The sequence below is a fragment of the Salipiger bermudensis genome, from assembly GCF_020171625.1.
Taxonomy (GTDB): Bacteria; Pseudomonadota; Alphaproteobacteria; order Rhodobacterales; family Rhodobacteraceae; genus Salipiger; species Salipiger bermudensis_B.
In genome coordinates this window covers 54,956-112,626 of the sequence record NZ_JAIUZY010000003.1, presented here as the reverse complement: position 1 = coordinate 112,626, position 57,671 = coordinate 54,956, and the positions used below count along the sequence as shown (strand labels likewise).

At 68.9% G+C, this 57,671-nt stretch carries 47 protein-coding genes (1 of these 47 cut by a window edge); 25 read left to right on the top strand and 22 right to left on the bottom strand.

Annotated features, from left to right (window positions below; genetic code table 11):
* Positions 1-195: 195 nt before the first annotated feature.
* The 6 genes from LCM15_RS04050 to LCM15_RS04025 all read left to right on the top strand — a co-directional run bounded on the left by LCM15_RS04050 (position 196) and on the right by LCM15_RS04025 (position 6,759).
* Positions 196-1,653 (top strand): FAD-dependent oxidoreductase, encoded by a 1,458-nt coding sequence (locus tag LCM15_RS04050; protein ID WP_224853309.1) that lies wholly within the window; start codon positions 196-198, stop codon positions 1,651-1,653.
* A gap of 72 nt (positions 1,654-1,725) precedes the next feature.
* The gene (gene hflK, locus LCM15_RS04045; RefSeq protein ID WP_224853307.1) at positions 1,726-2,877 is read left to right on the top strand and encodes an FtsH protease activity modulator HflK; all 1,152 of its coding nucleotides are present in this window, start codon (positions 1,726-1,728) and stop codon (positions 2,875-2,877) included.
* A gap of 1 nt (position 2,878) precedes the next feature.
* Positions 2,879-3,958, top strand: a complete 1,080-nt coding sequence (gene hflC, locus LCM15_RS04040; RefSeq protein ID WP_224853305.1) for a protease modulator HflC — start codon at positions 2,879-2,881, stop codon at positions 3,956-3,958.
* Positions 3,955-4,146, top strand: coding sequence for a DUF2065 domain-containing protein (locus LCM15_RS04035; protein ID WP_224853303.1), 192 nt, complete (start codon positions 3,955-3,957; stop codon positions 4,144-4,146). The genes hflC and LCM15_RS04035 overlap by 4 nt, the downstream gene beginning before the upstream one ends.
* A 737-nt stretch (positions 4,147-4,883) precedes the next feature.
* Positions 4,884-6,284, top strand: a complete 1,401-nt coding sequence (locus tag LCM15_RS04030) for a DegQ family serine endoprotease (RefSeq protein ID WP_263619567.1) — start codon at positions 4,884-4,886, stop codon at positions 6,282-6,284.
* Between the two features lie 100 nt (positions 6,285-6,384).
* Positions 6,385-6,759 carry a VOC family protein gene (locus tag LCM15_RS04025; protein ID WP_224853301.1) on the top strand — a complete coding sequence of 125 codons (375 nt, stop codon included), beginning with the start codon at positions 6,385-6,387 and terminating at the stop codon, positions 6,757-6,759.
* Between the two features lie 12 nt (positions 6,760-6,771).
* On the opposite strand, the gene LCM15_RS04020 is transcribed toward LCM15_RS04025, so the two are convergent.
* The gene (locus LCM15_RS04020) at positions 6,772-7,305 is read right to left on the bottom strand and encodes a peptidoglycan-binding domain-containing protein (protein ID WP_224853299.1); all 534 of its coding nucleotides are present in this window, start codon (positions 7,303-7,305) and stop codon (positions 6,772-6,774) included.
* Positions 7,306-7,529: 224 nt separating this feature from the next.
* Between LCM15_RS04020 and LCM15_RS04015 the strand changes: the two genes are divergently transcribed.
* From LCM15_RS04015 to LCM15_RS04000, 4 genes are all read left to right on the top strand, one after another.
* A complete protein-coding gene (locus LCM15_RS04015; RefSeq protein WP_224853298.1) occupies positions 7,530-7,853 on the top strand; it encodes a 2Fe-2S iron-sulfur cluster-binding protein in 324 nt (107 codons plus the stop codon).
* 4 nt (positions 7,854-7,857) lie between these two features.
* On the top strand, positions 7,858-8,568 hold the full coding sequence (locus LCM15_RS04010) for a VCBS repeat-containing protein (protein WP_224853296.1): 711 nt from the start codon (positions 7,858-7,860) through the stop codon (positions 8,566-8,568).
* Positions 8,569-8,808: 240 nt separating this feature from the next.
* Positions 8,809-9,621: a TIGR00282 family metallophosphoesterase gene (locus tag LCM15_RS04005; protein WP_224853294.1), complete on the top strand. Its 813-nt coding sequence runs from the start codon at positions 8,809-8,811 to the stop codon at positions 9,619-9,621.
* 162 nt (positions 9,622-9,783) lie between these two features.
* Complete coding sequence (locus LCM15_RS04000) at positions 9,784-11,562, top strand: SLC13 family permease (protein WP_224853292.1); 1,779 nt, start codon at positions 9,784-9,786, stop codon at positions 11,560-11,562.
* Between the two features lie 75 nt (positions 11,563-11,637).
* On the opposite strand, the gene LCM15_RS03995 is transcribed toward LCM15_RS04000, so the two are convergent.
* Positions 11,638-12,372: a glutamine amidotransferase gene (locus LCM15_RS03995; RefSeq protein WP_224853290.1), complete on the bottom strand. Its 735-nt coding sequence runs from the start codon at positions 12,370-12,372 to the stop codon at positions 11,638-11,640.
* A gap of 95 nt (positions 12,373-12,467) precedes the next feature.
* Between LCM15_RS03995 and LCM15_RS03990 the strand changes: the two genes are divergently transcribed.
* The 6 genes from LCM15_RS03990 to ftsA all read left to right on the top strand — a co-directional run bounded on the left by LCM15_RS03990 (position 12,468) and on the right by ftsA (position 19,444).
* Entirely contained in the window at positions 12,468-13,700 is a 1,233-nt protein-coding gene (locus LCM15_RS03990; RefSeq protein ID WP_224853288.1) for a putative DNA modification/repair radical SAM protein, read from the top strand.
* Entirely contained in the window at positions 13,700-15,154 is a 1,455-nt protein-coding gene (locus LCM15_RS03985; RefSeq protein ID WP_224853286.1) for a UdgX family uracil-DNA binding protein, read from the top strand. Before LCM15_RS03990 ends, LCM15_RS03985 begins: the two co-directional genes overlap by 1 nt.
* 42 nt (positions 15,155-15,196) lie before the next feature.
* Positions 15,197-16,141 (top strand): UDP-N-acetylmuramate dehydrogenase, encoded by a 945-nt coding sequence (gene murB, locus LCM15_RS03980; protein ID WP_224853284.1) that lies wholly within the window; start codon positions 15,197-15,199, stop codon positions 16,139-16,141.
* A 152-nt stretch (positions 16,142-16,293) separates the two neighbouring features.
* Positions 16,294-17,208 (top strand): D-alanine--D-alanine ligase, encoded by a 915-nt coding sequence (locus LCM15_RS03975; protein ID WP_224853282.1) that lies wholly within the window; start codon positions 16,294-16,296, stop codon positions 17,206-17,208.
* Positions 17,205-18,116 (top strand): cell division protein FtsQ/DivIB, encoded by a 912-nt coding sequence (locus tag LCM15_RS03970; RefSeq protein ID WP_224854552.1) that lies wholly within the window; start codon positions 17,205-17,207, stop codon positions 18,114-18,116. The genes LCM15_RS03975 and LCM15_RS03970 overlap by 4 nt, the downstream gene beginning before the upstream one ends.
* On the top strand, positions 18,113-19,444 hold the full coding sequence (gene ftsA, locus LCM15_RS03965; protein ID WP_224853280.1) for a cell division protein FtsA: 1,332 nt from the start codon (positions 18,113-18,115) through the stop codon (positions 19,442-19,444). The genes LCM15_RS03970 and ftsA overlap by 4 nt, the downstream gene beginning before the upstream one ends.
* A gap of 635 nt (positions 19,445-20,079) precedes the next feature.
* Here the strand turns inward: ftsA and recN are convergent.
* The 16 genes from recN to LCM15_RS03885 form a co-directional block, all read right to left on the bottom strand.
* Positions 20,080-21,732, bottom strand: a complete 1,653-nt coding sequence (gene recN / locus LCM15_RS03960; RefSeq protein WP_224853278.1) for a DNA repair protein RecN — start codon at positions 21,730-21,732, stop codon at positions 20,080-20,082.
* Positions 21,733-21,765: 33 nt separating this feature from the next.
* Positions 21,766-22,620, bottom strand: a complete 855-nt coding sequence (locus LCM15_RS03955; RefSeq protein WP_224853276.1) for an outer membrane protein assembly factor BamD — start codon at positions 22,618-22,620, stop codon at positions 21,766-21,768.
* A 114-nt stretch (positions 22,621-22,734) separates the two neighbouring features.
* Positions 22,735-23,664: a UDP-3-O-acyl-N-acetylglucosamine deacetylase gene (lpxC, locus tag LCM15_RS03950; protein ID WP_224853274.1), complete on the bottom strand. Its 930-nt coding sequence runs from the start codon at positions 23,662-23,664 to the stop codon at positions 22,735-22,737.
* Positions 23,665-23,894: 230 nt separating this feature from the next.
* Positions 23,895-25,616: a cell division protein FtsZ gene (gene ftsZ, locus LCM15_RS03945; RefSeq protein WP_224853272.1), complete on the bottom strand. Its 1,722-nt coding sequence runs from the start codon at positions 25,614-25,616 to the stop codon at positions 23,895-23,897.
* 403 nt (positions 25,617-26,019) lie between these two features.
* The gene (locus tag LCM15_RS03940; protein WP_412103277.1) at positions 26,020-29,439 is read right to left on the bottom strand and encodes an error-prone DNA polymerase; all 3,420 of its coding nucleotides are present in this window, start codon (positions 29,437-29,439) and stop codon (positions 26,020-26,022) included.
* A 263-nt stretch (positions 29,440-29,702) separates the two neighbouring features.
* Positions 29,703-31,199 carry a Y-family DNA polymerase gene (locus LCM15_RS03935; RefSeq protein ID WP_224853270.1) on the bottom strand — a complete coding sequence of 499 codons (1,497 nt, stop codon included), beginning with the start codon at positions 31,197-31,199 and terminating at the stop codon, positions 29,703-29,705.
* Positions 31,114-31,704, bottom strand: coding sequence for an ImuA family protein (locus tag LCM15_RS03930; RefSeq protein WP_224853268.1), 591 nt, complete (start codon positions 31,702-31,704; stop codon positions 31,114-31,116). The genes LCM15_RS03935 and LCM15_RS03930 overlap by 86 nt, the downstream gene beginning before the upstream one ends.
* 49 nt (positions 31,705-31,753) lie before the next feature.
* Positions 31,754-32,716 carry a glycosyl transferase family protein gene (locus tag LCM15_RS03925; RefSeq protein WP_224853266.1) on the bottom strand — a complete coding sequence of 321 codons (963 nt, stop codon included), beginning with the start codon at positions 32,714-32,716 and terminating at the stop codon, positions 31,754-31,756.
* Positions 32,713-35,343 (bottom strand): nitrate reductase, encoded by a 2,631-nt coding sequence (locus tag LCM15_RS03920; RefSeq protein WP_224853264.1) that lies wholly within the window; start codon positions 35,341-35,343, stop codon positions 32,713-32,715. Before LCM15_RS03920 ends, LCM15_RS03925 begins: the two co-directional genes overlap by 4 nt.
* Entirely contained in the window at positions 35,343-35,675 is a 333-nt protein-coding gene (gene nirD, locus LCM15_RS03915) for a nitrite reductase small subunit NirD (protein ID WP_224853262.1), read from the bottom strand. Before nirD ends, LCM15_RS03920 begins: the two co-directional genes overlap by 1 nt.
* 73 nt (positions 35,676-35,748) lie before the next feature.
* The gene (nirB, locus tag LCM15_RS03910; RefSeq protein ID WP_224853260.1) at positions 35,749-38,184 is read right to left on the bottom strand and encodes a nitrite reductase large subunit NirB; all 2,436 of its coding nucleotides are present in this window, start codon (positions 38,182-38,184) and stop codon (positions 35,749-35,751) included.
* 5 nt (positions 38,185-38,189) lie between these two features.
* The gene (locus tag LCM15_RS03905; protein ID WP_224853258.1) at positions 38,190-39,884 is read right to left on the bottom strand and encodes an ABC transporter ATP-binding protein; all 1,695 of its coding nucleotides are present in this window, start codon (positions 39,882-39,884) and stop codon (positions 38,190-38,192) included.
* A gap of 135 nt (positions 39,885-40,019) precedes the next feature.
* Positions 40,020-41,102 carry an ABC transporter permease gene (locus LCM15_RS03900; RefSeq protein WP_224853256.1) on the bottom strand — a complete coding sequence of 361 codons (1,083 nt, stop codon included), beginning with the start codon at positions 41,100-41,102 and terminating at the stop codon, positions 40,020-40,022.
* A 160-nt stretch (positions 41,103-41,262) separates the two neighbouring features.
* Positions 41,263-42,624 carry a CmpA/NrtA family ABC transporter substrate-binding protein gene (locus LCM15_RS03895; RefSeq protein ID WP_224853254.1) on the bottom strand — a complete coding sequence of 454 codons (1,362 nt, stop codon included), beginning with the start codon at positions 42,622-42,624 and terminating at the stop codon, positions 41,263-41,265.
* A 282-nt stretch (positions 42,625-42,906) separates the two neighbouring features.
* Entirely contained in the window at positions 42,907-44,082 is a 1,176-nt protein-coding gene (locus LCM15_RS03890) for an ABC transporter substrate-binding protein (RefSeq protein ID WP_224853252.1), read from the bottom strand.
* Positions 44,079-44,663 carry an ANTAR domain-containing response regulator gene (locus LCM15_RS03885; RefSeq protein ID WP_224853250.1) on the bottom strand — a complete coding sequence of 195 codons (585 nt, stop codon included), beginning with the start codon at positions 44,661-44,663 and terminating at the stop codon, positions 44,079-44,081. Before LCM15_RS03885 ends, LCM15_RS03890 begins: the two co-directional genes overlap by 4 nt.
* A gap of 180 nt (positions 44,664-44,843) precedes the next feature.
* On the opposite strand from LCM15_RS03885, the gene LCM15_RS03880 reads away from it, so the two are divergent.
* A complete protein-coding gene (locus tag LCM15_RS03880) occupies positions 44,844-45,869 on the top strand; it encodes an LLM class flavin-dependent oxidoreductase (RefSeq protein WP_224853248.1) in 1,026 nt (341 codons plus the stop codon).
* Between the two features lie 253 nt (positions 45,870-46,122).
* Here the strand turns inward: LCM15_RS03880 and LCM15_RS03875 are convergent, their stop codons facing one another.
* Both LCM15_RS03875 and LCM15_RS03870 read right to left on the bottom strand, forming a co-directional pair.
* Positions 46,123-47,184 carry a dipeptidase gene (locus tag LCM15_RS03875; protein ID WP_224853246.1) on the bottom strand — a complete coding sequence of 354 codons (1,062 nt, stop codon included), beginning with the start codon at positions 47,182-47,184 and terminating at the stop codon, positions 46,123-46,125.
* Positions 47,185-47,259: 75 nt separating this feature from the next.
* Positions 47,260-48,681 (bottom strand): hypothetical protein, encoded by a 1,422-nt coding sequence (locus tag LCM15_RS03870; RefSeq protein ID WP_224853244.1) that lies wholly within the window; start codon positions 48,679-48,681, stop codon positions 47,260-47,262.
* A 263-nt stretch (positions 48,682-48,944) separates the two neighbouring features.
* Here LCM15_RS03870 and phnC point away from each other — a divergent pair, with 263 nt between their 5' ends.
* From phnC to LCM15_RS03840, 6 genes are all read left to right on the top strand, one after another.
* Complete coding sequence (phnC, locus tag LCM15_RS03865; protein ID WP_224853242.1) at positions 48,945-49,763, top strand: phosphonate ABC transporter ATP-binding protein; 819 nt, start codon at positions 48,945-48,947, stop codon at positions 49,761-49,763.
* Between the two features lie 59 nt (positions 49,764-49,822).
* A complete protein-coding gene (gene phnD, locus LCM15_RS03860) occupies positions 49,823-50,722 on the top strand; it encodes a phosphonate ABC transporter substrate-binding protein (RefSeq protein WP_224853240.1) in 900 nt (299 codons plus the stop codon).
* A gap of 153 nt (positions 50,723-50,875) precedes the next feature.
* A complete protein-coding gene (gene phnE, locus LCM15_RS03855) occupies positions 50,876-51,736 on the top strand; it encodes a phosphonate ABC transporter, permease protein PhnE (protein ID WP_224853238.1) in 861 nt (286 codons plus the stop codon).
* Positions 51,736-53,043 carry a phosphonate ABC transporter, permease protein PhnE gene (gene phnE, locus LCM15_RS03850; protein ID WP_224853236.1) on the top strand — a complete coding sequence of 436 codons (1,308 nt, stop codon included), beginning with the start codon at positions 51,736-51,738 and terminating at the stop codon, positions 53,041-53,043. Before phnE (LCM15_RS03855) ends, phnE (LCM15_RS03850) begins: the two co-directional genes overlap by 1 nt.
* Positions 53,043-53,654 (top strand): DapH/DapD/GlmU-related protein, encoded by a 612-nt coding sequence (locus tag LCM15_RS03845; RefSeq protein WP_224853234.1) that lies wholly within the window; start codon positions 53,043-53,045, stop codon positions 53,652-53,654. The genes phnE (LCM15_RS03850) and LCM15_RS03845 overlap by 1 nt, the downstream gene beginning before the upstream one ends.
* Before the next feature lie 142 nt (positions 53,655-53,796).
* Entirely contained in the window at positions 53,797-54,669 is an 873-nt protein-coding gene (locus LCM15_RS03840) for an SHOCT domain-containing protein (protein WP_224853232.1), read from the top strand.
* 14 nt (positions 54,670-54,683) lie between these two features.
* Here LCM15_RS03840 and LCM15_RS03835 read toward each other — a convergent pair whose 3' ends face one another.
* Together LCM15_RS03835 and phnF are read right to left on the bottom strand one after the other, a co-directional pair.
* Positions 54,684-55,865, bottom strand: a complete 1,182-nt coding sequence (locus LCM15_RS03835) for an alpha-D-ribose 1-methylphosphonate 5-triphosphate diphosphatase (protein WP_224853230.1) — start codon at positions 55,863-55,865, stop codon at positions 54,684-54,686.
* A gap of 47 nt (positions 55,866-55,912) precedes the next feature.
* Positions 55,913-56,668 carry a phosphonate metabolism transcriptional regulator PhnF gene (gene phnF, locus LCM15_RS03830; protein WP_224853228.1) on the bottom strand — a complete coding sequence of 252 codons (756 nt, stop codon included), beginning with the start codon at positions 56,666-56,668 and terminating at the stop codon, positions 55,913-55,915.
* Positions 56,669-56,780: 112 nt separating this feature from the next.
* Between phnF and phnG the strand changes: the two genes are divergently transcribed.
* Entirely contained in the window at positions 56,781-57,236 is a 456-nt protein-coding gene (gene phnG, locus LCM15_RS03825) for a phosphonate C-P lyase system protein PhnG (protein ID WP_224853226.1), read from the top strand.
* On the top strand, positions 57,236-57,671 hold the 5' portion of the coding sequence (gene phnH / locus LCM15_RS03820; RefSeq protein ID WP_224853224.1) for a phosphonate C-P lyase system protein PhnH. Its footprint extends 134 nt past the window's final position; the window shows 436 of its 570 coding nt (coding positions 1-436); it begins with the start codon at positions 57,236-57,238; the stop codon falls past the right edge of the window. The genes phnG and phnH overlap by 1 nt, the downstream gene beginning before the upstream one ends.

Genomic DNA, 57,671 nt, shown 5'->3' with positions numbered 1-57,671 from the left:
ATATCACCCCGGCCTGCGACCGAACACGCGACGGAGCTTGATCCAGGCCCGTCCTGTCCCGGGGATCCTCCCTTGCTCCACATCACCCAAGCCCACGACCGGGCAGGGCGGCGGCGCCTCAAATGCCCGCGCCCGTCTGGCCTTCGCGAAAGCGCTGTGAGATACCGGTGCGAACGCAATTCAAGGAGACCCCGGATGGCCGACTTCGACTATGATCTCTTCGTCATCGGTGGCGGTTCGGGCGGGGTGCGTGCCGCGCGCGTCGCCGCCGGAGAGGCGGGCGCCAAGGTGGCGCTGGCCGAGGAAGATCGCTACGGCGGCACCTGCGTGATCCGCGGCTGCGTGCCCAAGAAGCTGATGGTCTTCGCCAGCGAATATGCCGAGGTGGTCGAGGATGCCGCCAATTACGGCTGGCGCTTGCAGGAGGGGCCGTTCGACTGGCCGAACTTCCGCGCCCGCCTCAACACCGAGCTCGACCGGCTCGAGGGCGTGTACCGCTCGCTGCTGAAGAATTCCGGCGTCGACAGCTTCGATGCCCGCGCCACGATCAAGGACGCGCACACCGTGGCGCTCTCGACCGGCGAGACCTTCACCGCCAAGCACATCCTCGTTGCCACAGGGGGCCGACCGGTGCGCCCCGAGGTGCCGAACGCCGATCTCGGCCTCGTCAGCGACGACCTCTTCCACATGGAAGAGCTGCCCAAACGCATCCTGATCGTCGGTGGCGGCTACATCGCCTGCGAGTTCGCCTGCATCCTGCACGGGCTCGGCGTCGAGGTGACGCAGTACTATCGCGGGGCGCAGGTGCTGCGCGGCTTCGACGAGGAGGCCCGCGGTCTGATCGCCGACGCGATGAGCGAGCGTGGCATCGACCTGCATCTGGGCACCGACATCGTCGCCATGCGCTGCGCCACCGAGGAGGATCTGGCCGGGCACGACGCCAATGGCATCTCCATGGGGGCGGCTGTGCAGGAGGCCGATTACGTCGAGGAGGACAACTCCAACCCCGACGGCCCGATCTGGGTGAAGGCCAGCAACGGCAAGACGCGGATCTTCGACAAGGTGTTCTTCGCCACCGGCCGCGCACCCAACACCCCCGACATGGGGCTCGAGGAGGTCGGCGTGACACTCGGCCGCAAGGGCGAGATCGAGGTCGACGCATACAGCCAGACCGCGGTGCCCTCGATCTACGCCATCGGCGACGTCACCGACCGGGTGAACCTGACCCCGGTGGCGATCCGCGAGGGCATGGCCTTCGTCGAGACCGTGTTCAAGGGCAACCCGACGCCGGTGGATCACGACCTGATCCCGTCGGCGATCTTCACCCAGCCGGAGTTCGGCACCGTCGGGCTTTCCGAAGAGCAGGCCCGCGAGCAGGAGCCGATCGAGGTCTACGCCACCTCGTTCCGCCCGATGCAGACCGCCTTTGCCGGCCGTCCCGACCGCGTGCTGATGAAACTCGTGGTCTCGCAGGAGAGCCGCAAGGTGCTGGGCTGTCACATCGTCGCGCCGAACGCGGGCGAGATGATCCAGCTTGCCGGCATCGCGGTGAAGATGGGCGCCACCAAGGAAGATTTCGACCGCACCGTCGCCGTTCACCCGACCATGTCGGAAGAGATCGTGACGATGCGCAAACCGACCCGCAGCGCTTGAATTTGTGAGCAAAATGCACAGGTATGTGCGGGATACGGATGACAGGACCTAGAGGGGAAGGAAAACAGCTTCATGGCAGGTAACAGCGGCGGCCCTTGGGGCGGCGGAGGAAATCAGGGCGGCAGCCGTCCGCCAAGCGGCGGAGGCGGCGGCAACCGAGGGGGCCGCAAACCCGAGGACCCGCAGATTCCCGAGATCGACGAGCTGATGAAAAAGGGCCAGGAGCGTCTGCGCGTGCTCATGGGCGGCCGCGGCGGTGGCAACGGTGCCAGTGGCGGCGGCTCGGGCGGCAGCGGCGGTCCCGGCATCAGCAAGGGCACCATCGGCATCGCGGCGCTCGTGGCGCTGGGTCTGTGGGGCTACATGAGCTTCTACACGGTCAAGCCCGAAGAGCAGTCGGTGGAGCTGCTGCTCGGCAAGTACAGCTCGACCGGGCAACCCGGTCTGAACTTTGCGCCGTGGCCCGTCGTCACCGCCGAGGTGGTCAACGTCACCTCCGAGCGCACCGAGACCATCGGCGCCGGGCGCGACGCCGAGGGGCTGATGCTGACCACCGATGCCAACATCGTGGACATCGAGTTCCAGGTGGTGTGGAACATCTCCGACCCCGCGAAGCTGCTGTTCAACATCCGCGATCCGCAGCTGACCGTGCAGGCCGTCTCCGAGGCGGTGATGCGCGAGATCATCGCCGCGTCGAACCTCGCGCCGATCCTCAACCGCGACCGTGGCATCATCGCCGATACCGCGATGGAGCAGATCCAGGCGACGCTTGATGAGTACGACAGCGGCATCAGCGTGGTCCGGATCAACCTCGACACCGCCGATCCGCCGCGCGAGGTGATCGACGCCTTCCGCGAGGTCCAGGCGGCCGAGCAGGAGCGCGACCGGCTCGAGCGTCAGGCCGACGCCTATGCCAACCGCGTGGTCGCCGAGGCCCGTGGTCAGGCGGCGCAGATCCGCGAGCAGTCCGAGGGCTACCGCGCCCAGGTGGTCAACCAGGCGCTCGGTGAAGCCAGCCGCTTCAGCGCCGTGCGCGAGGAATATTCCAAGGCGCCCGAGGTCACCCGCCGCCGTCTCTACCTCGAGACGATGGAGCGCGTTCTGGGCGACGTCGACAAGACGATCCTCGACGAATCCATCGCCGGCGAGGACGGCAGCGTGGTGCCGTACCTGCCGCTCAACGAGCTGAACCGCAGCCGCAACACGACCTCGGAGGGCAACTGATATGCGCAAGATGACATTCATCCTGCCGGCCATCGTGGTCGTCATCGTCGTGTTCCTGTCCTCGGTCTTCGTCGTGGACGAACGCGAGAAGGCTCTGGTCCTGCAGTTCGGTCAGATCAAGGCGGTGAAGGAAGATCCGGGCCTCGCCTTCAAGATCCCCTTCATCCAGGACGTGGTGAGATACGACGACCGCATCCTGTCGCTCGACACCGACACCATCGAGGTCACGCCGTCCGATGACCGCCGCCTCGTGGTCGACGCCTTCGCGCGCTACCGCATCGCCGACGTGGTGCAGTTCCGTCAGGCCGTGGGCGTGGGCGGTGTGCGCACCGCCGAAGACCGGCTCTCGGGCATTCTCAACGCCCAGATCCGCGAGACGCTCGGTGCCGATCAGGTGACTTCCGACGTCATCCTCTCCGAGGATCGCCGGTCGCTGACCAACCGCATCCGCGACAACGCCCGCGCCTCGGCGCGCTCGCTGGGGCTCGATGTGGTGGACGTGCGGCTCAAGCAGACCAACCTGCCGTCGCAGAACCTCGAGGCGACCTTTGCCCGGATGCGGGCCGAGCGCGAACGGGAAGCGGCGGACGAGATCGCCCGCGGCAACGAGGCCGCGCAGCGGGTCCGCGCGCTGGCCGACCGGACCGTGGTCGAGACCCAGTCGGAAGCCGAGCGCGAAGCCAACGTGATCCGCGGTGAGGCGGATGCCGAGCGCAACGCGATCTTCGCCGAGGCCTACGGCGCCGATCAGGAGTTCTTTGCCTTCTACCGCTCGCTGCAGGCCTACGAGAACGCCATTCAGGGCAGCAACTCGTCGATCGTGCTGACGCCGACCGGGGAGTTCTTCGAGTACTTCAACGGTCAGGGCGCGGCGGCTCCGGCCGCGGCTCCCGCACCGTCGGTGGGTGGCGACGACGAGGCGACCGCCCCTTCGGACGAGACCGCCGAGGAAGCGCCCGAGGGCGAGGCTTCGACCGCGCCTGCGGCTGACGAGGCGCCGGCCGCTGCTGACGAGGCTGGCACCGGCGAGGCCACCGCGCCCGACTCCGAGAGCGACGACACAGCCCCTGTGACGCAGTGACGGCGGGCGACATCGCAACGGGGATCGCGATGGTCCTCATCATCGAGGGGCTGGTGTACGCACTGGCCCCTTCGCTTGTCGAACGCCTGCTCGAGGCGCTGCGCCTGATGCCGCTAGAGACCCGCCGCAGGCTGGGGCTGGTGACGGTGGCCACAGGCGTGCTGATGCTCTGGATCTTCCGCGGCTGAGGGGGCGAGGGGGCGAGGTCTCATCCCTCCGGGCTCTGCCTGTTGACAGCGCCTTCGGCGGGACGTCCTGCTTGGCTCTTGGCTCTTGGCTCTTGGCTCTTGGCTCTTGGCTCTTGGCTCTTGGCTCTTGGCTCTTGGCTCTTGGCTCTTGGCTCTTGCGCCTTTGGTTTTCGGAACGCGGACTTCAGGTCCTCGCCCAATACAGCCCCCACCCAAATCATTCCGCGACTATATACCGGGCTGACCCGGACGCGGTGCGGTGATGCCCGATGCGGGGTCTGTCCCGCAGCCCCGGCGCCTGCGCGGCCCCTCCCGATCTCCGAAGCACTGGGCACTTGCGGTCCCTACGCGTCTGCAGGAGCGAGGGTGAATCCCGAAACCCCCAGCAGCGCGCCCGAAGGGTGGACCGCTCTCCGCCGCGTCGGTAGGCACCGCTCTCGGCATCGGGTCTCCCCAGCGTAAAAGCAGCGATCACCCGACCCGAAGCGCACCCCCGCTCATCTCGCGCCATCACCGGGTTTTCACATGCGCTTGAAGCTCTGCAACCTTTTCTTTGGTGGCGCCGAAATGCTCCTATGTTAGCCTCATCGTGAGGAGGCAGGGCAGCCGCGCGGGGCTTTGCGCGGGCCGCTGCCGCAGAAAAGGAGTTCCAGGTGAACCAGGTGAACCCGCAAGCACTTGCAGTGACACGCGATACAGCCAGCCCGCTTCGGCTGTTCTGGCTGGCAGCGGTGTCGATGTTCCTGATCGTGTCGCAGACGCTGATGGCATCGGCCCAGAACGCGCCCGAAAGCTTTTCCAAGCTGGCCGAGCGCATCAGCCCCGCGGTGGTCAACATCACCACCTCGACCACGGTGGCCGGTCGGACCGGCCCGCAGGGCATCGTTCCCGAAGGCTCGCCCTTCGAGGATTTCTTCCGTGAGTTCCAGGATCGCAACGGCGGCCCGGGCGACAGCCCGCGCCGCTCTTCGGCTCTGGGGTCCGGCTTCGTCATCTCGGAAGACGGCTATATCGTCACCAACAACCACGTCATCGAGGGCGCGGACGAGATCGAGATCGAGTTCTTCGAGGGCTTCACGCTCCCGGCAGAGCTGGTCGGCACCGATCCCAACACCGACATCGCGCTGCTCAAGGTCGAGGCCGAAGAGCCGCTCAAGTTCGTCTCCTTCGGCAACAGCGACAATGCCCGCGTCGGCGACTGGGTGATGGCGATGGGCAACCCGCTGGGGCAGGGCTTCTCGGTCTCCGCCGGCATCGTCTCGGCACGCAACCGGGCGCTCTCGGGCACCTATGACGACTACATCCAGACCGACGCCGCCATCAACCGCGGCAACTCCGGCGGCCCGCTGTTCAACATGGGCGGCGAGGTGATCGGCGTGAACACCGCGATCCTGTCGCCCAACGGCGGCTCGATCGGCATCGGCTTCTCGATGGCGTCGAACGTGGTGACCAAGGTGGTCGCGCAGCTTAAGGAGTTCGGCGAGACCCGCCGCGGCTGGCTCGGCGTGCGCATCCAGGACGTGACCGACGACATGGCCGAAGCGCTTGGCCTTGCCTCGGCCGAGGGCGCGATGGTCTCCGACGTGCCCGAGGGTCCGGCGATGGAAGCCGGCATGAAGGCCGGTGACGTGATCGTCAGCTTCGACGGTCGCGAGGTGCAGGACACCCGCCAGCTCGTCCGCATCGTCGGCAACACCGAGGTCGGCAAGTCGGTCCGCGTGGTGGTCAACCGCAACGGCACCACCGAGACCCTCAAGGTCACGCTGGGCCGCCGCGAGGAAGCCGAGCGCACCTATCCGGCAAGCCAGGAAATGACCCCGGACGAGCCTGCGGAATCGCAGCTGATGGGCCTGACCCTCAGCCCGCTGACGCAGGAACTGCGCGATGAGATGGGCCTTCAGCCGAACGCCACCGGCCTCGCGGTCACCGGCGTCGACGAAAGCTCGGAGGCCTTCGAGAAGGGCCTGCGCGCCGGCGACATCATCACCGAGGCCGGTCAGGCCGAGGTGCTGAGCATCTCGGAACTCGAGACCAAGGTCGAGGAGGCCAAGGAGGCCGGTCGCAAGTCGATCCTGCTTCTGGTCCGCCGCGGTGGCGATCCGCGCTTCGTGGCACTGTCGCTCGACGCAAGCGAGTGAGCCGTCAGGCATAAGACGATGCGAAAGGGCGGGTCTTCGGACCCGCCCTTTTCATGTCTCGCGCCTGGGCCGACGGCGCTTGCAACTGGGAGGGCAGACGATGACCGGACAGCTTGGGAGCGTCGTGCTCTATACCCGCAAGCCTGACGAGATGATCGCCTTCTATAGCCGGTTCTTCGGCTACGAGGCGCTCCACACGCCGGGCGACCGGATCGTCGAGTTGATGCCGCCCGCGGGCGGCCTCGCGCTGCTTCTGCATCCGGCGGCCAAGGGGCAGCGGGCCGGGCAGTCGCTGGTGAAGCTGGTCTTCGATGTCGAGGATGTCGCCGCGTTCCGCGCCGAGGCCGAGACCGGCGGGCTGGTCTTCGGCCTGATCCATCAGGCCGACGGGTATGTCTTCAGCAACGCCAAGGATCCCGCCGGCAACCCGGTGCAGATCTCGAGCCGGGCCTTTCGCGCAGCGCCCGCCGGTTAGCGCGGCAGGGGCTCAGAAATCGCCCAGCTCCTCGATCTCTGCCAGTGGTGCCGCGATGAGGCCCAGCGTGCGCGCGGTCTCGACCGAAAGCTGCCCGCTCTCCAGCCCGCGCTCGGTCTGGTACTGGCGGATCGAGGCGATGGTGGCGCGGTCCATCTGGCTCGTCACCGGCCCGGCGTAGTAGTCGCGCGCCGCCAGCGCGCGCTGCAGCGAAGCCACCAGTTCGGAGGTCACCAGTTCGGGGCAGGGCACCTCGAATCGCAGCTCGCCGCGCGGGCTGACCACCCGCGGCACCGGCTGACGCCGGTAGATCGGCGGGCGGATCACGGTGCCGTCCTCGGCGATCTCGGCCTGCACCACCTGCACCTCGCCCATCACCTCTTCATAGATCGCGGGCACCAGTTCGCGCGCCCGGCAGGTGCCGTCGGCCATGCGCTCGGGCTCGGGCGGGGCCTCGCCGGGCCAGACGGTGCTGGCCGGGTCGGTCGCGGCGCAGGCGGCAAGGGCCAGCGCCAGCGCGGCGCTCAGGGCGGAAATGCGGGTCATCTGCTCGGAGCCTTCGTCTCGGGCGGGGTTTTGCGGCGCAGAGTAGCGGGTTCCTGTCGGGCTGGGAAGCGCCGACGCTCCGCCCGCCGGGTGACGGGGTTTTGAGCAGGCGCGCCCACCTGCACACAGGGATTGACCGGTGCGCGGGGCGAAGGGGCTGGCGCAGGCGGCGCACGATGACTAGGAAAGGGGGGCGAATTCGAGACGATGGAGACGACCCGGCCATGGCCAAGATTACCTATATCGAGCACAACGGCACCGAGCATGTCGTGGACGTTGCCTCCGGCATGACCGTGATGGAAGGCGCCCGCGACAACAACATCCCCGGCATCGATGCCGATTGCGGTGGCGCCTGCGCCTGCTCCACCTGCCACGTCTACGTGCACCCCGACTGGGTCGAGAAGCTGCCCGCACGCGACGACATGGAAGAGGACATGCTCGATTTCGCCTATGAGCCCGATCCGGCGCGCTCGCGCCTGACCTGCCAGATCAAGGTGACGGACGCGCTCGACGGGCTGGTCGTGCAGATGCCCGAAAAGCAGATCTGATCCCGTGCCGCGCCGGCTGCTGTCCCGCCTCGTCCTCTGGGCGATGCTGGGGACCGCGCCCGGCGCCGTGATGGCGCAGGCACTGACCGGCGCCGCCTATGCCGAGCCGACCACGCGCTACGATCACGGCGTGCTCGGCGACGCGGTCGAGTGGGGCGCGCTGCGGCTGAGCCGCGAAGGCGCGCCGGACGTGCTGATCCGGTTGCCCGAGAGCCGCGTCTTCGAGGATCTGGCGCCGCGGCTCGTTGATCTGGGCGCGCACCGCGCCGCGATGGTGGTGGAAAGCGATCTCGAGCGCGGCGCGCGGCTGGCGCTCTACACCGCCGAGGGGCTCTTCGCCGCCACGCCCTTCATCGGCCAGCCCAACCGCTGGCTGGCGCCGGTTGGGGCGGCGGATCTTGACGGCGACGGTCAGGTCGAACTGGCCTATGTCGACCGCCCGCATCTTGCCAAGCGGCTGCGCATCTGGCGCCTCGTACCGGGCACGCAAACGCTCCGCGAGGTGGCCTCGGCGGGCGATCTCACCAACCACCGCATCGGCTGGGATCACATCGAGGGCGGTTTACGCGATTGCGGTGACGGCCCGGAGATGGTGCTCGCAAGCGGCGACTGGGCCCGCGTCATCGTGGCGCGGCTGCGCGGCGGCGAGATCACCCGCGAGACGCTCGGACCCTACGACGAGGCCGCGATGGCGCGGGCGCTGGGCTGCCGGTAGGGCGCTCGGGGCGTGGCCGGGTCGCAAGCTGCGACGGGTGCGCCTGTGCCGCGCGGTGCGCCTGGAACGCGCGTCTGGCGCTTGCCCTTACGACGCGCTTTCGGCTCTTGCACCTCTTGACGCGCCTTCGGCATTTGCCCTTTTGAAGCGCCTTCGGAACCTGCCTTTTCGACGCGCCTCTGGCGGGATGCCCTCAAACACCTCTTTGCTTTCGCGCCGTGCGGGCTTAGGGATACGGGCATGAGACTGCTATTTCTTGGTGACGTGATGGGCCGGGCTGGGCGGGCCGCCATCGCGGAAAGACTGCCCAAGCTTCGCGAGACGTGGAAGCTCGATTTCGTCGTGGTCAATGGCGAGAACGCCTCGAACGGCATGGGGCTGACCGCCGAGCACGCCAAGGCGATCCTCGACGCGGGCGCCGACGTGGTGACGCTGGGCGACCATGCCTTCGACCAGAAGGACATGATGACCTTCGCCGAAAGCGAGCCGCGCATCATCCGGCCGCTCAACTTCGCCAAGCAGGCGCCGGGGCGCGGGGCAGGGCTTTTTGCCGACCGCCGCGGTCGCAAGGTGCTTGTGACGCAGGTGCTGGGGCAGGTGTTCATGAAGCGCCCCTTCGACGATCCGTTCTCGGCGATGGATGCGGTGCTGCGCAAGCACCCGCTGGGCGGGCAGGCGCAGGCGGTGCTCGTCGATATGCACTGCGAGGCGACCTCGGAGAAGATGGCGATGGGCCATTTCTGCGACGGGCGCGCCAGCCTCGTGGTGGGCACCCATACCCACGTGCCGACGGGCGATGCGCAGGTGCTGCCCAAGGGCACCGCATATCTGACCGATGCGGGCATGTGCGGCGATTACGACTCGGTGATCGGCATGGACAAGGTCGAGCCGATGCGCCGCTTCGTCACCGGCATGGGCAAGACCCGCTTCCAGCCGGCGCTTGGCGAGGCGACCCTCAGCGGCGTCTATATCGAGACCGACGATCGCACCGGGAAGGCCGAGCGGATCAAGATGGTGCGGCAGGGTGGGCGGCTCGAGGCGGCGGGGCCGTGAGCGCGCCCCCGAGCGCGAGTCTGTCCCCGCTGCACATCTGATTTTAACTGTAGTGCGGCGAGACAGGGCCTTGCGCCACCGTCAGGGGTGCTTGCCGTCGCGCTTGAAGTTTCACGGTGCATCGTCAGTATGTGGCGGGTTGAGCAGAGGCAGATTTCCCGAATGCAGTTTTTCGACTTGAGCCAGACGGCGCAGGCCTACATCACCATTGCCACGGTGATCGGCATGTTCGTGCTCTTTGTCCGGGAACGCTATCCGACCGAGGTCGTCGCCATCGGCGGGGTCGGGGTGCTGCTGCTGCTGGGCGTGTTGCCCTACGAGGCGGCGCTGACGGTGCTGTCGAACCCGGCGCCGTGGACCATCGCCGCGATGTTCATCGTCATGGGCGCACTGGTGCGCACCGGCGCGCTCGATGCCTTTGCCACCTACGCGCAGGGCGAGGTCGCCAAGCACCCGCGCCGGGCCATCGCGGTGATCATGATGGTGGTGATCGTTGCCTCGGCCTTCATGAACAACACGCCGGTGGTGGTGATGATGCTGCCGATCTTCGTGCAGATCTCGCACCAGCTTGGCGTGCAGCCCTCGAAGCTGCTGATCCCGCTCAGCTATGCCGCCATCCTCGGCGGCACCACCACGCTGATCGGCACCTCCACCAACCTGCTGGTCGACGGCGTCGCGCGGACCAACGGGCTCGAGCCGTTCTCGATCTTCGAGGTCACGCCGCTCGCGGTCATCCTCGTCGCATGGGGGATGCTCTACCTCGTGGTGGCGGGCCGCTTCCTGCTGCCCGAGCGGCACTCGATGGCGGGCATGTTGTCGGACCGGTCGCGGATGAAGTTCTTCACCGAGGCGGTGATCCCGCCCGACAGCAACCTCATCGGCCGCGACGTGCTGGGCGTGCAGCTCTTCAAGCGCGAGGGGGTGCGGCTGGTCGACGTGGTGCGCGGCGACGAGTCGCTGCGTCGCAACCTGCAGGGCGTCACGCTCGAGGTTGGCGACCGCGTCGTGCTGCGGACCCAGATGACCGAGCTTCTGAGCCTGCAGCGCAACAAGGAGCTCAAGCGGGTCGACCAGATCTCGGCGCGCGAGACCACCACCGTCGAGGTGCTGATCTCTCCCGGCTGCAAGATGGTCGGCCGCTCGCTCGGCGCGCTGCGCCTGCGCCGGCGCTACGGCGTCTACCCGCTGGCGGTGCATCGCCGGAACCAGAACATCGGCCGCAAGCTCGACGATCTCGTGGTGCGGGTGGGCGACACGCTGCTGCTCGAGGGCGCGCCCGAGGACATCAAGCGTCTCGCCGACGAGATGGAGCTGGTCGACGTCTCGCACCCCTCGGCTCGCGCCTTCCGCCGTGGCCACGCCCCCGTCGCCATAGGTGCGATGGCTGCCATCGTCATCCTTGCCGCGCTTGGCGTGGCGCCGATCCTGTCGCTGACGGTGATCGCCGTGGCGGTGGTGCTGCTGGCGCGCTGCATCGACGCGGACGAGGCGTTTTCCTTCATCGAGGGGCGGCTTCTGGCGCTGATCTTCGCCATGCTGGCCATCGGCGCGGCGCTCGAGGCCTCGGGCGCGGTCGAGCTGATCGTGCAGGCGGTGGCGCCGTGGATGCAGGCGCTGCCGGGGCCGCTTCTGGTCTGGGCGGTGTTCCTGCTGACCTCGGTGCTGACCGAGGCGGTGAGCAACAACGCCGTGGCGGTGGTCGTCACGCCGATCGCCATTTCGCTGGCGCAGGCGCTGGGGATCGATCCCCGGCCGCTGGTGGTGGCGGTGATGGTGGCGGCGTCGTGCAGCTTCGCCACCCCCATCGGCTACCAGACCAACACGCTGGTCTACGGTCCGGGCGGCTACCGGTTCTCGGATTTCCTCAAGGTCGGCGTGCCGCTGAACCTCAGCGTGGGCGTGCTCACCGCGCTGCTCGTGCCGCTGATCTGGCCGCTCTGAGCGCGGCGCGGGGCAAGATTTTTAGTCCTAAAAATCTTGCCCCAAAAATCTTAGCTAAGATTTTTGGGGCTGACCTCAGCCGTAGCGGCGAACGAAGTTGCGCAGGATCCGCTCGGGCCAGCGCACGTCGGCGGCGCGGCACATGGCGATCAGGTCGTCCGCCTCGGCGGGGTCGAAATAGCCCTTGTGGCGGTAGATGCGGATGCGGGTCTCGAAGCCGGCGGCATCGGCTTCGGGGTGGAACTGCGTGGCATAGACGTTGGCGCCGTGACGGATCATCTGGAACGGGCAGGGGCCCGAGCTCAGCAGGTGCGCGGCGCCCTCGGGCAGGGTCTGCACCGCTTCCTTGTGACCGACGTAGGCATCGAACTGCTCGGGCAGCCCCTCAAGCAGCGGATCGCCGGCGCCGGCCTCGGTGCGGGAGCAGCGCACCGCGCTCACCGGCTCGCCGTAGCGCGCCTTGCCGACCTCGGCGCCCAGGTGATGCGCAAGGATGCCGATGCCGTAGCAGCAGCCCAGGAACGGCACGTCGGCGGCGGTGATGGCCGGCATCAGCGACAGGCACGCGGCCTCGATCTTCGCCTCCATGGCGGACTTGGCCTCCGCGGCGTCCGATACGCAGCCCGGCCCGCCGCCCACGATCACCCCGGCATAGTCGCGCGGATCGAGCCCCTCGGGCAGGTCCTCGCAATCAAGCCGGATGCGGTGCACCCGGTCGGGCGTGAGGCCGCCCTTGGCGAGGAAGGCGGCAAACTCGTCGTCGCTGGCCTCGGCCTCGGGGCGCAGCTGCAGGATCAGGAAACGGCTCATGCGCAAGGCTTTATCCCGGCGCGCCCGATCCGCAAAGCGCAGATGTGATCGCGCCCGTCTTGCTCGGGGGCGACATGTGAACATATCATGAACACATGACACGACTCACTCTGGATCAGAAGCTCGCGATTCTCTCGGACGCGGCGAAATACGATGCCTCCTGCGCCTCGAGCGGCGGGCAGAAGCGCGACTCGCGCGATGGCAAGGGGCTGGGCTCGGTCACCGGCTCGGGGATCTGCCACGCCTACACGCCCGACGGGCGCTGCATCAGCCTGCTCAAGATCCTGATGACCAATTTCTGCATCTACGACTGCGCCTATTGCGTGAACCGGGTGAGCAGCAACGTCCAGCGCGCCCGCTTCTCGCCCGAGGAGGTGGTGACACTGACGCTGGAGTTCTACCGGCGCAACTACATCGAGGGGCTGTTCCTGTCCTCGGGCATCATCCGCAGCCCGGACGAGACCATGACCGACATGGTGCGCATCGCCCGCACCCTGCGGCAGGAGCACGGCTTTCGCGGCTATATCCACCTCAAGACCATCCCCGACGCCGCGCCCGAGCTGATCGAGGAGGCGGGGCTCTATGCCGACCGGCTGTCGATCAATGTCGAGCTGCCCACCGACGGGGCGGTAAAATCCTACGCCCCCGAGAAGGACCCGGCACAGATCCGCAAGGCGATGGCCGACGTGCGCCTGTCGCGCGAGGCCCGCAAGGAGCGCAGCTTCACCGGCAAGCGCCCACCGCGCTTTGCCCCCGCCGGCCAGTCGACGCAGATGATCGTCGGGGCCGACGGGGCCGACGACACCACCATTCTCGGCACCTCGACGCGGCTCTATTCCAGCTACCGGCTGAAGCGGGTCTATTATTCCGCATTTTCGCCGATCCCCGACAGCTCGGCGGCGCTGCCGCTGATCAAGCCTCCGCTGATGCGAGAACACCGGCTCTATCAGGCCGACTGGCTGCTGCGCTTCTACGGCTTCGAGCTGGGCGAGATCGCCTCGGCCACGAAGGGCGGCAATCTCGATCTCGAGATCGACCCCAAGCTCGCCTGGGCGCTGGCCAACCGGCAGCGCTTTCCGGTCGACGTGAACCGTGCAGATCGCGAGCTGCTGTTGCGCATTCCCGGCGTCGGCACCAAGAGCGTCGGGCGCATCCTCGCCACCCGCCGCCATCGCACGCTGCGCTACGAGGATCTGCGTCGCATGGGGGTGAACCTCAAGCAGGCGCGGCCCTTCCTGACGGCGCTCGACTGGCGACCGCGGGGGCTGGATGCCGCCGACCTGCGGGCGCGCTTCGCGCCGCCGCCCGAGCAGTTGCAGCTGCTCTGATGCGCCGGGTCGTGCTGCCGGAGATCGGCACCTTCGAGGCCTGGCGCGACGAGGCACGGGCGCTTCTGGGCGCGGGTGTCCCGCCCGAAGAGGTGCTCTGGCACCGGGGCGCCGCCGAGGCCGATCTCTTTGCCGAGGCGCTGCCGCCGGTGCGGGGCGGGGCGGTGACCGTGCCCAAGGGCTTCGTCGATCTGGCGCGGCTGGTGGTCTGGCACCGCGACCCCGAGCGCTTTGCCCGGCTCTACGGGCTGCTCTGGGCGCTCGGCCACAGCCGCGGCCTGCTCGAGGATCGCGGCGATCCGCGGATCGACCGGCTGCGGCGCATGGCCAAGGAGGTCAGCCGCGACCGCCACAAGATGACCGCCTTCGTGCGGTTCCGCGAGATCGGCGATCCCGCCGCCACGCGCCGCCGCTTTGCCGCGTGGTTCGAGCCGTCGCATTACATCCTCGAGCTGACCGCGCCGTTTTTTGCCAAGCGTTTCGGCGACATGGACTGGTCGATCTTCACGCCCGATCTGACGGCGCATTTCGACGGGTTCGAGATTCGCTTTGCCCCTCCTGAGGCGCGGCCCGAGCTGCCCGACGACGCTGCAGAGGAGCTCTGGCGCACCTATTTCCGCAACATCTTCAACCCAGCCCGGCTCAAGATCGGCGCGATGCAGGCGGAGATGCCGAAGAAATACTGGCGCAACCTGCCCGAGGCGCCGCTGATTCCCGAGCTGATCGCCGAGGCCCAGTCGCGGGCGCAGGCGATGGGCGAGGCGGCGCCGAGCCTGCCGCCGATCCGCGCCGAGCGCATCACCGAACGGCTGCGCGCCCCCGAGGCGCCCGCGCCGGTGGGCGACCGCGACGCGCTGCTGTCCGGGCTGGCGGGCTGCCGGCGCTGTCCGCTCTGGCAGAACGCCACCCAGCCGGTGGCGGGCGAGGGGCCGCTGGATGCGCCGCTGATGATCGTGGGCGAGCAGCCCGGCGACCAGGAAGACCTGGCGGGCCGTCCCTTCGTCGGGCCGGCGGGGCAGCTCTTCGACACCGTGGCCGCGCGCGCCGGGCTCAAGCGTGACCGGGCCTATGTGACCAACGCGGTAAAGCACTTCAAATTCGCGCCGCGCGGCAAGCGGCGGCTGCACCAGTCTCCGAACTCGGGCGAGATCGCCCATTGCCGCTGGTGGCTGGACATGGAGCGCCAGCTGGTGCGCCCGAAGCTCATCGTGGCGATGGGGGCGAGCGCAGCCGAGAGCCTGACCGGAGATAGCCGCCGCATCGGGACGCGGCGCGGGGCGCTCGAACACGCCCCCGACGGCACCCCGGTCATGGTGACGTGGCACCCGTCCTACCTTCTGCGCCTGCCCGAGGGCGCGCGCTCGGCCGCCGAGGCGGCCTTCGAGGCGGATCTGCGCCGCGCCGCCGCGCTGGTGGCGCAGGGCGAGGGCGCCGCCGACACCAAAGGGGCGTAACGGGGGCTTTACCGGGAGGGCGGGGCAGGGCAGAACAGCGCCATGACCCAGACATCCCCCTCCGACACCCTTCCCGACGTGCGCGGCCGGCTGACGCCCAACCGCGACCTCTCCGCTCTCACCTGGCTGCGCGTCGGCGGGCCGGCGGACGTGCTGTTCCAGCCCGCCGATCTCGACGATCTGCAACAGTTCCTGCGGGCGCTGCCGCCGGAGCGGGAGGTCTTCCCGATGGGCGTCGGCTCGAACCTGATCGTGCGCGATGGCGGCTTGCGGGCGGTGGTGATCCGGCTCGGGCGCGGCTTCAACGGCATCGAGATCGACGGCACCCGAGTCACCGTGGGCGCGGCGATGCTCGACGCGCAGGCCGCCAAGCGCGCGGCGGCGGAGGGGGTCGACCTCACCTTCCTGCGCACCATCCCCGGCAGCATTGGCGGCGCGGTGCGGATGAACGCGGGCTGCTATGGCACCTACGTGGCCGACCACCTGGTCGAGATCCGCGCGGTGACCCGCGAGGGCGATCTGGTGACCCTCTCGAAGGACGCGCTCCAGCTGTCCTACCGTCACAGCGAGCTGCCCGAGGGCTGGGTGATCGTCGAGGCGGTGTTCGAGGGCGCGACGGGCGATCCCGACGCGCTCGCCGCGCGCATGGAGGCGCAGGTCAGGAAGCGCGACGAGACCCAGCCCACCAAGGACCGCACCGCCGGCTCGACCTTCCGAAACCCGGCGGGATTCAGCTCAACCGGGCGCGAGGATGACGTGCATGACCTCAAGGCGTGGAAGGTGATTGATGATGCCGGAATGCGCGGCGCAACCCTTGGTGGCGCGCAGATGTCGCCCAAGCATTCCAACTTTCTGGTGAACACCGGAGAGGCCACGGCGGCCGATCTCGAGGGGCTGGGTGAAGAAGTTCGAAAAAAGGTTTTCCAAGTCAGTGGAATAGAGCTACATTGGGAAATCATGCGGGTCGGTGAACCCGCACAGAAATGACGCCGACAACCGGCGCGTGACAGGCACGGCGGCTCGCCGATCAAAGAGCAAGCTGTCGAATTTCGCAGGGCGGGTCCGGTTTGCCGGGCCGATGGGTCCTGAAGCAGAACAAAAGGGGCAGAAAGCCCCGTGATTTCGAGGCGGTTTTGGGGATGTCGAGCAGGGCAAACCCGAAAGTGGCGGTATTGTTGGGAGGACCCTCCGCAGAGCGCGAGGTGTCTCTCAGTTCCGGGCGGGAATGTGCCGCCGCTTTGAGGGCAGAAGGATATCAGGTCACCGAGGTCGATGCCGGCCGCGATCTGGCGCAGCGTCTCGAGGCGCTTGCGCCCGACGTCGTGTTCAACGCGCTGCATGGCCGTTGGGGCGAGGATGGCTGCGTGCAGGGGCTGCTGGAATGGATGGGGCTTCCCTACACCCATTCCGGGGTGATGGCGTCGGCGGTGGCGATGGACAAGGAACGCACCAAGGAGGTCTACCGCGCTGCGGGGCTTCCAGTGGTCGAGAGTGTTCTAGCCACCAAGGCCGAGATCTCGGCGCGCCACGTGATGGCGCCGCCCTACGTGGTCAAACCTTACAACGAAGGCTCTTCGGTGGGCGTCTACCTCGTGCAGGAGGGCGCCAACACGCCGCCGCGCATCGCGGACGACATGCCCGACACGCTGATGGTCGAGACCTACGCGCCGGGCCGCGAGCTGACCACCACGGTGATCGGAGACCGGGCGCTGACCGTCACCGACATCCTCACCGAGGGCTGGTACGATTACGACGCCAAGTACAAGGAAGGCGGCTCGCGTCACGAGCTGCCCGCCGACGTGCCGGCCGAGATCTTCGACGCCTGCCTCGACTATGCCCTGCGCGCCCATGACGCGCTTGGCTGTCGCGGCGTGAGCCGCACCGATTTCCGCTGGGACGAGAGCCGCGGCCTCGACGGGCTGATCCTGCTCGAGACCAACACCCAGCCCGGCATGACGCCGACCTCGCTGGTGCCCGAGCAGGCGCAGCATTGCGGCATGTCCTTTGGCGCGCTGATGCGCTGGATGGTGGAGGACGCCTCGTGCAACCGTTGAGCGCACCGCCCCGTCGGCAGGCGAGCCAGCAGGCCAACCAGCAGGTGAACCGCCCCGATCCCGCGCCCTCGCGGCTGAAATACCGCCTCGAGCGTCTGATGCTGACGCCGATGTTCCGTCTCGCGCTGCGGGTCGGCATTCCGGCGGTGATCGGCTTCGGCGCGGCAAGCTGGTACTTCTCCTACGAAGAGCACCGCACGCAGGTGGTCGACACGATTGCGCATATCCGCACCCAGATCGAGACCCGGCCCGAGTTCATGGTCAACCTGATGGCCATCGACGGCGCCAGCGCCGGCGTGTCCGAGGACATCCGCGAGATCGTGCCGCTCGATTTCCCGATCAGCTCCTTCGACCTCGATCTCGACCACATGCGCGCCACGATCACCGGGCTCGACGCGGTGAAATCCGCCGAGTTGCGCATCCGCCAGGGCGGGGTGCTGCAGATCGACGTGACCGAGCGGGTGCCGGTGGCGCTCTGGCGCAACGGTGGGGCACTCGAGCTTCTCGATGTGGAAGGTGTGCATGTGGGCCCCGCGACACGGCGCTCGGATCGTCCCAACCTGCCGGTGATCGCCGGGAACGGTGCCGACGAGCATGTGGCCGAGGCGATGGCGCTGATCCGCGCGGCGGCTCCGCTCACCGACCGGATGCGCGGCCTCGTGCGCATGGGCGAGCGGCGCTGGGACGTGGTGCTGGATCGCGGCCAGCGCATCATGCTGCCCGAGACCGGCGCGGTGCGGGCGCTCGAGCGGGCGCTGGCGATGGATGCGGCGGTCGACATGCTGGGGCGCGAAATCGCCGCGGTCGATCTGCGGCTGCCGCGCCGTCCGACCCTGCGCCTGGCGGGCGAGGCAGTAGAACAATATTGGCGGATCAAGGCCTTAGAGACCGGAGAACAACAACAATGATCGAGCTCTATGAATCCCAGCGCGCGATGCGCAACATGCGCAAGGCGGCGATGCAGCGCGGTGTTGTGGCAATCCTCGACGTGGGCAGCTCAAAGATCGCCTGCCTCGTGCTGCGTTTCGACGGCACCGAGCAGATCCTCGACGACGGCATCGGCTCGCTGGCGGGGCAGTCGGGCTTCCGGGTGATCGGCGCGGCCACCACCCGCTCGCGCGGGGTCAAGTTCGGCGAGATCGCTGCCATGGGCGAGACCGAGCGCGCCATCCGTACCGCCGTGCAGGCGGCGCAGAAGATGGCCGCGATCCGGGTCGATCACGTCATCGTCTGCTTCTCCGGCGCCGAGCCGCGCAGCTACGGGCTGGCCGGTCAGGTCGAGGTCGATGGCACCATGGTCTCCGAGCAGGACGTGGCGCGGGTGCTCTCGGCCTGCGACGTGCCCGATTTCGGTGTGGGGCGCGAGGTGCTACACGCGCAGCCGGTCAACTTCGCGCTCGATCACCGCTCCGGGCTCGACGATCCGCGCGGGCAGATCGGCCGGGCGCTGGCCACCGACATGCACATGCTGACGATCAACGCGCAGGCGATCCAGAACATCGCCCATTGCGTCAAGCGCTGCGACCTCGAGCTCGCCGGCCTGGCCTCCTCGGCCTATGCCTCGGGCATCTCGGCGCTGGTCGAGGACGAGCAGGAGCTGGGCGCGGCCTGCATCGACATGGGCGGTGGCACCACCGGCGTGTCGATCTTCATGAAAAAGCACATGATCTACGCCGACGCGGTGGCGATGGGCGGCAATCACGTGACCAGCGACATCTCGATGGGCCTGCAGATCCCGATGGCGATGGCCGAGCGCATCAAGACCTTCTACGGCGGCGTCGTCGCCACCGGCATGGACGACCGCGAGATGATCGAGATCTCGGGCGATACCGGCGACTGGCACCATGACCGGCGGCAGGTGAGCCGGGCCGAACTGATCGGCATCATGCGCCCGCGCGTGGAGGAGATCCTCGAGGAGGTCCGTGCCTCGCTCGACGCGGCCGGGTTCGATCATCTGCCGAGCCAGCAGATCGTGCTGACCGGTGCTGCGAGCCAGATCCCCGGGCTCGACGGACTGGCAAGCCGCATCCTCGGCTCGCAGGTCCGTCTGGGCCGCCCGATGCGCGTGCACGGCCTGCCGCAGGCCGCCACCGGGCCGGGCTTTGCCAGCGCGGTAGGGCTGTGCCTGTTCGCGGCGCATCCGCAGGACGAATGGTGGGATTTCGAGATCCCGGTCGACAAGTACGCCTCCGGCGGCCTCAAGCGCGCCGTGAAGTGGTTCCGCGACAACTGGTGAGTTGGGCAGGGGGGCTTGTCCTCTCTGGTGCGATACAGACGCCCCTGCAGGATGCTGCGGGGGCGTTTGTCGTTTCGGGGGATCCTTGCGACGGCGCGGAATCAAGGCCGCAGGCCGCCGCGCCATCGCCTGCCCGCCCCGACGGGCTGGCGATTTGGAGACATCAGCACTGAGCTGTGAGGTCCTTCGGACTTGGCCGGGATAAATCGAGGGATTCCACGTGAAGCTCGCCATCCCGCGGGCAGGCGCTGGCACGGCGGTGCCACGCGTTTCGCCGGGGTTCGAGGGGGGCGGTTAATCGGTCTTGATCCCTCAATCTCCGTCTAGGCGCGGAATCAAGGCCGCAGGCCGCCGTGCCATCGCCTGCCCGCCCGGACGGGCTGGCGATTTGGTGACGTCGGCGCTGAGCCGTGAGGTCCTTCGGATTTGGCCGGGATAAATCGAGGGATTCAGCAGTCCGTTCGCCATCCCGCGGGCAGGCGATGGCGCGGCGTCACAGATGTTGCGTCAGAGGGGCAGAGAGGGCGCCTGACCCGCCCGGCGCAATCCCGCGCTGTGATCTAGAGGCTGCGCCAACCCGGAAGGAGAAGACGAACAGGGCCATCCGGTAGCGGCACGCCCTCAGCCTCGCGGAGCTACCCCGCCAGCAGGGCCCGGGCCGCGGCCCGCGCTTCCTTGGTGACCGTGTCGCCCGAGAGCATCCGCGCGATCTCGTCCTCGCGGTCGCCGGCATCGAGCGCTGCAACGGTCGACAGCGTGGCGTCGTTCTCAACCCGCTTCTGCACCCGCCAGTGATGCGCCCCGAGCGCCGCCACCTGCGGCGAATGGGTCACCACCAGAACCTGCCCGCCCTCGGCAAGCGCCTTCAGGCGCCGCCCGACCGCATCTGCGGTGGCGCCGCCGACGCCGCGGTCGATCTCGTCGAAGATCATCGTGACGCCCCGGTTGCGCTCTTCCGAGAGGCTGACCTTCAACGCCAGAAGGAAGCGCGACAGCTCGCCGCCAGAGGCGATCTTGTTGAGCGGACCCGCCGGCGCGCCGGGGTTCGTGGCCACGGTGAACGCCACCGCGTCCCGGCCCTCGGGGCCGGGCTCGCCGCCGGCCACCTCGGTGCGGAACACAGCACGCTCCATCTTCAGTGGCGCGAGCTCGGTGGCCATGGCGGCGTCGAGCCGACCCGCGGCCTCGCGGCGCGTCTCGGTCAGAGCGCCGGCGGCCGCGTCATACTCCGCATCAGCGTCGGAGACCGCGCGGGTCAGGGCGGCGATGTTCTCCGCGCCGCTCTCAAGCGCCGCCAGCCGCCCCGACAGCGTCGCCGCCAGCTCGGGCAGCTCGTCGGGGCCGATGGAATGCTTGCGCGCGAGGCCCCGGATGGCGAAGAGCCGTTCCTCGGTCTCCTCGAGATCCTGCGGGTTGAACTCCAGCGCATCGAGACAGTCCTCGACCTCGCGCCCGGCCTCGTCGAGTTCGGCCATGGCGCGCGTGAGCGCGGCGATGGCGCCCTCGAGCCGGCCCTCGGCCTTCTCGGAGGCGCCTTCGAGCCAGCGCAGGGCGTTGGCCATGGTGCCCTCGGCGCCGTCAGTGCCGAGCGCCTGCGCGGCGCGCACGATGTCCTCGCGGATGCGCTCGGCGCTCTGCATCATGCGGCGCTTGGTGTCGAGCTCGGCCTCTTCGCCGGGCATCGGGGCCAGCCGGTCCAGCTCATCGACGGCGTGGCGCAGGAAGTCCTCCTCGGCGCGCACCGCCTCGAGCGCGGCCTGCGCCGCCTCGAGCGCCTTGCGAGCCTCGCGCCGCTTGGCCCAGGCCGCACGTGCGGCCGCCAGCTCGGTGTCGATCGCGGCATAGCTGTCGAGGATGGCGCGGTGGCCGGAGGGGTTGAGCAGGCCGCGGTCGTCATGCTGGCCGTGCAGCTCCACCAGCGTCTCCGACAGGCGCCGCAGCACTTCGCCGCTGGCGCGACGGTCGTTGACCCAGCCGGTCTTGCGGCCGTCAGCGCTGTTGACCCGGCGCAGGATCAGCTCTTCCGAGACCGGCAGCCCGGCGTCTTCCAGCACCTCGCGCGCGGCATGGCCGGGGGCCAGCTCGAAGACCGCCGTGACCTCGCCCTGCGCGGCACCGCTGCGCACCAGCTCGGCGCGGCCGCGCCAGCCCAGCACGAAGCCCAGCGAATCCAGCAGGATCGACTTGCCGGCGCCGGTCTCGCCGGTCAGCACGTTGAGACCGGGCTGGAACGCGAGGTCCAGCCGGTCGATGATCAGCATGTCGCGGATCTCAAGCGCTCGAAGCATGAACTGCAGGACGGGCGATCAGCCCGCCATCCCTTATAGCCACTCGCCCTTCACCATCTGGCGATAGGCCTGCGCCAGCCAGTTGTCGCCCTGAGCCTCGAGCGGCAGGCCACGGTTGGTCAGCAGCTTGTAGCTGTCACGATACCATTCCGAGCCCTGGTAGTTGTAGCCGAGGATCGCGCCAGCGGACTGCGCCTCCTGCACGAGACCGAGCGAGAGATACGCCTCGACCAGACGATGCAGCGCCTCGGGCGTGTGGGTGGTGGTCTGGAAATCCTCGACCACGACGCGGAAGCGGCTGATCGCGGCGCCGAAATGCTTGTCGCGCAGATAGTAGCGACCGATCTCCATTTCCTTGCCGGCGAGGTGGTCGAAGGCGAGGTCGAACTTCAGGATCGAGCTGCGGGCATATTCGCTTTTGGGATAGCGCTCGATCACCGTGCGCAGCGCCTGAAGCGCCTGGAAGGTGAGCCCCTGGTCGCGCCCGACTTCCTCGATCTGGTCATAGAAGGAGAGGGCGAGCAGATACTGCGCGTAGGCGGCATCCTCGTCGGTCGGGTAGAAATCGATATAGCGCTGCGCGGAGGACCGGCTGTTCTCGTAGTCCTTCTCGATGTGGTAGGCGTAGGCCTGCATGATCAGCGCCCGCTTCGACCACTCCGAGTAGGGGTAGAGACGCTCGACCTCACTGAAGTAATAGGCCGCTTCCTCACCGTCCTTGCGGTCGAGCTCGTACTCGCCGCGCTCATAGATCTGCTGGGCAGAGAAGGTCTCGAGCGGGATGTTGCCACGGGCGTATCCCTCGCGCTCCTGCGCATCGCAACCCGCCAGCAGAAGAGCGGAAAAAGCCACTCCGATCAATAGCTTACGCGATCTTCCGCCTGCCATGCCCGACTAACCTCATGTTCGTTCTGGGGGGCCGTAGGACGGCCCTTGGCACGGTCCTAGCACAGAAAATTCCGGTGCAAAACGTCTTAACGGCGTTTTGAGCGCGGCACGCCGTCAGGCGACTGCCGGGATCTCTTCACGCTCGACGCCGGCACCCGGCAGACGTGCCGCAAGCCCGTCGTCGCATAGGGTGATGCGGTAGGCATCGGGGGTCGAGAACAGCTCGCGCAGGAGCATGTTGGTCATCGCGTGACCGGCCTTGTGGCCCTCGTAATGGCCGATGATCGGGGCACCGGCGGTGTAGAGGTCGCCAAGCGCGTCGAGCATCTTGTGGCGTACGGCCTCGTCGTTGTGGCGCAGGCCGCCGGGCGAGAGCACCTTGTCGCCGTCGACGACGACTGCGTTCTCGTAGGTGCCGCCAAGCGCGAGACCATTGGCCTGCATCGCGTCGACATCGGACTGCCGGCAGAAGGTGCGGCTGTCGCAGAGCTCGCGCACGAAGGCGCCGTTGGCGAGGTCGAGGCTGCGCTCCTGCGTGCCGATGGCGTCATCCTCGAAGGCGATGTGGAAATCCATCGTCAGGCCGTTGCCGGTGCGGGCAGGGGACAGGCGGGCCCAGCCCTTGTCGGTCAGCACCGACACCGGCTTGAGGATCTCGATGGCATAGACCGGCGCGCGCAGCTCGCGGGTGCCGCGCTCAAGGATGGCGCGCACGAAGGGGGCGGCGGAGCCGTCCATGATCGGCACTTCGGGGCCGTCGATCTCGATCAGGGCGTTGTGCACGCCGCAGCCGGAGAGCGCGGCCATCACGTGTTCGATGGTCGAGACCGAGACACCGGCACCGTTGACGATACGGGTGCAGAGCGGGGTCACCTCGACGGCGTCCCAGCGCGCGGGCACCAGCGTGTCGCCCAGAAGGATGTCGGTCCGCTTGAACCAGATGCCGTGCTCGGCCGAGGCCGGACGAATGGTCATGCGCGCCGGGCGGCCGGAATGCAGGCCGACGCCATGGAATGTTACAGCGGATCTCAGAGTGGTTTGCACGGTCGTACCTCAGTCATCGAAGCCTTCAGAACACTGGGGGCTCCTTTGATGGTGGAGATATAGACCGGGCCCTGTCAGCTCAAATCAAGTATTGTAACCGCCTGAAACATCGCACGAACGGAATAAGCGAAACCTCGCGGGCCTGTTTTCAGGCGGTTTCAAGCTCTTGATCCCAAAAGAAAAACGCCCCCTCGAAGAGGGGGCGTTCCATCGCTGTGCTGTGCGAAATGTCAGTTGGCCTGGCGGCGCAGGAAGGCCGGGATCTCGATCCGATCCTGATCCTGCTGCTCGTCCTCGTCCACCACCGGAGCCGGCTGGTGGGCCTGCATCGGAGGCTGCTGACGGCGCGGGGCGGGGGCCTCGTGGCCGCCATTGCCACCTTGGGTGTGGCCATGACCGGTCATCCGGTTGATCAGCGAGTTGATCCCGAAGCGCGGCTTCTCGGCCTCGGAGGCCGGGCGGTGTGCGCCGGCGGGCTGCTGCGGCTGGGCGGCCGGGCGCGGCGCCTGTGCGGCGGGGCGCTGCTGGGGCTGCTGCCGGCTGTGCTCGGCGGCGGTGCGCAGGCGCTGCAGGGTCTCGGGCGAGGGGGTGCCGGGGGCCGGCGCCTTGGGCGCGACGAAGCTCTCGGGCTCGGCGTCGAGCGCATTGGTCTGCGGCTGGAACTGCGCAACCTGCGGACGGTAGGCCGGCGGCGGCAGGTCGTCCTGCGACTGTGCTGCGGGCTGCTCGTAGACCGGCTGCTGGTGCTGGTGCGGCTGCTGCTCATGCGCGCCGAAGAGCGACGGCTCGTCCTCTTCGTATTCCGGCTCCGGGGCACGGGCCGCGGCGGGCTGCTGCGCGTGGGCCGGCTGCTGCTGCGCCGGGGCCGGGGCGCGCTGCGGTGCGACCGGTGCGGCGGCGACCTCTTCCGGGGCCTCTTCGCCCATGGTCGGCTTCAGCGGCTCGGCCAGCTTGCGGCGCGGGACCGGAACGTCGCTGTGGACGTTGCTGGCGTCGATGCCGGTGGCGACGACGGAGACCCGCATGTTGCCTTCCATCGTGTCATCGAGGGTCGAGCCCACGATGATGTTGGCGTCGGCGTCGACTTCCTCGCGGATGCGGTTGGCCGCTTCGTCGAGCTCGAACAGGGTCAGGTCGTGACCGCCGGTGATGTTGATCAGCACGCCCTTGGCGCCCTTGAGCGAGATCTCGTCGAGCAGCGGGTTCGCGATGGCCTTTTCGGCGGCCTGGATCGCGCGCTCTTCGCCATCGGCCTCGCCGGTGCCCATCATCGCCTTGCCCATCTCGTCCATCACCGAGCGCACGTCGGCGAAGTCGAGGTTGATCAGGCCCGGGCGGACCATCAGGTCGGAGATGCCCTTGACGCCCTGGTAGAGCACGTTGTCCGCCAGCGCGAAGGCCTCGGTGAAGGTGGTCTTCTCGTTGGCGAGGCGGAACAGGTTCTGGTTCGGGATGATGATCAGCGTGTCAACGACCTTCTGCAGGGCCTCGACCCCGTCTTCGGCCTGACGCATCCGCTTGGCGCCCTCGAACTGGAACGGCTTGGTCACCACGCCGACGGTCAGCACGCCGAGCTCCCGCGCGGCCTGCGCGATGATCGGGGCCGCACCGGTGCCGGTGCCGCCGCCCATGCCGGCGGTGATGAAGCACATATGCGCCCCGGCAAGGTGGTCGACGATCTGCTCGATGCTCTCTTCGGCCGCGGCTGCGCCGACCGAGGCACGGGCGCCCGCGCCGAGGCCTTCGGTGACCTTGATGCCGAGCTGGACCTTGGAGGTCGCGAGGCTTTGCTGCAGCGCCTGAGCGTCGGTGTTGGCCGTCACGAAGTCGACGCCTTCGAGCTGCTGGACGATCATGTTGTTGACGGCGTTGCCGCCAGCGCCGCCGACGCCGAAGACCGTGATCCGGGGCTTCAGCTCTTCCTGTCCGGGCATCGAAAGGTTGAGTGTCATGTGTTTTGTCCGCCTGCGATTTTTGACTTGTTGCACGCCTGTCCTGCGCCTTTACCGGCAATTCTTACCGACATATTAGCAACGGGTCACGTAAAAAACGCAAAATAACCACGAAATATGGGGTAAAATCGGGTAATCCGCGCGGGATTTCGCCGACACCCCCAGATTTGGGGGTTTTCACCGAAAACAACGCAAAACGAGAGCGGGCGACACGCCATTCAAGCGGTCGCAAGTCGTCTTGCTTCGGTCATGTCGGGAGGTCTGCTCGACATCCCCGTGGGCCGCCTCTGTGTGCGGTTCTGTGGATAAGCTAACAAAGCCCCGCTCTGACGTCATCCCCGAAAATCACGGCGACGCGGTTTTCCGCGCTCACGGTTTCGTGGGGGTGGGAGCGGCGCGGCGTCTAGTGGAAGTCCCGGCTCGGGAACAGCCGCTTCGCCTGCTCGCGTGGGTGCTTGGCGGCGGGGGCGGGACGTGTCGGGCGCGGCGCCTCGTCGGCGGCGGGGTTGGTGATGCCGATGGCCTCGTCGAGCGGGTGGCCGAGATCGCCGAGCCGCGACGACAGGTCCTCGATCTGCTCGGCGATCAGGTGGGTGACGATGCCCTCGCGCTGCAGGTGGCCGGTGACCCGCAGCAGCCGCCCGCCCATGACTGCGCGGCGGAAGCGCTCGTAGACCTTGGGCCAGACCACCACGTTCGACACCCCGGTCTCGTCCTCCAGCGTCACGAAGATCACCCCCGAGGCGGTGCCCGGGCGCTGCCGGGTGATCACCACGCCGCAGACCGAGAGCCGCCGCAGCGGCGTGGCGGCGAGCTCGGAATGCGGCACGATGTCGGGAATGTCGGGCCGCAGGAGCTCCATCGGGTGGGCGCGCAGCGACAGCCGCATGGAGACGTAATCCTCGACCACCTCCTCGCCCAGATGCATCGGCGGCAGCTCGACATCGGGCTCGCGCAGCCCCTCGCCATCGAGCGGATCGGCAAACAGCGGCAGCGGCGCCGGCGAGCGGATGGCGCGCACCTGCCACAGCGCATCGCGCCGGGTCAGCCCCATGCCGGCGAAGGCATCCGCCTCGGCCAGCCGCTCGAGCACGCCGGGCAGAAGCCCCGCGCGCAGCCACAGGCTTTCGGGATCGGGATAGCCGTTGCCGCGCGCCGCCACGATCCAGCCGGCATCCTCCTCGCGGAAACCCTTGATCTGGCGAAAGCCCAGCCGCAGCGCCAGCCTGCCGTCGGCACGCCGCTCGAGCACGTTGTCCCACTGGCTGTGGTTGACGCAGATCGGGCGCAGCTCGATGCCGTGGTCGCGCAGGTCGCGGACGATCTGCGCCGGGGCGTAGAACCCCATCGGCTGCGAGTTGAGCAGGGCGCAGCCGAAGATCGCCGGATGATGGCATTTCAGCCAGGACGAGACATAGGTGAGCATGGCGAAGGCCGCGGCGTGGCTCTCGGGGAAGCCGTAATCGGCAAAGCCCTCGATCTGGGTGAAACAGCGCTCGGCGGCCTCGCGGGTGTAGCCGTTCTTGAGCATCCCGCGGGTGAAGCGGTCGCGGTGCTCGCCGATGGTGCCCATGCGCCGGAACGAGGCCAGCGAGCGGCGCAGCCGGTCGGCCTCTTCCGCCGAGTAGCCGGCGCCGACCACGGCGATCTGCATCGCCTGCTCCTGAAACAGCGGCACGCCGAGGGTCTTGCGGGTCACCTCCGACAGCGCCGGCCCGAAGGGCTCGGGTCGCTCGAGGCCCTGCCGGCGGCGGATATAGGGCTGCACCATGCCGCCCTGGATCGGGCCGGGGCGGACGATGGCGACCTCGATCACCAGATCGTAGAAGGTGGCGGGCTTCATCCGGGGCAGGAAGTTCATCTGCGCCCGGCTCTCGACCTGGAACACGCCCACCGCGTCGGCCTTCTGCAGCATCCGGTAGGTGGCCGTGTCCTCCTGCGGCACGGTGTCGAGCGTGTGGGTGATGCCCTCGTGCTGCTCGAGCAGGGCAAAGGCCTTGCGGATGCAGGTCAGCATCCCGAGGCTGAGCACGTCGACCTTGAGGATGCCGAGCGCGTCGATATCGTCCTTGTCCCACTCGATGACGGTGCGGCCCTCCATCGCCGCGTTCTCGATCGGGCACAGCTCGTCGAGCCGGCCCCGGGTGATGATGAAGCCCCCCACGTGCTGGCTCAGGTGGCGCGGGAAGCCGATGATCTCGCCGATGAGGCCGATGGTCTGCGCCAGCCGCCGGTCGCCGGGATCGAGCCCGAGCTCGCGGATGCGGTCGGGATCGGCGCCGCCGTTGGACTGGCCCCAGATCTGCCCCGAGAGCGCCGCCGTCACGTCCTGGCTCAGGCCCATGACCTTGCCGACCTCGCGGATCGCGGCGCGGGTGCGGAAATGGATCACCGTGGCGCAGAGCCCGGCGCGGTGGCGACCGTATTTCTCGTAGATCCACTGGATCACCTCCTCGCGCCGCTCATGCTCGAAATCGACGTCGATGTCGGGCGGCTCGCCGCGGTAGCGCGAGATGAAGCGTTCGAAGACCATGCCGATCAGGTCGGGGCTGACATCGGTGATGCCGAGCAGGTAGCACAGCACCGAGTTCGCCGCCGAGCCGCGCCCCTGACACAGGATGCCCCGCGACCGGGCGAAGGCGACGATGTCGTTCACGGTGAGGAAATAGGCCGCGAAGCCCAGCTCCTCGACGACCCGCAGCTCCTTGGCCATCAGGTCGAAGACCTTGTCCGGCGCGCCCTCGGGATAACGCCGCTCGAGCCCGGCATGGGCCAGCCGCTCGAGCCGCGCCTGCGGCGTCTCGCCATCGGCGATCTCGTCGGGATACTCGTAGCTCAGCTCGCCGAGGTCGAAGGCGCAGCGCGCCGCGATCTCCAGCGTGCGGCGCAGGGCGGCGGGGTGGCGGCGGTAGAGCCGGGCCATATCGGCGGCGGGCTTGAGCCGGCGCTCGGCATTGGGCAGGGCGCGGGTGCCGATGGCGTCGATGGTGCAGCCCTCGCGCAGGCAGGTCAGCACGTCGGCGAGCTGGCGCCGCGCGGCGCGGTGCATCAGCACGTCGCCCACCGCCACCATCGGCGTGTTCATCCGAAGCGCCAGCCGGGCGCAGGCGTCGAACCACGCCTGGTCGGAGCCGTCATAGCGCGGCGGCGCGCCGAGGAAGACGTGGCCCGGAAAGCGCCGCTGCAGGCGCCGCAGCGGGGTCGTGGCCTGGGCCAGGTCGTCGGGCGGCAGGGCGATCAGGATCAGGCCGCGGCCATGCGCCTCGAGATCGGCGAGATGCAGCTGGCAGCGGCCCTTCTCGGCCCGGCGCTTGCCCAGCGTCAGCAGCCGCGACAGCCGTTCGTAGGCGGCGCGGTCGGTGGGCAGGGCCAGCCACTCGACCGGCTCGTCCTCGAGCACCAGCCGGCAGCCGGAGATCAGCCGCGGCAGCAGCAGGCCGGCGCGCACGGCGATCTCCCGCGTGCCGGCCTCGGGCTGGCGCGAGCACGGATCGGTGCGCTCGGTCGAGCGGATGCGCAGCGCCTGCTCGGCCTCCTCGCGCAGGGTCTTCAGCGCCGACCACGCGCGCACCACGCCGGCCAGCGAGTTGCGGTCGGTGATCGCCAGTGCCGAGAGCCCGAGCTCGGTGGCGCGCGCCACCAGCTCCTCGGGATGCGAGGCGCCGGTGAGGAAGGTGAAGTTCGAGGTGACGCAGAGCTCGGCATATGCGGTGGGAAGAGGAGCGTCCTTGTCGCTTGTGCTGTCCCTGCCGTCGGCCTGTGGGTGGCGAGGGGGATTGGGGGCGCTGCCCCCGTCCGCCGGGGGCGGACTCCCCCGAGGTATTTTGGAACCAGAGAAGAGCGGGGCGTTCGTGAGGGATGGCAAGGTGAGGGGGCCTTGCCGGAGGATTTTCGGGGGCGAGACTATAGGGGGAGCGGATGGCGCGGGGAATCGGGGGCGCTGCCCCCGTCCGCCGGGGGCGGACTCCCCCGGAGTATTTGGGACGTAGAGAAGAGCGGGGCGTTTGGAGGGGATGACAAGGGCGAGCGCAGTCTCCACTCGTGCAGGGCGGAGGCCCCCGAGGTCCGTTGGGGCCGGGGCGGTGGTCACGGGAACTCTCCGTGCACGAACCAGCCCGGGGCCTGCGGGGTGTGGAATAGCCACAGGCGGCGGCCCGCGTCGGTTTCGATCTGCCAGTAGTCGCGGGTGCCGTGGCGCCAGGCGTCGTCGGGCAGCCACCATTCCGGCGCGATGCGCTCGGGGCCGGTGGCGCGGGCGGTGGCAAGCTGCAGCGCGCGCCAGCGGAAGCGGCGCGGCGGGCGGGGGCCGTGGGCGGCGATGGGCTCGGGCGGGAACAGCCGCAGCGGGCGCGGCCGCGGCGCCGGCCAGCCGCCGGTGGCGGGGGGCGAGAAGGCGGCGGGGGCGACGAGGAAGGCGCGCTCGGGGATGTGGCTGTCGGCGGGCAAGAGGCGGCGGATGTTCTCGAGCCCGATGCGGCTGCCGATGCGGGTCACCAGATCGTCGAGCGCCGGGCCATGGGCGGGGGCGCCGTGGGCCGTCACCGGCCCGCCCAGCTGCTGCACCGGCAGATCCTCGACCACCACCGCCTCGAGCCGGAGCTGGTCGATGCCGAAGCCGGCCTCGGCGGTCTCCACGCCGCGGCGGAACAGCGGCAGGATGCGGCCCGCCTCGCGCATCGGGCTGGCCAGCCGCAGCTCGACCCGGGACTGGCCGCCATCGACCCGGCGCAGGCTCAGCTCGAGCACTCGCGCGCCGGCCTCGCGGGCCAGAAGCTGCGCGCAGAGCCGCTCGAGCAGGCGCTCGGTGCCGGCCATCACGTCCTCGGTGAGGCCGATGGGCTCGGGCAGGCTCAGGCGGATGCCGTAATGCGGCGGCTCGGCGGCGGGGGTGACCGGCTCGGGCAGCGCGCCCAGCGCCTGGTCGAGCCGGGCCAGCAGGGCGGGGCCGAAGCGCCGGGTCAGCGGCGGGCGCGGGCTGGCGGCGAGATCGCCGATCGTGCGCAGCCCCAGCCGCTGCAGCGCCGTCACCACCGCGGGCTCGAGCCGCAGCGCCGCCACCGGCAGCGGCCCGAGCGCGGCCAGCGGATCGCCCGCCGGCGCCACGCCCTCGCCGAAGCGCGCCAGCGCCCAGGCGCCGCCGCGGCTGTCGGCCAGCCCGAGCCGCAGCGCCAGCCCGGCGCGGGCAGCGCGGGCGCGCATGTCGGCCAGCATCATCGCCTCGCCACCATGCAGATGGGTGGCGCCGGTGACATCGAGCACCAGCCCGTCGGCGCCGTCGATCCCGACCCAGGGGCAGTAGCGTGTGGCCCAGCGCCGCAGCGCCGCGAGAAACCGCCCGTCGCGCCCCGGTTCGGCCGGCGCGGTGAGCAGCGCCGGGCAGTAGACCCGCGCATCCGCCAGCGCCATGCCGCCATGCAGCCCCTCGGCCTCGGCCCGCGGGTTCAGGCAGAACAGCCGCTCGGCATTGGCCTGCGTCTGCACCAGCGCGAAGGGCGCCTCAACCGGACGCGCGCGCAGAACCCGGTCGCTCGGCAACCGGGGAAACCACATGGAGACGATGCGCCGTGTCTGTCCAAAGAACATCCCAGGTTCCCAGTGTTCCTGATTTGTTCTTTATAATTTCCCAGCGCAGCGCTGTCGAGTCCGCCTCCTCGGCGGAAGCGAGGCGGGGGGCGGCGCGCCAGCGGGTCTCGGCGGCGTTGCTGCCCATGCCCTCGGGGATCAGGCACAGTCCGGTGCTGTCGCCGGTCTTGGCGGCGAGCTGCAGCCGGCGGCCCTGGCGCAGGTCGAGCGGCTTGGTGATCTCGGTCACCACCAGCGGCACCGCGCCGTCGCGCAGCGCCTCCTCGGTGACCGCCAGCGCATCGGTGGGCGAGGGCGCCTCGGCGATCAGCAGCCGGGCGGGATCGAAGAATCGCGACAGGCCCTGCGGGGTCAGCATCTCGGCGCTCCAGGCCGGGCGCACCCAGAGCACCGGGCCAGACCCCTGCGCCGCGAGGATCGCGGCGAAGCTGCTGGCGCCGGGGCCGCAGACCTCGTGGACGCGGGCGGGGCGCAGGGGGAAGCTGTCGAACAGATTCGCGGGCATGGGATCAGGATACAGGCTCGGGGCGGGGCGGGCCAAGACCCGCCGCGCCTCAGAGCGCCGGTCGCGTGGCGCGGCGCGCCTGCCAGAGCTCACGGGCCGCCTCGAGGGGCGCCTCCTGACCCAGCGTGTCGAGCGCCAGCGCGGCGGTGCCCAGCACCACCGCCTCGGCGAAGGGATCGTCGCGCTGGCCGGACCAGAGCTGCGACAGCAGCGCCGGATCGCTCTCGCCATCGTCGAGGCGGCGGGTGGCCTCGGGCAGGAGGGCGGGAAAGCTCGTCTCCCACGCGGCGCCCGCGCGCAGGCCGAAGCCGGCGATCGCCTTGGCCGGGTGGCGCTCGAACTCGCCGCCGCCGCCCTTGATCACGGTGAGCGCGTCGAGCCCGAGGATGGCGCCCGCATCGGCCTGCAGCAGGCGATAGGGCGGGTGGAACACGCCCTGCACAGAGGCCGTGGCCCGCGCCGGGTTGAGCATCCGACAGACGGTGTTCACGCAGGAGCGCAGGTGCAGCACGTCGCGCAGGCGCAGCAGGCGGAAGAGCGGCGCAGAGAGCTGCTCGAGCGGCAGGTAGGCGATGCCGTGGCGCTCTATCAGGACAGCGGCCTCGCCGGGGTCGTCTGCCACCGGGATGCCGGCGGCGGAGAGGCCGGAGCGCACCGCCGCGTCGGCGCCGTTCCAGCCATGCATCAGGACCGGGTGGCCGGCATCGGCCACCAGCCGGGCCGAGAGCAGGAACCACGGCAGGCCGCGGGTGCGCCCCGCGGCATAGGAGGGCCAGTCGAGCGCCGGGCGCGGCAGGGCGGGCAGGCTGTCCTGCGCCGCCTGCGCGAAGCCCGCGATCTCGTCGGCGGTCTCGCCCTTCATCCGCATCAGCATCAGGAGCGCGCCGATGGCGTGCGGGTCGGCCTCGCCCGAGAGCATGAGCCGCATCGCATCGACCGCTTCCTCGCGGCTCAGCGAGCGCGACCGGCCGGGGCCGCGCCCCAGCGTGCGGACATGGGCGCCAAAGGTCATTCCGCGGCCACCCGGGCTTGCGCCGCGGCGAGGATCGCGGCCAGTTCGGGCCGGCAGGAGCCGCAATTGCTGCCCGCCTCCAGCGCCGCGCCGATCTGCTCGACGCTGAGAAGGCCCCGCGTCTCGATGGCCTCGACGATGGTGTTCAGCCCGACATTGAAGCACGCGCAGACCAGCGGGCCGGGATCGGGTTGCTCGGCGGAGGGCTGGCCGGTGAGCGCGTCGGGGGCCTCGGTGCCGGGCAGGGTGGCGAGGAAGTCGCGCCGGAGCGCCACCGGCTCGGGGCCGGCAAAAAGCGCCGCGATCAGCCGGTCGCCGTGGTGAAAGGCCACCCGCGCGACGCCGCAGCGGGCGTCGATCACCGTCTGGCAGGGCGCATCGGGCAGGCCGAAGAGCGCGCGCGCCTCGGCCTCCCAGTCCGCGGGCCGGGCGGAGGCGGCCAGCTCGGCGCGCCAGCCGGCACGGGTGCGGGCGCGGGCCCAGTACGCGGCGTTGGGGATGATCTCGGTGGCGGACACGGCGTAGCCGTACCATGCCGCGTCGAACCGTGCCACCGCCGTGGTGCTGGCCTTGCTCTCGGGCTGGCCCGAGACCGGATCGGTGTGGGCCGCGACCAGCGCGTCGATCCGGGCCGACGGCGCGGTCTCGCCGGTCCAGTGCATCGGCGCGAAGACATCGCCCGGCGCCACCGCGTCGGTGATCCGCGCCCGCAGGATCGCCTTGCCCTGCCGGTTCTCGAGCCGCACCAGATCGGCGGGGGCGATGCCGAGGCGGCGCGCATCCTCGGGGTGGATCTCGAGGAAGGGCTCGGCGAGATGGGCGGCCAGCCGCGGCGCGCGCGCGGTGCGGGTCATGGTGTGCCACTGGTCGCGGATACGCCCGGTATTGAGCCGGAAGGGAAACGCGGCGCAGCGCGTGGAGGCCGGGGCGCGATAGCGGATCGGCAGCATCCGTGCCTTGCCGTCGGGGTGATGGAAGCGCCCGTCGGCGAAGAAGCGGCCACCGCTGCGGCTGGCGCTGGCGGGCCAGCGGAAGGGCGCCATCGCGCTGTATGCGCTGTCGCTGAGCGCGGCCTTGGCGGAGATGTCGAACGCGCGCCCGAGCCTGCCGGCGAGGCCCGAAAGGGCGGCGTGTTCGCGGAAGATCTCGGCCGGTCCGGTATAGTCGAACGCCTCGTGCCAGCCCATGCGGCGCCCGACCTCGGCAAGGATCTCCCAGTCGGGCCGGGCCTGTCCCGGCGCCGGCAGGGCGGCGCGCTGGCGGCTGATGGTGCGGTCCGAATTGGTCACCGTGCCGTCCTTCTCGGCCCAGGCCGCGGCGGGCAGCAGCACATGGGCGAGGCGCGCGGTGTCGGTGGCGGCGGTGATGTCCGAGACCACGACGAAGTCGCACTCGGAGATCGCCTTGGTGACCGCGTCGGCCTCGGGCATGGTGACGGCGGGGTTGGTGTGGATGATCCACAGCGCCTTGATGCGGCCGTCGCCTGCGGCGCGGAACAGGTCCACCGCCTTGAGCCCCGGCGCGTGGGCCATGCGCGGGCTGCCCCAGAACGCGCGCACCGCGGCGCGGTGGTCTGCGTTCTCGATATCGAGGTGGCAGGCCAGCATGTTGGCCAGCCCGCCGACCTCGCGCCCGCCCATGGCGTTGGGCTGCCCGGTGATCGAGAACGGCCCAGAGCCGGGGGTGCCGATGCGGCCCGTGGCGAGATGACAGTTGAGGATGGCGTTGACCTTGTCGCTGCCCGAGGTGGACTGGTTCACCCCCTGCGAATAGACGGTGACGACCTTTCGTGTTCCGATCCAAAGCCTGTAGAACGCGTCAAGCTGCGCCCGCGACAGCCCGGTCACGGTGTCTTGGTCGCGCCGGGCGGCGCTCAGCGCCGCATCAAGGCCGGTGACGCTCTGAAGGAATTCCTTGTCGAGCGCGCCGGCCTCGTGGATGGCGCAGAGCAGCCCGTTGAACAGCGCCGCATCGGTGCCGGCCCGGAGCGCGAGATGCATGTCGGCCCCGTCGCAGGACGCGGTGCGGCGCGGGTCGATGACCACGATCCTTGTGCCGCGCGCCTTCCGCGCCGCGAGGATGCGTTGGTGGAGCACCGGGTGGCACCATGCGAGGTTCGAGCCCACCAGCACGATCAGGTCGGCCGCCTCGAGATCCTCGTAGGTGCCGGGCACGGTATCGCTGCCGAAGGCGCGGCGGTGGCCGGCCACGGACGAGGCCATGCAGAGCCGCGAGTTGGTGTCGATATTGGCGGCCCCGATATAACCCTTCATCAGTTTGTTGGCGACGTAGTAGTCCTCGGTCAGCAACTGGCCGGAGACGTAGAACCCGACGCTCTCCGGCCCGTGCTGCGCGATGGTCTCGGAAAAGCGCCGGGCGACGAGATCGAGCGCCGCGTCCCAGCCGGTCTCGCGGCCGTGGATGCGAGGGGCGAGCAGACGGCCCTCGAGCCCCACGGTCTCGCCAAGGGCCGAGCCCTTCGAGCAGAGCTTGCCGAAATTCGCGGGGTGATCCGGGTCGCCCCGCACGGTCAGCCCGCCATCCCCGTCGGCCCTCAGCCGGACGCCGCAGCCGACGCCGCAATAGGGGCAGGTCGAACGGACCTCGGAACCGCTGGCGTCTCGCATCACGCCGCGCTCCGTCGCGAGACCGCCGTGCCGTCGAGCAGGATGCGCCCGCCCTCGAGCCGCACCGGGTAGGTGTCGATGCGGCCCTCGTCGGCGCCCTGCGCCTCGCCGGTGTTGAGATCGAACACCCAGTTGTGCAGCGGGCAGGTCACTTTCTGCCCGTGAACGATGCCCTCTGACAACGGTCCGCGCTTGTGCGGGCAGGTGTTGGAGGCGGCAAAGACCTCGGCGGCGTCGGTGCGGAAGATCGCCACGCAACCGACCTCCGTCCTGACCAGCCGGGCGCCGCGCAGCGGCACGTCGTCGATATGTCCGATGTCGATCCAGCTCATTGGCCTGTCTCCGCTTGCGAGATGGGGAAGCCGCCCCGAAGGCCGGGGCGGCAGGTCTGGCGAGGCGCGGCGCTCATTCCGCCGCCCTGAGGGTAAGGTCGGCAAGCGGCTGGAAACGGCGCGCCGCCTCCGGCTCGGCCCGCTCGGCCCACGGATCGGTCTGGTAGACGCTTTGCGAGACGTCGAACCGCGCGACCAGTGCCCGGCGCTCGGCGTCGTCCGAGAGCACCTCCTTGACCCAGTCGAGCCCGACCTTGGCGACCCATTTGTAGGGCCGGTCGAGATACCTCGCGTGCTCGCGGTAGAGCTGCACGAAGGCGGTGGTCCACTCGATGGCCTCATTCTCTGTCGGCACGTCGACAAGGCGCTCGGTCTCCTTCACGTCCATGCCGGCGGCACCGGCGACGCCGATCTGGTAGCCGCTGTCGACGCAGATGATGCCGACATCCTTGCAGGTCGCCTCGGCGCAGTTGCGCGGACAGCCCGAGACGCCGAGCTTGACCTTGTGCGGCGTCCACGACCCCCAGAGCTTCTTCTCCAGCTTGATGCCGAGCCCGGTGCTGTCCTGCGTGCCGAAGCGGCACCAGTCGGAGCCGACGCAGGTCTTCACCGTGCGCAGACCCTTGGTGTAGGCGTGGCCCGAGACCATGCCTGCCTCGTTGAGATCGTGCCAGATCGCCGGCAGGTCCTCTTTCCTGACGCCCAGCAGATCGATGCGCTGGCCACCGGTGACCTTGACGGTGGCGCCGTATTTCTCCGCCGCCTGCGCGATGGCGATGAGCTCCTGCGGCGTGGTCATGCCGCCCCACATGCGCGGCATCACGCTATAGGTGCCGTCCTTCTGGATGTTGGCGTGGTTGCGCTCGTTGACGAAGCGGCTCTGCGGGTCGTCGGTGTAGTCGAGCGGCCAGTCCGCCAGCAGGTAGAAGTTCACCGCCGGGCGGCAGACATGGCAGCCGTTTCGGGTTTTCCAGCCCAGCTCCTGCCACACCGCCTCCTGCGATTTCAGCGCCTGCGCCTTGATCAGCCGGCGCACGTCTTCATGCGTGAGCTCGGTGCAGCCGCAGACCGGCTGCGCCGTGGGCAGCACGAAGTCGTCGCCCAGCGTGACCGAGAGCACCTGCTCGACCAGCCCGGTGCAGGTGCCGCAGGAGGCACTGGCCTTGGTGGTGGCCTTGATGGCCCCGAGATCGGTGGCGCCGCCCGCGATGGCGGCCACGATATCGCCCTTGCATACGCCGTTGCAGCCGCAGATCTCCGCCTCAGGCGGCAATGCTGCAACGGCTGACAGAGGGTCCGCGGAGGCGCCTCCCTGATACGACGGCCCGAAGATCAGCGTCTCGCGCATCTCCGAGATGTCGGTGCCGTCCTTGATCAGGCCGAAGAACCAGTTGCCGTCGGCGGTGTCGCCATACATCACCGCGCCAATGAGCCTGTCCGCCTCGATCACGAGCCGCTTGTAGATGCCACGGGCGGGATCGCGGTAGACGATGTCCTCGCGGCCCGGGCCGTCGGCGAAATCGCCCGCCGAGAACAGGTCGCAGCCGGTGACCTTGAGCTTGGTCGACAGCTCGCGCATGGCGAAGGTCTCTTCCTGCCCGAGCAGGGTCTTCGCCAGCACCTTGGCCTGATCGTAGAGCGGCGCGACGAGGCCGAAGAGGGCGCCCTCGAACTCGACGCATTCGCCCACGGCAAAGACATCCGGCGTCTCGGTGCGCATCTGCGCGTCGACCTTGATGGCGCGGCCGCAGGCGATGCCGCTGTCCTGCGCCAGCTTCACCGCCGGGCGGATGCCCACCGCCATGCAGACGATGTCGCAGGGCAGCTCGGTGCCGTCGGCCAGCAGGACGCTCTCGACCCGGCCGTCGCCCTTGATCTCCTGCGTCGAGGCCTCGAGCATCACGGTGATGCCGCGCTTTTCCAGATCCTTCTTCAGGAGGTACCCCGCCGCCGGATCGAGCTGGCGCTCCATCAGGTGGGAGGCGATGTGCAGCACGGTGACCTCCATGCCGCGCAGCCGCAGCGCCGCCGCCGCCTCGAGCCCGAGCAGGCCGCCGCCGATCACCACCGCCTTCGCGCCCGGCCTGGCGGCGGCCTCGGTCATCGCGGTGGTGTCTTCGAGATCGCGGAAGGCCACCACGCCGGGCAGGTCATGGCCGGGGCAGGGGATGATGAAGGCCGAGGAGCCGGTGCCGAAGACCAGCTTGTCATAGGCCACCTCGCCCTTCTCGCCGACCACGACCTTGCGCGCGGTGTCGACGCTCATGACCCTCTCGCCGAACCGGCAGGTCACCCTGTTTGTGCCGTACCAGTCGTCGTCATGGGTGACGATCTCGGCAAAGCTCTTCTCGCCCGAGAGCACCGGCGAGAGCATGATGCGGTTGTAGTTGCCGCGCGGCTCGGCGTTGAAGAGCGTGATGTCATAGGCGCCGGGATCGGCCTCGAGCAGGTGTTCGAGCAACCGGCCCGAGGCCATGCCGGCACCGATCACGATGAGTTTCTTCGCCATCTTGGTCACTCCGCTGCGATGGCCTTGGCGGCCGGTTGGGGTCTGGGCTTGGAGCCGTGCTCGTACTCTTCGAGGAAGGTCAGCACCTGCTCGCGGTAGAGGTAGTAATCGGGGTGTTCGAGCAGCGCCTTGCGGGTTCGCGGGCGCGGCAGGTCGACATCAACGATCTTGCCGATGGTGGCCTGCGGGCCGTTGGTCATCATCACCACGCGGTCGGCCAGCAGGATCGCCTCGTCGACATCGTGGGTGACGCAGATCGCGGTCACCTTGGTGCGCGACCAGACCTCCATCAGCACCTCCTGCAGCTCCCAGCGGGTCAGGCTGTCGAGCATCCCGAAGGGCTCGTCGAGCAGCAGCAGCTTCGGCGAGAGGGCAAAGGCGCGGGCGATGCCGACGCGCTGCTTCATGCCGTTCGACATCTCGGCGGCGCCGCGATCCATGGCATCGGCCAGCCCGACGCGTTCGAGATAATACTCCACCACCTCCTGCCGCTCGGCCCGGGAGGCCCTGGGATAGACCTTGTCGACCCCGATGGCGCAGTTCTCCCGCGCGGTGAGCCACGGGAAGAGGTTGGGCGACTGGAACACCACGGCGCGCTCGGGATCGGCGCCCTCGACATGGCGCCCATCGAGACGGATGCCGCCCTTCGAGATGCTGTTGAGGCCCGCGGCCATGGTCAGCACGGTGGACTTGCCGCAGCCCGAATGGCCGATCAGCGAGATGAACTCGCCCCTGTTGACCTTGAGGTTGAAGTCCTCGACCACCGTCAGCGGCCCCTTGGGGGTGGGATAGACCTTGTGCAGCTGCGAGAAGTCGAGGAAGCGCTCCTCGATCATGCCGTCCTGCGCCTTGGCGACCGCTGCCGGGACATCCGGTGCGAGCCCGTGGATCGGCGTCACGTCGGGCAGGTTGCGGCTGCCCTCGGTCTTGGCCTCGATGCCCACGTCCATCAGGTAGGTGGTGACCTCGGCGCGCAGGCGCTTGAAGGTCTCGTCATGGTTCATCTCGCCGCGGTCGCGGGGGCGCGGGAGGCGCACCGGGAACTCGGTGCCGAGCGTGCCGTCGGGGTTGAGCGCGATGATGCGGTCGGCCAGCAGGATGGCCTCGTCGACGACGTTGGTGATCAGCACGCAGGTCTTCTTGTCCTGCTCCCAGATCTGCTCGATCTCGTCGGCCAGATTGGCGCGGGTCAGCGCATCGAGCGCCGAGAGCGGCTCGTCGAGCAGCAGAACCTCCGGGTTCATGGCGAGCGCGCGGGCCACGTTGACGCGCTGGCGCATCCCGCCCGAAAGCTCTGCCGGGCGGCGGGTGGCGGCGTGGGAGAGGCCGACCATGCTGACGTATTTGGCGACGGTGGCCGCCTTCTCGGCGCTGGGCATCTTCGGGAAGACGCTGTCGAGCGCGAGCTGCACGTTGCCGTTCACCGTGAGCCACGGCATCAGCGCATAGCTCTGGAAGATCACGCCGCGCTCGGGGCCGGGGCCGTCGATCTCGGCGCCCTTGAAGGTGACGCGGCCCTTCGTGGGGGTCTCGAGCCCGGCCATCAGGTTGATCAGCGTGGTCTTGCCGCTGCCGGAGAAGCCCAGAAGCACGAGGAACTCGCCCTCCCTGACCTCGAGATCGATGTCCTTGAGGACGTCGGTTCTGCGGGTGCCTTCGCCGAAGCTCTTCGAGACGTTTTCGAACTTGAGAATGCTCATTGAGGTATCCTTTTGCGCCATCGCTTTGCTACATGAGCGCTGGTTTGCTTGCGCTATCGCTTCGCTGCTTGAGCGCTTGATGCGTCGCGCTATCGCGTCGCTACTTGAGCGCTGGGGCCTCCCCACGAACCCGGCTCAGCGGGTGTTCGAGAAGGTGAAGAGGGATTGCAGCGCGTACATCACGCGATCGAGCAGGAAGCCGATGATGCCGATGGTGAACACCGCGACCATGATCTTGGCCAGCGATGAGGAGGAGCCGTTCTGGAACTCGTCCCAGACGAACTTGCCGAGGCCGGGGTTCTGGGCCAGCATCTCGGCGGCGATCAGGACCATCCAGCCAACCCCGAGCGACAGGCGCAGACCGGTGAAGATGAGCGGCAGGGCGCTGGGCAGCACCAGCTTGGTGATCTTGGTGCGGGTGTTCATCTTGAGCACCTTGGAGACGGCGACCAGATCCCGGTCGATCGAGGCAACGCCGAGCGCGGTGTTGATCAGCGTCGGCCAGAGCGAGCACAGCGTCACGGTGATCGCCGAGATCAGGAAGGACTTGGAGAACAGCCCGTCATTGGTGGCGACGGCGGCGGAGATGATCATCGTCACGATCGGCAGCCATGCCAGCGGCGAGACCGGCTTGAAGATCTGCACCAGCGGGTTGATGGCGGAGTTGGCATAGGGCGAGAGGCCGGCGAGGATGCCCAGCGGGATCGCCACGCAGGAGCCGATCAGGAAGCCGAAGAACACCGTCTTGATCGAGGTCCAGATCTGTTCGTAATAGCTCGGCGCGCCGGTATAGGCGATGTCCTTGACCTGGTCGGCCTTGCCGGCGGCGATGAGCTTTTCGTTGCGCGCCGCCACCATGGTCTCGAACTTGTCGCGTTTCGCGGCCTTGGCCTGCGCATCCTCGTGCAGGAGCACCGCCTCGTGCCAGACCTGCGCCGGGCCGGGGACCGCGCCGAGCGAGGTCTCGACCCTCGGCGCCAGCGTGCCCCAGAGCAGCAGGAAGCCCGCGATGGCCAGAAGCGGCACGCCGAGCAGCAGCCAGATGTCCTTCATCTGGGCCTTGGGGTTGTCGCCTGCGGCGGCTTTCAGGACTGGGGTGATCCACGACAGGCCCAGAACGCGGAACCAGGCGTCGGCCTTGTTGATGCGGGTGAACAGGCGCGCCCGGCGGGCGTCGCGCTCGGCCTCACGGGCGTAGTCAGGATCGACGGTTGTCATCTGAGGTGTCCTCGGCGGTTGGATGGATCGGGGCGGTGGGCGGCGCTCGCGCCCGGGGCGCATCGCCCCACCCACCGTCCCGCGGTCTGTCTCGGAGTTGTCTCGGAAGGGGGCGGCGTCGTCTCGGGGTGCGCCCGGCGGTCACCTCCCCGAAGCGACATCAGCCCTGGATCTCGTTGCCCACGACGGTCTGCTCGCCTTTCAGGCCGATCGGCAGGCTCTCGAGATAGGCGTTGGGGGTGCGGCCGTCATAGGGAATGCCGTCGATGATATCGGCGGCGGGGGTCGCCTCCTTGTAGCCGTCGCTGTCCCACGGGAAGTCGGCCTCGCGGGCCAGCCCCTCGTCGACCAGCGCCCGCGCGGCCTCGAGATAGATCCCGGGCTTGTAGACCGACTTCGCGACCTCATCGTACCAGCTATCGGGCTTGGCCTCGGCGATCTGGCCCCAGCGGCGCATCTGAGTCAGGTACCAGACCGCGTCGGAGTAGAACGGGTAGGTGGCATTGTAGCGGAAGAAGACGTTGAAATCGGGCACCTCGCGCACGTCACCCTTTTCGTACTCGAAGGTGCCGGTCATCGAGTTGGCGATCACCTCGGCATCGGCGCCCACGTATTCCGGCTTAGACAGCATCTCGACCGCCTCCATACGGTTGGCGTTGTCGTTCTCGTCGAGCCACATGGCGGCGCGGATCAGCGCCTTGACGACAGCCTTGGTGGTGTTGGGGTTCTCCTCGGCGAATTCGGCGGTGAGGCCGAACACCTTCTCGGGGTTGTTCTTCCAGAGCTCGTAATCGGTGATCACCGGCACGCCGATGCCCTTGAATACCGCCGCCTGGTTCCATGGCTCGCCGACGCAGTAGCCATAGATCGTGCCGGCCTCGAGGGTGGCGGGCATCTGCGGCGGCGGGGTCACCGAGAGCAGCACGTCGGCGCCGATCTGGCCGGTGACGTTGTCGGGCGAGTAGTAGCCGGGCTCGAGCCCGCCGGCGGCGAGCCAGTAGCGCAGCTCGTAATTGTGGGTCGAGACCGGGAACACCATGCCCATGTTGAAGGGCTTGCCCTCGGCGCGGTACGTCTCGACAACCGGGGCGAGGGCCGCGGCGCTGATCGGGTGCTGCGGCAGGCCGTCGGCATCGGTCGGGATGTTGGGCTTCATCTCGTCCCAGACGGCGGTGCTGACGGTGATGCCGTTGCCGTTGAGATCCATCGAGAAGGGCGTGACGATATGCGCCTCGGTGCCGTAGCCGATGGTGGCGGCGAGCGGCTGCCCGGCGAGCATATGCGCGCCGTCGAGCTGGCCGTCGATCACCCCGTCGAGCAGGACCTTCCAGTTGGCCTGCGCCTCGAGCGTGACGAACAGGCCCTCGTCGAGGAAATAGCCCTGTTCGTAGGCCACGGCGAGCGGGGCCATGTCGGTCAGCTTGATGAAGCCGAAGGTCAGCTCGTCCTTTTCGAGATCCTTCGCCAGCAGGGGCGCGGAAAGCGCCGTGGTGGCGGTCAGTGCGAGAAGAAGGGTCTTCATACGTCCGTTCCGTCCCTTTGAGAGGCCCGGACAAACACCCGGGGGAGAAAAACAAAAAAGCCGCCGACTGATCGCGACTCTGGAGGAGATCGCGGCAGTCGAGCGGCTTTGCTCGGGTATCCCAGACCTTGGGATGAATGTCGGGAGCGGCGCGCCATTGCGCTGCTCGTGCCTCTTCTATGACGGGGAGGGGCGAGGCCGATCAATGAAAAATGTCACCACCGGGCCATGTTCGACCGGGTGGTCCATTTTCCGATGCTGCATCTGCATAAAAAGGCGGCGTCACTGCGCTGATGGCTCGAAAATGCGGCCATCGAAGAACGAATCCGGCCCGAGGAACAGCCGCCCCGAGGTTGAGACCACCGCCGTTTCCTCGGACAGAGCGCCCTCGATCTTCGACGACGCGCCGGGCAGGGCGGCGCGGGTCGGCGCCAGCGCCGCGCGGTAGAGATCGCTGCAGAACACCGCCCGCGCGGCGCGCGCCGCGGTGGGCCGGTCGAGCCCGGTGCGCGCGGCGAGCTGCTGGCCGATCCACTCCGCCTGGCTGCGCCACGGGAAGGTGGCGGCGGCGTGATGGAACTCGACGAAGCCCGGCACATGTCGCTCGCCGCCGTGGGAGGAGATCACCAGCCGCCCGTTCAGCGCCCGGTCGAGGATCTCGGCGGGCAGGTCGAGATATTCCCTGCGGCTCAGCAGTTCGGCGGCCAGCGTCGGCGCGCCGGGCTCGGCGAGCCAGCGCCCGGCGCGCCAGACCGTGCGGATCAGCCGGCCCAGAAGGTCCGGCTCGGCCTCGGCCCAGTTGCTGCGCACCGCCAGCACCTTCTCGGGGGCAAAGCGCCAGATCGCCCGGCCGGGCAGCAACAGCGTGCCGACGCCGTTCTCCACCGCGATCGAGCCCCATGGCTCGCCGACGCAGAAGGCGTCGATCTCACCCGCCTGCATGGCGTCGGCCATCAGCGAGGGCGGGACGGTGCGGATCTCGACGCTCTGGGGCGCGGGCAGCCCCAGCGCCGAGAGCCAGTAATACAGCAGCTCCGCGTGCATCGAGAACGGGAACGGCACGCCAAGACGCAGCGGCTGGACGGCCACGGCGATCAACGCCTCGCCGGCGGCGCGGGCGTCGTTGAAGGCGAAGTCGTGGCCATGATCGCGCAGCCGTGCGGCCAGCGCGTTGCTCACTCCGATGACCGTGCCGTTCACCCCCAGCACCGAGACCGCCGACAGCGGCGTGCCGGCGCCGCCCAGCCCCAGCGCCGCCGCAACCGGCACCGGCGCGAGCATATGCGCCGCCTCGACGCGGCCGAAGCTCAGCATGTCGCGCACCGACGACCACGACGGCGCCCGGCGCAGATCGAGCGCGAGGCTCTCCTCGGCGGCGAAGCCCATCTCGTGCGCCACGATCAGCGGTGCGGCATCGATCAGGGGCAGGAAGCCTACGGACAGTGGCGCGGCGATCATCCCAGAAGCCCCGCCGCGGTAACCAGCGCCGCCGCCACATCGGCCACGCGCTTGCCCTGATCCATCGCGGTCTTGCGCAGGAGCGCATAGGCCTCGTCCTCGTCGATGCCGCGGGCCTTCATCAGCATCCCCTTGGCGCGGTCGATCATCTTGCGCTCTTCCAGCGCGCGCTTGGTCTCGGCCAGTTCGGTGCGCATCCGCTGGAACATCCGGAAGCGCGCGATGGCGGCATCCATGATCGGCTTCACCCGCTGCGGCTTCATGCCGTCGACCACGTAGGCCGAGACCCCGGCCTCGATGGCGGTATCGGTCAGCCCCTCGCCATCGCGGTCGACGAACATCGCCACCGGCCGGTCGAGCGGTCCGGAGGCCAATGCGAGCTCTTCGAGCGTGTCGCGCGACGGGCTTTCCACGTCGATCAGCACCACGTCGGGATTGAGCGCATGGATCTTGCGGGCAAGGCCGGTGGGTTCGGAGATGACGTGAATGTCGTAGCTGCCCGCATCCCGCAGGCTGTCGACGATGAGACTGGCGCGGACGCGGTCCGGCTCGACCACGACGATGGAGAGGGAGGCACTCATGACCTCAGAGACAGCAGCGATATGGCGCGAAGTAAAGCCGGCCTGCGGGGGCGATGCCTTCGCAAAAGGCGTGTTGCCCGTTTTCTGGGCGGTGGCTTCTTGCACATGCCCTGTGCAGGGCCGGGGCTTTCGGTGCCGGGCGCAGGATCTATGTTGCCGCACACCACAAGGGAGCACGCAATGGAACTCGGACTCTACACTTTCGGCGATGTCGGCAAGAACCCGGTGACCGGTGAAACCGTCGACGCGCAGCAGCGGCTCAGGGAGCTGGTCGAGGAGATCCGTCTGGCCGACGAGGTCGGGCTCGATATCTTCGGGCTGGGCGAGCATCACCGTCCGAACTATGCCATTTCGTCGCCCGCAACCGTGCTGGCCGCAGCCGCCTCAGTGACCGAGCGTATCCGCCTGAGCTCGGCCGTCTCGGTGCTGAGCTCGGACGATCCGATCCGGGTGTTCCAGCAATTTGCCACGCTCGACAACCTCTCCGGTGGGCGCGCCGAGCTGATGGTGGGACGGGGCAGCTTCATCGAGAGCTTCCCGCTCTTCGGCTACGACCTCGACGATTACAACGACCTGTTCGAGGAAAAGCTCGCCATGCTGCTGGCGATCAACGAACGCGAAAAGCTCAACTGGCCGGGCACCAAGCACACGCCCAAGGTGTCGGGTCTGGGGGTCTATCCGCGCCCGGTGAACGGCCAGCTTCCGGTCTGGATCGCCGCGGGCGGCACGCCGCAGAGCATGGTGCGGGCGGGCGCGCTGGGCACGCCTCTGGCGCTGGCGATCATCGGCGGCGAGCCGCGCCGCTTCAAGCCGCTGGCGAATCTCTACCGCCGCGCCGCCGAACAGGCCGACAATGCCGACAAGGCGCGGGTGTCGCTCAACGTGCACGGCTTCGTGGGCGAGGACGGCAAGGCGGCCGCCGACCTGTTCTACCCGGCGCAGAAGGCGGTGATGGACCAGCTTGGCCGCGAGCGCGGCTGGGGCCCGCAGAGCCGGGCGCAGTACGATGCCTCCTGCGGTCCCGAAGGCGCAATGTTCGTCGGCTCGCCCAATCAGGTGGCCGACAAGATCCTCGGCCTGCGCGGCGATCTGGGCTTTGACCGGGTCACCATCCAGATGGGGATCGGGGTGATCGACCACGCCGACATGATGAAGGCGATCGAGGTGCTGGGCACCAAGGTGGCGCCGCTGCTGCGGCAGGGTTGAGGTTGCGGGTCCGGGTGGTCTCCGCCCGGGCGCTGCGCCGGCTCAGGTGCTCAGGTCTCGCGGTGAGGGGCTCCAAGGTGGTGCTATTACTTCGGCAGGGCTGAGGTCCCGAGCCGGCGCCGTCTCGGCCCGAACGTCGCCCCGGCTCAAGCGCCCAAAGGTTTTGCGGTGTCGGGCACCAAGGTGGCGCTACTGCTGCGGCAGGACGAAAGACGAGGGACCCGGTCCGACTCCGCCCGGGCGCTGCCCCGGCTCAGGCGCCCCAGGTCTTGCGCAGCACGCGCATCCAGTTGCGCCAGCAGAGCTTCTCCATCAGCGCGTCGTCCACGCCGTGCGCCCGCATCGCGGCGCGCAGGGCGGGGAGGCCGGCGCTGTCTGCGATCTCGTCGGGCACCACCGCGCCGTCGAAATCCGAGCCGAACCCCACGCGGTCTTCGCCGAGGATGCCGATCAGGTGATCGAGATGGCGCATCATCTGCTCGAGCGGCACGTCGCCCTTCATCTGCCCGTCGCTGCGCAGGAAGGCCGAGGCGAAGTTGATCCCCACCATGCCGTCGCTCTCGGCGATCATCGCGAGTTGCCGGTCGGTGAGGTTGCGGCTGTGCGGCGTCACCGCCCAGGCGTTGGAATGGGTGGCCACCAGAGGCGCGTCGCTGATCGCCGCCACGTCGTCGACACCCTTCTCGTTGAGGTGGCTGAGATCGACCATGATCCTCAGCGCGTTGCATTCGCGGATCAGCCGCTTGCCGTGATCGGTGAGGCCGGGGCCGGTGTCGGGGCCGGAGGGGAAGGCGAAGGGCACGCCGTGGCCGAAGATCGTCGGCCGCGACCAGACCGGCCCCAGCGAGCGTAGCCCGCGCGCGTGCAGCGCGTGCAGTTGCTCGAGCCCCGGATCAATGCCTTCGGCGCCCTCGATATGCAGGATGGCGGCCATGGTCGGGCCGAACAGCGCCTCTTCGAGCGCGTCCGCCGTGCGACAGAGCGTGACGGCCCCGGCGCGCTCCAGCGCCTCGAGCGCGGCGACGCCCTCGAGCGTCACGTCGCGGCCCTCGGCCTCGGGCAGCATCAGCGGCAGCGGCAGCTCGTATTTCGGCTGTTTCATGTCGTCGGGCGAGGTGCCGGGCACCGGCGGGGAGGGCACGAAGACCGCGAAGAAGCCGCCGCCCAGCCCGCCCGCCTGCGCGCGCGGCAGGTCGATATGCCCGTCGGGCAGACCCGCCGCCACGCCCTCGGGGGTGACGGCGCCGCGCAGCACGCGCAGCACGAGGTCGTTGTGGCCGTCGAAGATCGGGGGCGTGACGGGGGTGTCGGTCATGAGGGGAGGGCTCCGGTCTGAGATCGGCCCGAGATGACACCGTCTGCCGCCGGGGCGCAAGCGCCGGGGCCGCGCTCAGCCGATCAGGTAGGCATAGGCCAGCACCCAGAGTGGCAGCGCCACGAGGCAGACCAGCATGTAGCCGCCGTTCCAGCGCAGTCCCACCGTGCGCGCGCTGACATTGCCGAACGATCCGACCAGAAGCGTGGTGGCGGTGAAGGGCGAACTGATGCCCCCAAGCGCCCAGCCGGCGGTGATCGCGGTGACCAGCGCGGCAGGCGAGACCCCGAGCTGCGCGGCGCTGGGCAATAGCGGCGCGATCAGGGTCACCGCGAGGATCGGGTTCATCGCGAACTGTCCGGCCAGCGGGATGATCCAGACCAGCCCCGCCAGCACCAGCCAGTGCGGCAGGTCCTCGGGGTGGAAGCCCGACGCCTTGACGATCGGCGCCAGCAGCGGCGCGCCGACGGTGCCGATATAGCCCGCCATCATCAGCAGCAGCACCTCGCTGCGGTAGCCCGGCATGTCGTGGAAGGTGTAGGTCCTGAGCCGTGCGCCCAGCGACGCGCCGCCGCCGCGCGCCTGCAGCGCGGTCCAGCCGAGCGCCATCACCGGCACGATCAGCAGCACCAGCCCGATCACACGGATGCCGGTGAGCGCGCCGAAGATCAGCACGCTGGTCACGAGGATCACCAGCAGCGCCACGAGGGGCAGCATCAGCGCCCATGTGCCGCGGGGCTTGGCGCGCCGGCGCGCCGGATGCGACAGGCGCGGCTTGAAGATCGTGTCGAGACCCCAGCCGAGCGCGGTCATCAGCAGGGCGGTCCCGAGCGCCGGCAGCACCACGGTCTCCCAGCTCGTGCCGGGGATCAGCGCCGTCGAGATGGCGATGGCGAAGGACAGCGGTGACCACGGCAGCGAGGTGACGAAGCCGCGCTGGATCGCCAGCAGCATCCGGCGGCGGCGGTGGTTGCGGATCTCGGGGTCGGGCTCTTCCTGCGCGGCGGCGGTGGCGAGGCTGCCGAGCAGCGCGATGGCGCCGTAGTTCAGCAGCAGCGCAAAGGCCGTGCCACCGGTGGTCAGCGCAAGGTAGCGCCGCCCGGGGGGCTGCTCGGCAAGGAAGGTGCCGCTAGCGCGGATCGCGGCCGAGGGCTCGGCGGCGCTGCGCAGGGTGGCGAGCGCGGTGAAGAACGCGGCGATGAACGAGGCCTGATGAAAGGCCTTGGCCACCGTGCCCTGCCAGTCGCCGCCCTGCCAGACAAGCGCGGCGGTCAGTGCCAGCGCGACGTAGACAAAGGCCTTGCGGTTGACCCGGACCCGCAAGAACAGCACCGCGACCAGCGCCACCACCAGCAGATCCACAAGCGGCTCCTGCACCGTGGTGCCAAGCCATTCGCGCACGATCACAAGTCCGGTGATCAGGATCAGCAGCAGACCGGTACAGCGGTCGAGAAGGTGGACAGCAGGGGCCGCGCCCTGCTCCGGGGAATGTCGCATGAGGCGGGTCTGGGCCTTTTTCCTGCAGTCGCCGAAGACCGATCCGCTCCGCGGGTGGCGCCGCGATTGCCGGAAACGATGAGGCCTTCTAGCCCGGACCCGGCTCGAACCGCAATCTTGCGGCTATGCGATACAGGTGCGGCCGCCATGCCGTCCCGTCATGAAAGCTTCACCTGTGGTTGATCTTCCTGACACGCAGACGTCACGAACCCGATACGCTTGCGGCCTTATACGGCACCCGGAACAGGACATCCGGGGGATACATGCTCGTCGTAGACCAGCTGACCAAGCGCTTCGGCGCCAATACTGCCGTGGACAACGCGAGCTTTGCCGTCGATCGCCCGATGATGATCGGCATCATCGGCCGCTCTGGCGCCGGCAAGTCGACCTTCCTGCGCATGATGAACCGCCTCACCGATGCGACCGAGGGCGAGATCCGCTTCGAGAACCGTAACGTGCTGGCGCTGAAGGGCGCCGAGAAGCGGGCGTGGCAGTCGGACTGCGCGATGATCTTCCAGCAGTTCAACCTCGTGCCGCGCATGGACGTGGTGTCGAACGTGCTGCACGGCACGCTGGCCAAGCGCCCGGCGCTGTCGACGGTGTTCAATCTCTACCCGCGCGAGGACATCCACCGCGCCATCGACATTCTCGAGCGTCTGGGCATCGCCGATCACGCCGCCAAGCGCGCCGAGGCGCTCTCGGGTGGTCAGCAGCAGCGCGTCGCCATCGCGCGGGCGCTCATGCAGGACCCGAAGGTGATCCTTGCCGACGAACCCATCGCCTCGCTCGATCCGATGAACGCGCAGATCGTCATGGAGGCGCTGCGCCGCATCCATGACGAGGATGGCCGCATGGTCATCGCCAACCTGCACACGCTCGATACCGCGCGGCGCTATTGCGACCGGGTGATCGGGATGCGCGACGGGCGCATCGTCTTCGACGGCACGCCCGCACAACTCACCACCGGTGTCGCCCGCGACATCTATGGGGCGGGGGCGGACTTTTCCGAAGACGCCACCTCCACCGAAATCCGCGACCCCGTGGCCGAGACGGAAATCCGTCAGGCCGAGGTCGTGGTCTGAGAGCTTCCAACGGGCCCACGGGACGGGCCTTTCAATCCGAAAAAAGGGGAAGAACCATCATGAAAATGCTCATCGCGGCCGCTCTGGCCACCACCGCGCTCTGCACCGCCGCCTCGGCGCAGGAGATCACCGAATTCCGTCTTGGCATCCTTGGCGGCGAGAACGCGCAGGACCGTCTGGCCTCGAACCAGTGCTACGCCGAAAAGATCGCCAGCGCGCTCGGCGTCGAGGTAAAGATCTTCACACCCGCCGACTACAACGGCGTGATGCAGGGCCTGCTGGGCGGCACCATCGACGCGGCATGGATGGGCGCGTCCTCCTATGCCGGCACCTTCATCGCCGATCCCGAAGCGGTCGAGCCGGTTCTGGTCAAGCAGAACGCGGACGGCTCCATCGGCTACTACTCGATCGGGTTTGCCCGCGCCGACAGCGGCATCACCTCGCTCGAGGACCTGAAGGGCAAGGAATTCGGCTTCGGTGACCCGAACTCGACCTCCGGCTACCTGATCCCGTCGATCGAGATCGCCGAGGCCGGCTTCTCGATGCAGCCGGGCGCGTATTTCTCCGACGTCGTGTTCACCGGCGGCCACGAGCAGACCATCGTCGCGGTCAGCAACGGCGACGTCGATGCCGGCGTGACCTGGGCCGATGGCCAGGGCGCATGGGAAGACGGCTACAACTCGGGCGCCCTGCGCAAGGCCAGCGACGCCGGTCTCGTCGACATGAACGAGCTGGTGCAGATCTGGCAGTCGAAGATCATCCCCGAAGGCCCGTTCGTGCTGCGCAAGGCGCTGCCGCAGGACGTCAAGGACGCCGTCACCGAGCTGACCGCGAACCTCTGGGAAGAAGACCCCGACTGCGCCTACGGCGTGGCCGCCGGCGATGCCAAGGACTTCATCCCGGTGACGCACAAGGAATACGAGTCGATCGTCTCGGCCCGCCGTTCCAAGATCAACTGATCGGCAGATCGCTCTCGGGCCCGCGTCATCGCGGGCCCGTTTCGTTTTCCCGGGTCAGCCTTCCAGTACCCCGGACAAGACCGTGACACGCTCTCCCGGTGCCCCTGCGGCGGCGCGCCGAGGGCCACCCGTCAGGCAGGACACCACCCCCCCATGATGCACTCCGACCCTCCCTTCGACACGCGCGCGCATTACATGGCGCTGATGGCGCGCAAGCGCCTCTACGGCGGCATCGTGCTGGCGATCTTCGTGGCGCTCATGGTGTCGGGCTTCATGCTCACCGACGACCGCAACGCCGGTGGCTTCTGGGATGGCCTGCCGCAGATCTTCGATTTCCCGGCGGCGGTGCTGGCCGACACGATCCCCAAGCTCGACCGGTTGCCCGGCCATTTCCTGCGCTACTTTCCCTCGCTGATGGAGACCATCAACATCGCCGCCGTCTCGACCCTGCTCGGGGCCGGCCTCGCGATGCTGCTGTCGCTGCTCTCAACCCGGGGACTGGCGCGCTGGCCGCGGCTGATCCCGCTGTTCCGGCGCATCATGGACATCATGCGCGCGATCCCCGAGATCGTCGTGGCGCTGGTGCTGATCTTCGTGCTGGGCGGTGGCCCGGTGCCGGCGATGATCGCCATCGCCTTCCACACCGCCGGCGCGCTGGGCAAGCTGTTCTCGGAGGTCAACGAGAACGCCGATCTCAAGCCGGTCGAAGGGTTGCAATCGGTCGGCGGCACATGGTTCCAGCGCATGTGGATGGGCGTCGTGCCGCAGGTCTCGCCGAACTACTTCAGCTACGCACTGCTGCGCTTCGAGATCAACATCCGCGCCTCCGCCATCCTCGGCTTCGTCGGCGCCGGCGGCATCGGCTACGACCTGCGCAACGCCATGGCCTGGGGGCAGGGGCGCTTCGACGAGGCCGCGGCGATCTTCATCCTGCTGTTCCTGACCATCGTGGTGTTCGACCAGCTCTCGAGCCATGTCCGCAACGCGATGATCGCGAAGAAAGGAAGCCACTGATGGCCGACGCCGCCCTCTACGCCTCTGCCGACCGCCTGTTCGCCCGCAAGAAGCTCTTTGCCTTCGGCCTTCCGGTGCTGGTGCTGGTCTACCTCGGCTACATCGTCTTCGCTTTCGACATCCCCGGCCTCGCCGAGCGCGCCCGCATGGACAATGCCCGCACGCTGCTGGCCGACGTCTGGAGCTACAAGACCCACGTCACGCAGGACAACCGCACCGATGAGGTGGTGGTCGCCATCGAGGGCGAGCGCCGCGGCACCTATGCCCCCGGCGCCGAGCCCGACTGGGTCTCGGTCGATCCGGCCGGCACGGCGGTGGACCTTGGCGACGGTCACGCGCTGCGGTTCCTGCCCGGTGGCGGCTTCGCCTATGACGTGCCGGGCTTCGGCCTCATCGAGGCCCGCATCGAGGGGCGCGCGGTGGTGTCGAACCTCGGGGACGAGGCGCTGCCCGAGTGGATCTCGGCCTCGCGCACCCGCTTTCAGGTCGAGACCTCGCATGGCCGCGTCTCGCTGACCCGCAACCGCACCGAGCTGTTCCGCTACTTCCCCGGCTGGGAGCTGTTCTTCTTCACGCTCGACAGCCCCTATCACGGCCATGGTCTCTTCGAGATCGCCTTCGGGGAGCGCATCGATCCCGCGCGCGCCAACCTCGCGGGCGCTTGGCACGACTTCTGGCACAACGCCATGTGGCGCCATAGCGATGTGGCCTGGGCGCTGTTCGAGACCATCCTGATGGCCTTTCTCGGCACCTTCGGCGCGGCCATCGTGGCGCTGCCACTGGCCTTCCTCTCGGCCAAGAACTTTGCGCCGCTGATGGCGGTGCGCTTCGCCATGCGCCGGGTGTTCGATTTCCTGCGCGGCGTCGACGGGCTGATCTGGACCATCGTGCTCAGCCGCGCCTTCGGGCCGGGGCCGATGACCGGGGCGCTGGCGATCCTGCTCACCGATACGGGCAGCTTCGGCAAGCTGTTCTCGGAGGCGCTGGAGAACGTCGACGGCAAGCAGATCGAGGGCGTGGCCTCGACCGGCGCGCGGCCGGTGCTGCGCTACCGCTTCGGGGTGATCCCGCAGATCATCCCGGTGCTGATCTCGCAGGTGCTGTATTTCTTCGAAAGCAACACGCGCTCGGCCACCATCATCGGGGCGATCACCGGCGGCGGCATCGGGCTTCTGCTGACGCAGGCGATGATCACCCAGAAGGACTGGGAGGAGGTCAGCTATTACATCGTGCTGATCGTGCTGATGGTCATGGCGATGGACAGCCTGTCGGGCTGGCTGCGCCGCAAGCTGATCCGGGGCACCTGATGCCGCGCCTGTCGGAAGAGCCACTCATCCATCCCGGGTGCGAGCTGACGGAGTGCCGCTTCGGGCGCTTCGTCGAGATCGGCCGCGGCGCGCGGCTGGGCCATGTGGAGATGGGCGATTACAGCTATTGCGACCGCTATGCCGACATCGCCAACGCGACCGTCGGCAAGTTCGCCAACATCGCCAGCTTCGCGCGCATCGGCCCCACCGATCACCCGATGCAGCAGGCCTCGCTGCATCACTTCCTCTACCGCTCCGACGATTACTGGGACGATGCCGGTCGCGATGCCGCGTTCTTCGCACATCGCCTCTCGCGGCGGGCGCAGATCGGCCATGACACGTGGATCGGCCACAACGCCGTGGTGCGCCCGGAGGTGAGCGTCGGGCATGGCGCCGTGGTGGCGGCAGGCGCGGTGGTAACGAAGGATGTGGCGCCCTACATGATCGTTGCGGGCGTTCCGGCGGTTCCCTTGCGCGAACGCTTCCCGGCCCGCGTGGCCGAGCGGCTGATGGCGCTGGCATGGTGGGACTGGGATCACGCCACGCTGCGCGAGCGGCTCGAGGATTTCCGCAGCCTGTCGATCGAGGCCTTTCTCAAGAAATACGCGTAGCCCGGGCGTGCCACCGTGATCGCCGGAGAGGGGGCCGTCCAAACGGGGCCGCTGTCCTCAGCGCCCGACGTTATTCCTGTATTCGCGACCGGGCCGTCGTGGTAAGCCTGACACGTCACACCAGAGGGATCGGAGATCCGAGATGACGGCACTCACCGAAGACGGCAGGAAACTGGTCTCCGAGGCGGCGATCCGCCACGGCGTCGCGCCCGAAACCGCCGAGGCCGTGCTGGCGGCGCTGGTCGCCGGGCGCGGTACGCAGGCGCAGTTCAACATCGCCGAGCTGGGCGGCATGGGGCAGTGGTCCCAAGGCGGCATGACCATGATCGGCGACATGTTCAACAATGGTCTGAAGGCGCGGGTCGATGCGCTCTGCGCCGATCTCGCCAACATCCTCATGGTCGACAATCTCTTCCACCGGCCCCAGAGGACGGCGGAGGCCCTGGGCACGCAGGGCCAGTCGCAATCGCAGGGCGACGGCATGGGTGCGAGCCTGTTCATCAAGGGCGGGGCCGGGGGCGCCTCGTGGCCCGCCGGGCTGGGCCAGCCCTCCTCCACCGGCAGCCAGAACAGCCTGCGCTACGCGGTGTTCCCGCAGACCCGGCGGCTGGCGATCGATTTCGGCGGTCGGATCGAGGTCTACGACACCGGCGATCACCGGATCACGGGCGTGTCGCAGCAGCAGAGCGGCGACCAGTCGCTGAGTTTCACCAGCCAGCACGGGCTGGTATCGCTGAGCGATCTGCCGCGGGTGGCGGAGGCGGAGGAGATGCCGGCGAAACCGGAAGGCCCTGCCGCCGAAGCGCCCGAGCCGCTGGCCGATCCGGCCTTGGAGATGCCGGCAGCGCCGGTTCCCGAACCGGCGTCGATCGCAAGCACTGCCTCCGGGACGGACCCGTCCGGCAGCGAGGAGATCGTCGCGCTGATCCGCAAGCTCGGAGACCTGAAGGAGGCCGGCCTGCTCAGCGAGGACGAGTTCGCCGCCAAGAAGCGCCAGCTGCTCGACCGGCTCTAACCCCGGTCGCGCGGCTATTCCGCCGCCAGCCGCGCGCCGCGCATGGTGCCGATCAGCCGTGCGCCGGCCTCGCCCGAGAGGTAGGCCAGCCGCCCGCCGCTCACCGTGGCCTCGATCTCGCGCGTGGCGGCGTTGACCACCACGAAATCCGCCCGCTTGCCGCGCTCGAGCGTGCCGCGATCGGCCAGCCCCATGATCTCGGCCGGAACGCGGCTGATCATGTCCCACGCGCCCGGAAGGTCGCGCACGCCGCGATCCACCAGAACCCAGGCCGCCTGCGCGAGGCAGGGGTAGTGGTAGTCCGAGACCAGCGCGTCGCAGAGTCCGCGCGCCACCAGATGCAGCGCCGAGACATTGCCCGATTGCGAGCCGCCGCGCACCACGTTGGGCGCGCCCATCAGCACCGGGTCGTTGCAGGCCCGCGCCAGCTTGGCGGCGGCGGCAGTGGTCGGGAACTCGGCGATGCGGGCGCCGATGATGCGGTAATATTCCCGCGTCTCGCCATCGGGGTCGTCATGGCTGCCGTAGCGCACATTCATCGCGTCGAACGCCTCTGCCAGCGCGCAGAGATGGCGCGGCACGTCGCGGCCACGCTCCTTCGCGTCGTGCAGCGTCACGAGGAATTCCGCCAGCGTGCGCCCGCCGCGCTCGGCCCATTGCGTCACCTTGTGGGGCGCGCTTTCGGCCAGCTCGAGCGTCTCGGGCAGGTGGTTGTTGAAGATCACGTAGTCGATGCCGAAGCGTCGGATCGCCGCCAGCATCCGCTCGCGGGTCTCGGGCATGTGGGTCTCGCAACGCAGCTGCAGCCGCAGGTCGGTGAGCGCGCTCGGACGGTAGCTCTCGAGCGCGGCCATCACCGCTTCGGCGAAATCGGGGCCGCGCATTCCGCCCTCCCAGCTCCAGCACTGCGCCAGCCATGCGGTGGTGACGCCATGCGCCGCCGCCTCGCGGTCGGTCGAGCGCAAACCCGCCAGGATCGGGAAGGGGGCCGAGGGCCTTGGCGCGATGTGGCGCTCGAAGGCGTCGCCATGCAGATCGATGATGCCCGGCAGGATCAGGTAGCCCGACATGTCGACCTCGGGCAGGGGGCCCTTGGTGATCACGCCGTCCTCGATCACCAGCGACCGCTTCTGCAGTTCGCCACCGCGCAGGATGGTCGCGCCTACGAGGCGCAGGGGAGGAAGCAGTGCCGTCATGCGTGTGTCCGCTCGAGGTTTTCCACAGCTTCTAGCGCGCCAAAATGTCAGGGCTGTGACGTTTGCGGCCCTGTCTGCTCCTGCGTGCCCACATCGTCTGAAGAAAACGTGAGCGCCACCCGGTCGCCGGCAAACCATGTCAGCCCGTATTCCAGCGGCTGGCCCTCGGCATCGACGTTGACGCCTTCGGCCCGCAGCAGCGGCGCGCCCTCGCGCATGGTCAGGTGAAGCGCCTGCGTCGGTGTCGCGGCTTCGGCGGTCAGCCGGGTGCGGGCGCGGGTGTAATCGGCGATGCCGTTGGCGTTCAGCGCCTTGGTGACCGAGGTGACCTCGGCCAGCGTGGCCGCGAGACCCGGAAAGCGCGCGGCGGGAAAGCAGCTGATGAAATGCGCCACCGGCATCGCCTCGGCCAGCGACAGGCCCTCGTAGACGATCACCTCTGCCCCCTCTGCCAGTGACAGCGCCTCGGCCTCGGCGCGGTCGGCGGGGCGGGTCTCGATCCGCAGCACGCGCTTTTCCGGCAGCCGCCCCGAGGCGCGCAGGTTCTGCGAAAAGCGCACCCGCTCGCCGATGGGATAATCGAGCGGCGTGGCCTTCACGAACACGCCCGCGCCGCGCCGGCTGTGCACGAGGTCACGCTCGGCGAGATCGGCCAGCGCCCGGCGCGCGGTGTGGCGGTTGACCCCGAAGCGGGAGGACAGCTCGGCCTCGGTCGGCAGCTTGTCCCCGGCGCGGTAGAGGCCGCGGGCGATCTCGCCTTCGAGCTCGGCGGCGATGGATTTCCAGATCGGGCTGCGGGCCATGCTCGGCTCCTGTCATTGAAACTTCACGCAAGTTGGCTTGCGCTTCGGGGCGACTCGGCTCATGATTTGTCTAGTTGTATATAAACCTAGACAAGTCGGCAAGGTTGTCCAGATGAATGTGACGGAAGTCGGAACCGAGGCGCGGCAGCGCTGGATGGGGCTGCTGGCCCGGGCGCCCGCGGCGCGGCTGGCAGAGCTTTTCGAGGCGGCAGTCGCGGCCCCGGCGCACGCGTGGCTGCGGATGCCCGAGACCGGTGGCGTGATGGTGCGTGGCCGGGCCGGCGGCACCGGCGCGCCCTTCAACATGGGCGAGATGACGGTGACGCGCTGCGCGCTCAGGCTCGAGACCGGCGAGGTCGGGCATGGCTACGTGCAGGGCCGTGACAAGACCCATGCGGAGCGCGCGGCGCTCGTCGATGCGCTGATGCAAGGGCCGAAGGCCGAGACGCTGCGCGAGGCGGTGATCGCCCCGCTGGCCGAGGCCGAGGCGGCGTCGCGCCGAGAGCGGGCCGCCAAGGCCGCGGCCACCAAGGTCGAGTTCTTCACAATGGTTCGGGGAGAGGACTGATGCGAGACGACGCACTCAGCGGCGGGTTCACCGACGCGCCGGTCGAGGCCGCGCGTGCCTTTCGCGCCGCGCTTGAGGCGATGGCCTGCCCGGGCAGCCTGCACGAGGTGGCGGGGGCCGAGGCGCCCGCGCCTCTGAGCACGGCGGCGGCGGTCCTGCTGCTGACGCTCTGCGACGGCGAGACGCCGCTCTACCTCGCGCCCGGGCATGACACGCAGGGGGTGCGCGACTGGATCGCTTTCCAAGTCGGCGCGCCGATGGTCGGCCCTAGCGAGGCGATGTTTGCCCTCGGGCGGTGGGACGCGCTGGCGCCGCATGACGCCTATGCCATCGGCACGGCGGAGTATCCCGACCGCTCGGTGACGCTGATCGTCGAGATGGAGGAGCTGCGCGCCGAGGGCGTGCGGCTCACCGGTCCGGGGATCGAGACCGAGG

Coding starts and splice junctions, on each gene's coding strand:
- phnD (WP_224853240.1), top strand. CDS start 49,823: ATGAAAATGCTCATCGCGGCCGCTCTGGCCACCACCGCGCTCTGCACC.
- LCM15_RS03895 (WP_224853254.1), bottom strand. CDS start 42,624: ATGAAGACCCTTCTTCTCGCACTGACCGCCACCACGGCGCTTTCCGCG.
- LCM15_RS03920 (WP_224853264.1), bottom strand. CDS start 35,343: ATGCGAGACGCCAGCGGTTCCGAGGTCCGTTCGACCTGCCCCTATTGC.
- recN (WP_224853278.1), bottom strand. CDS start 21,732: ATGCTTCGAGCGCTTGAGATCCGCGACATGCTGATCATCGACCGGCTG.
- LCM15_RS03975 (WP_224853282.1), top strand. CDS start 16,294: ATGTCGAGCAGGGCAAACCCGAAAGTGGCGGTATTGTTGGGAGGACCC.
- phnF (WP_224853228.1), bottom strand. CDS start 56,668: ATGGCCCGCAGCCCGATCTGGAAATCCATCGCCGCCGAGCTCGAAGGC.
- LCM15_RS04000 (WP_224853292.1), top strand. CDS start 9,784: ATGCAGTTTTTCGACTTGAGCCAGACGGCGCAGGCCTACATCACCATT.
- LCM15_RS04015 (WP_224853298.1), top strand. CDS start 7,530: ATGGCCAAGATTACCTATATCGAGCACAACGGCACCGAGCATGTCGTG.
- ftsZ (WP_224853272.1), bottom strand. CDS start 25,616: ATGACACTCAACCTTTCGATGCCCGGACAGGAAGAGCTGAAGCCCCGG.
- ftsA (WP_224853280.1), top strand. CDS start 18,113: ATGATCGAGCTCTATGAATCCCAGCGCGCGATGCGCAACATGCGCAAG.
- LCM15_RS03930 (WP_224853268.1), bottom strand. CDS start 31,704: ATGCCCGCGAATCTGTTCGACAGCTTCCCCCTGCGCCCCGCCCGCGTC.
- LCM15_RS03935 (WP_224853270.1), bottom strand. CDS start 31,199: ATGTTCTTTGGACAGACACGGCGCATCGTCTCCATGTGGTTTCCCCGG.
- murB (WP_224853284.1), top strand. CDS start 15,197: ATGACCCAGACATCCCCCTCCGACACCCTTCCCGACGTGCGCGGCCGG.
- LCM15_RS03995 (WP_224853290.1), bottom strand. CDS start 12,372: ATGAGCCGTTTCCTGATCCTGCAGCTGCGCCCCGAGGCCGAGGCCAGC.
- phnG (WP_224853226.1), top strand. CDS start 56,781: ATGAATGTGACGGAAGTCGGAACCGAGGCGCGGCAGCGCTGGATGGGG.
- LCM15_RS04020 (WP_224853299.1), bottom strand. CDS start 7,305: ATGACCCGCATTTCCGCCCTGAGCGCCGCGCTGGCGCTGGCCCTTGCC.
- LCM15_RS03955 (WP_224853276.1), bottom strand. CDS start 22,620: ATGGCAGGCGGAAGATCGCGTAAGCTATTGATCGGAGTGGCTTTTTCC.
- LCM15_RS03985 (WP_224853286.1), top strand. CDS start 13,700: ATGCGCCGGGTCGTGCTGCCGGAGATCGGCACCTTCGAGGCCTGGCGC.
- hflK (WP_224853307.1), top strand. CDS start 1,726: ATGGCAGGTAACAGCGGCGGCCCTTGGGGCGGCGGAGGAAATCAGGGC.
- LCM15_RS03870 (WP_224853244.1), bottom strand. CDS start 48,681: ATGCGACATTCCCCGGAGCAGGGCGCGGCCCCTGCTGTCCACCTTCTC.
- LCM15_RS03900 (WP_224853256.1), bottom strand. CDS start 41,102: ATGACAACCGTCGATCCTGACTACGCCCGTGAGGCCGAGCGCGACGCC.
- LCM15_RS03990 (WP_224853288.1), top strand. CDS start 12,468: ATGACACGACTCACTCTGGATCAGAAGCTCGCGATTCTCTCGGACGCG.
- LCM15_RS04005 (WP_224853294.1), top strand. CDS start 8,809: ATGAGACTGCTATTTCTTGGTGACGTGATGGGCCGGGCTGGGCGGGCC.
- nirB (WP_224853260.1), bottom strand. CDS start 38,184: ATGGCGAAGAAACTCATCGTGATCGGTGCCGGCATGGCCTCGGGCCGG.
- LCM15_RS03875 (WP_224853246.1), bottom strand. CDS start 47,184: ATGACCGACACCCCCGTCACGCCCCCGATCTTCGACGGCCACAACGAC.
- phnE (WP_224853236.1), top strand. CDS start 51,736: ATGGCCGACGCCGCCCTCTACGCCTCTGCCGACCGCCTGTTCGCCCGC.
- LCM15_RS03840 (WP_224853232.1), top strand. CDS start 53,797: ATGACGGCACTCACCGAAGACGGCAGGAAACTGGTCTCCGAGGCGGCG.
- LCM15_RS03905 (WP_224853258.1), bottom strand. CDS start 39,884: ATGAGCATTCTCAAGTTCGAAAACGTCTCGAAGAGCTTCGGCGAAGGC.
- LCM15_RS03845 (WP_224853234.1), top strand. CDS start 53,043: ATGCCGCGCCTGTCGGAAGAGCCACTCATCCATCCCGGGTGCGAGCTG.
- LCM15_RS04030 (WP_263619567.1), top strand. CDS start 4,884: ATGTTCCTGATCGTGTCGCAGACGCTGATGGCATCGGCCCAGAACGCG.
- LCM15_RS03880 (WP_224853248.1), top strand. CDS start 44,844: ATGGAACTCGGACTCTACACTTTCGGCGATGTCGGCAAGAACCCGGTG.
- LCM15_RS03885 (WP_224853250.1), bottom strand. CDS start 44,663: ATGAGTGCCTCCCTCTCCATCGTCGTGGTCGAGCCGGACCGCGTCCGC.
- phnE (WP_224853238.1), top strand. CDS start 50,876: ATGATGCACTCCGACCCTCCCTTCGACACGCGCGCGCATTACATGGCG.
- LCM15_RS03925 (WP_224853266.1), bottom strand. CDS start 32,716: ATGACCTTTGGCGCCCATGTCCGCACGCTGGGGCGCGGCCCCGGCCGG.
- nirD (WP_224853262.1), bottom strand. CDS start 35,675: ATGAGCTGGATCGACATCGGACATATCGACGACGTGCCGCTGCGCGGC.
- LCM15_RS03890 (WP_224853252.1), bottom strand. CDS start 44,082: ATGATCGCCGCGCCACTGTCCGTAGGCTTCCTGCCCCTGATCGATGCC.
- LCM15_RS03835 (WP_224853230.1), bottom strand. CDS start 55,865: ATGACGGCACTGCTTCCTCCCCTGCGCCTCGTAGGCGCGACCATCCTG.
- hflC (WP_224853305.1), top strand. CDS start 2,879: ATGCGCAAGATGACATTCATCCTGCCGGCCATCGTGGTCGTCATCGTC.
- LCM15_RS04050 (WP_224853309.1), top strand. CDS start 196: ATGGCCGACTTCGACTATGATCTCTTCGTCATCGGTGGCGGTTCGGGC.
- LCM15_RS04025 (WP_224853301.1), top strand. CDS start 6,385: ATGACCGGACAGCTTGGGAGCGTCGTGCTCTATACCCGCAAGCCTGAC.
- phnC (WP_224853242.1), top strand. CDS start 48,945: ATGCTCGTCGTAGACCAGCTGACCAAGCGCTTCGGCGCCAATACTGCC.